Below are 57,671 nucleotides of genomic sequence, written 5' to 3' on the forward strand. Positions count from 1 at the left end.
CAGCTTTCCTGATGCACCGTCAATGGAAAAGATATCGATCGTGTTGTTGGTTCGATTGGTTGCCCCTGCAATATCAATTTTTTTGCCGCCCAATGTGAAACCGTAACGAAGATCCACGTTATTCATTTTTCCGACCTTCATGTTTTGCAGTTGCTTGCCTTCCAGATCATAGACTAAAATCCCGCCGCCTTTATTGGTTGCTAAAATTCTACTTTTCTCTGGATCGGCCGGGTTGAGCCAGATTGCAGGGTCGTCGGCTGCGTCTTCTCCATCCTCCACAGCTTCTGTTTCAGCAGAAGGGATCACTTTATAGGTAGGGACTGCGTCCGTTGGATCTGCATATTTGCTGTTCTCTGCTTCAAGCGCTGTAAGAAGTTTTGTAGGAAGATATACATTTCCATTCATCATCTTAATTTCCCGGTCCGCTTTTCCGCTTAGTCCAGCTAGACGATATTGCTTCTCACCCACTGTAAAGGTCCCGACAATGCCATTTTTCAGCTTGACCAAAACAGACTGGTCATCACTGTCCCATGTAATTGTCGCCCCCATTTTATCTGCCTGTGTTCGTAGTGATGCATACCCGGATGGCTGAATGTCTGCCGCATGGGTCAGTTCTGGTGATACCAGAATCCCTGTTAAAATGGCTAATAATACGAGTTTAGTTGACTTCATATGTATGCCCCTTTTCCGAAGTAAAAATGATATAACCGACTCAGTATAAAGCGAGAATATCAAAAGGATACAATGAAAATGTAAAGAGAATGTAAAGGAGGTGTAAGCATTCAATGGACTGGTTTCCAGTATTGTTGTCTGTAATTCTTTGGAGACATTCCGAATTTTTCTTTAAAGCATTTGGAGAAATAGCTTGCTTGGGAGAATCCCGTTTCCTCCGTAATTTGTTGGACAGACCAGTCGGTTTGTAGCAAAAGACTGCGCCCTTGATCCAGTCGATAATCCATTAAATACTCAAGCGGTGTGCGCTGGAAGGCGACCTTCATACATCTGGCGAGATAGTTCTGATGTACGTGAAAATGGGTCTCCAAATCTTTATTGGTGATTGTATTTTTGTAATTCTGTTTTAGGTATATTTCGATTTGTTCCGCCAACTTAGAGGAGCTGTCTTTATTATTCTGGTCATACTCCAAACTCTGGAAAACACTCGCAAACGTCTGTTGGGCCTCCCATAGTGCCAGTTTTCTAGGTTTTAAAGTAGAGGCTAGTAAATGGTCTAATTTCGAAAATAGCTCATGTGGATTCACCACTTTTTGAATTTTGGGCAAATGAATGGTCGTATGTTCTGAATGAAAGTGCAGCTCGGGAATGGGGGTGCTGGGTATAATAGGATTGGGCGAGGATTGTGCGCACCACATGCTATTGGTTTGAAAATGGAACCAGTAAAAGGAGGTTTGTTCTGTACATGCCTCAATGGGAAAATGATGTTTATCCGGTTCAAGAATGAGAGCGTAATTTTTAGTTACCTTCCACACTTCGTCCTCTTCGCCAATGTGCAGCAATCCTTCTTTAATGATTATTACGTCAAAATAACCCAGATTATACCTATTCGGGTGCCAATCCCCTTTTTGATATGTAGTAAAATTCCCCTCAATGAAATAAGGCAGCGGAGGAACAAGGAATGATAGAAAGTCTGTTTTGCTCATGGAAGCCAGCTCCTTTGTGTGTGAAATCGTATAAGTTTTAGTTAAAGATCGCGATTTTTTTTATAAATTCAGGTTGATAAAATAAGGACTGTAGCAAGGGGAGCTCAGGTTAGCTTGTACGATATTATCATTACTTTATCCTTATTTTCTCAAAAATGAAAGCGTTCTATTTCCAGGAAGGGATGTTTATCCAATGAAAACGGCAAAGCCAGTTAAGCATGTCATCGTTGACGATTTATTTTGGAAAAAGTATAAGCAGGTTGTGGCGGAAGAGGTTATTCCTTACCAATGGAAAGCATTAAATGATGAATTACCAGATACAGAACCCAGTCATGCGATTGAAAACTTTAGGATTGCAGCCGGGGAATCCAGTGGGGAGTATTATGGAACCGTTTTCCAGGACAGTGACCTTGCCAAATGGTTGGAGACGGTTGCCTTTAGCTTAAGGGATCATCCGAATCCTGCGCTTGAAGAACGGGCTGATGAAGTGATTGAATTGTTGGGAAGAGCTCAAGCTGAGGATGGGTATCTAAATACGTACTATCTGCTTAAGGAACCCAACAATCGCTGGACCAACTTAAGAGACAATCATGAGTTGTATTGTGCAGGGCATTTTATAGAAGCGGCTGTTGCTTATTATGAAACGACGGGCAAAACGAAGTTTCTTCACATTATGGAAAAATACGTAGACCTGATTCAGCAGGTTTTTGGTACGGAAGAAGGTAAACGGAAAGGCTATCCGGGACATGAAGAAATTGAGTTGGCTTTGATCAAATTATACGACGTAACTGCAAAGGATCAATATCTCAAATTAGCGCAATATTTTATTGAACAGCGGGGACAGCATCCCATTTACTTTGCAGAGGAACAAGAACAGAGAAAACATATTCAAACAGAGCCCACCTGGAATGATGATAACAATATTAATTTTGGCTTAGGCTTCGAATACCAGCAAGCACACCAACCTGTGCGGGAACAAAAAGAGGCAGTCGGCCATGCGGTAAGAGCGGTGTATCTGTATATTGCGATGGCGGACTTGGCCGCGAAAACAGGGGATGCTTCCCTGTTACAAGCCTGTGAAACGCTGTGGGATGATGTAACGAATCACAAAATGTACATCACCGCAGGGATCGGTTCTACTGTAAACGCGGAAGCATTCACTTGCCATCACGATCTTCCCAATGACAGCATGTACTGTGAGACTTGCGCCTCTGTAGGGCTGGCCTTTTGGGCCAATCGTATGCTGCGCTTAGCGCCAGACCGGAAATACGCCGATGTTCTGGAGCGTGCGCTATACAACGGGACGATTAGTGGGATGGACCTGGACGGGAAACGATTTTTCTACGTGAATCCGTTGGAGGTTAATCCTTTTCAAAAATCCAGAAAAGATCAAGAGCATGTAAAAACAGAACGTCAAAAATGGTTTTTCTGCGCCTGTTGTCCGCCCAATTTGGCACGAATGATTGCATCAGTTGAGGACAATATGTACACCCAAACGGATGATACGTTGTATACGCATCTGTACATTGCCAGCAAGGTGAACATGACTTTATCTAGTCATGAGGTTGAAATTACACAAACTCATCATTATCCATGGGATGCGGATCTAACCTTTTCGATCCACGTAACGGAGCCGACTTTCTTCAAATGGGCACTACGGATTCCTGGGTGGTGCAAGCAGGCAGAGGTAAAGGTGAATGGGGAAACCATATCATTAGACCGTCTGGAAAAGGGCTATATCGAGATTCAGCGTACTTGGAAGGACGGAGATGTGGTAACTCTGCATTTGGCTATGCCGGTTGAGCGCATTCGGAGCAATCCGCTGGTCTCCATGAACCAGCAGCAAATTGCTCTCCAACGCGGACCAGTCGTGTTTTGCCTGGAAGAAGTGGATAATGGAGCGAATTTGGCAGGATTAAGATTGACAAAGGATAGCCTCATTACGGAAGAGTTCAGCGAAAACCTGCTGGGTGGCATTGTAAAGCTGACCATAGAGGGATACCGGGTAAAAAATTCGAATGCATTATATAGCTCAGAGCCTCCCGAGTTTGTTCCTCAACAAATTACCGCGATTCCTTACTACGCCTGGTGCAATCGGACTAAAGGGGAAATGCGTGTATGGGTTTATGAATCATAATTCATTCGCATGGGGAGAGGAAAGATCATGAGTACGAGAATTGTGAATACGGAACCACCGGAAAAGGCAGCAAGTACCGTTCCTTTTCATCGTAAAATCAGCTATTCATTAACGGATACGGCAGGCAATCTACTATACTGTGTTATTTCCAGTTATCTATTATATTTTTATACAGATGTATTCGGACTTTCTATCGGGATTGCCGGGACATTACTATTTATCACCCGTTTTATCGATGCCATTGATGCCCCGATTTGGGGCATCCTGATTGACCGAACCAAGTCAAAATATGGCCAGAGCAGACCCTATTTTCTATGGTTAGCTATTCCATTCGCTGTGTTCATGGTCCTTACGTTTACGACACCCAATTGGAGTGAGTCGGGCAAAATTGCATATGCCGCCATTACGTATATCATAGCCGGCATCCTGTACACAGGAATTAGTACGCCGATTACGTCTATTCTGCCTAATCTGAGCACCAATTCTAATGAACGCGTAGTCTTGAACTCCTTCCGCATGGTCGGGGGGAATGTGGGTTTCTTCATCGCCACGACGTTTACGTTACCTTTGGTCGCTTTCTTTGGACAGGGGAATGATCAAAAAGGATTTTCCTTAACGCTCGTTTTATTTGGAATCATGGCGATTATTATGTTTTTCATAGCGTTTGCCGATTTGCGCGAAAATGCAGCAGTGAAAACGAAATCTGTTCCCATTGCTAAAAGCTTTACAGCCATCAAACGAAACTGGCCCTGGATGCTCGTTGTAGCTGCCAACTTGTGTTACTGGATCGGCTTGAATATTCGTTCAGCAACTTTAATCTTTTATCTGCAATACAATCTGGACAGTAAGGACTTAGTGCCTTTAATCAATGGACTGACCTCCTTGCAGTTGATCTCGATGGTTCTGATTCCGTTTTTCGCCAGAAAATTAAGTAAAAATGCGATTATGATTATCGGATTGATATTAGCTGCGCTGGGTCAAGTCGTGATTTTAATGGGCAGTACAGACTTAACCCTCATTATTATCGGCTGGATTATTGGTGCGTTAGGATCAGGCTTTGCATGTTCTATGCCGTTTGCGATGTTGTCAGATACAGTCGATTATGGGGAATGGAAAAATGGTATTCGGGCAAGTGGTTTCCTGACCTCGATTGGAAGCGCATTCTGTATTAAAGCGGGTAGCGGAATCGGCGGATTATTGCCAGCATGGATCATGGGCAGCACCGGTTATATCGCTGGGCAAGTTCAAACTCCTACGGCGTTGTCTGGCATTCAGTTTAGCTTTATCTGGCTGCCATTTATCATCTTCTTGATCGGAATCATTCCTATGTTTTTTTATAAAAAATTCGAAAAGAATGAAGCTTCTATTCAACAAGATTTAATTGCGAGAAGATCATAGACATTCTTTTAACAATGTATTCATGACATATTAAAATATTATAATGCTGCTCCAAAACCTGTTCACTGAGCTGAGCAGGTTTTTCTGTTATTTTCTATTCAAATGTGAGCAAGACCATTGACAGGATTTTCTTTTGGAGTAATACTTCTATGTAGAGAAAAGTGTACAGAATCAAGAACTAGACACATCTAGCCTTGCAACTTTATACATTTTTTCGCCATGAAGGCTCTTCTGTTGAAGGGTTTTTTTCAATTTGAGAAAAAGAATGTGATGATATGAGTCAACTGAGTGTAAGGATGAGAACACATGGCTTTCTGAATAAGCATTTTTCAGGAGAGTCTATTGATTATCGACAAATTATCGCGCTGTTTATCCCGCTTCTGATTGATCAGGCTTTTATCGTGGGTCTTAATTTGGTGAACACGGCAATGATTAGCTCGTCGGGGATGGCGGCAGTCAGTGCTGTAAATATGATCGATTCTTTGAATATTTTTCTGATTAATGTTTTTGTCGCAGTGTCTACCGGGGGAACGGTTGTCGTGGCACAGTATAAGGGGAGCGGTAACGACCTCATGGTCTCTAAAGCCGCATCCGGCACCATTTCCTCCGTTTCCTTGTTGGCCTTATGTATCAGTTTGTTTATGATCCTGTTGTACAATCCGATTTTAAGTGTTCTGTTTGGTTCCGCCTCGCCTGATGTATTAGCTAACGGTAAGGTATATCTGCTGGGAAGCTGCATGTCTTTTGTAGGGATTGCAATCGTTGAGGCAGTGTGTGGGGCGCTGAGGGGAATTGGGAAGACGAGGGCATCGCTGGCTCTTTCGCTCATCATGAACCTCTCGTACGTGCTCCTCAATGTGGTATTCATTAATGTATTAGATATGGGTGTGCTGGGCATGACGATTGCAGTCAATGTGTCCAGATATGCAGGAGCAGTGTGCGCGCTGATTTATTTGGTCAGGGTAGATGATGACTTGCGTGTGCAGCTTAGAGATATGCTTTATTTTAATCTGGCTATGCTTAAAAAGATTCTGTTTATCGGGCTTCCCTTTGCAGCGGAACAGATGTTTTTCAATGGGGGCAAAATTTTAACCCAAATTTTCATTGTGAGTCTGGGGACCAATGCATTGGCGACGAATGCCATTTGCTCCTCCCTAGCTAACGTGTTCCAAATCCCTGCGAATGCTTTGGCTCTTACGATTGTAACCGTGGTCGGTCAATGTATGGGACGTCGAAATGTCGAGGATGCCCGGAAGTTTACCAAATCGTTTATTTGGCTGTCGTCTTGTTCGTTTATTGTAATGGGGCTCATACTGATGCCTTTGTTTGAGCCGATGGTGGGGCTGTTTCATCCGCCTGCTGAAATCGTAGATGACATATTTGTTGTCATACTGATTAATACGTTGGCCCAGATTCCGCTCTGGTCCATCGCCTTTATTACACCCTCTGCCCTAAGGGCAGCAGGTGATTCGAAATTTACGTCCCTCACCTCAATGCTGTCCATGTGGTTGTGCCGGGTAGTGCTCGGGTATATTTTGGGCATTGTGTTCAACCTGGGGATTGTTGGTGTCTGGCTGGCCATGGATATTGAATGGGGCGTGCGGGGACTCGTTTTCCTTTGGCGCTTCCGCGGCAACAAATGGGTCCAGCATCGTTTGATCGACTGAATAGGTCCACTACTATAAAATTGACTTCTGGATGAAGGCATTTTACGGTAGTGGATTTTCTTCTATTCCTATACTTCGTTGCAGCCCCCTTACCCTATCTTGATCCCTATATTGCCTAGCTGCGCTCCCTGCTGCATACGGTGGAAGGCTTGTGCTGTGTCTTGTAAAGAAAATACGCTATCTATAATCGGATGGAGTTCATGGCGCTCCATGAACTGAAGCATAGCTGCGAATTCCTCGCCACTGCCCATAGAGGTGCCGATGATGCTGATTTGAGGGAAAAATATAGACCGCAGTGGAATCTCTACTCGATCTCCTGAGCTTGCACCAAATGTAACGATCCGACCGTTCGGCTTGAGGATATCCAAATATTTATCGAACGTAGCAGGACCGATACTCTCAAGGATCAGATCCACGGTGTCTCCGTTCATACTTTCTTTCCATTCGCTATGGCTGTCGAATGCATGATTAGCGCCATGAGCGAGGGCAGCCTGCCTTTTTGCTTCGTTGCGTGACGTGACGGTGACCCGTGCGCCTGCCGCTAAAGCCATAAGCATGGCATACGTGGCTACACCACCCCCAATACCGGGAATGAGGACGTGCTCACCCTCCTGCAATTGGCCTCTTGTGAAGAGCGCGCGGTAAGCGGTCAAAGCAGACAAAGGCAGCACCCCTGCTGCTTCCCATGAAAGGTATGCTGGCTTGCTGACCGCATTTTGGACGGGGATGATAACCGATTCAGCGAATGTTCCGTCTGAAGGTCCGCCCAGAATGGCTGGAACCAAGGGAACATGATGCGTGTTCTCCCATCCGATACATGGATTGATAATTACATCAGTACCTACTAGCGAGGTTGGGACACCATCACCCACAGCCTCGATCACGCCTGCTCCATCCGACCCCAGAATGAGTGGAGCATCGTGGGCTGTTCGATCCGCCATGAGGAACAGATCCCGATGATTTAAGCCTGCAGCTTTAAGTCTTACCTTCACTTCGTTGTGCCACGGCTGTCTGTCTGTGATGTCTGTATACATCAGGCCCTCAGGGCCGCTTTTGCTGGCATGGATTACGGCTTTCATTTTAAAACCTCCCGTGGTTCGAATTTAGATACAATTGCATGTATATTGAATTGTACAGAGCGGCAAGCGTCCGGTAAAATGAACAAAATCGAATGTGAGTATCATAAATGATCATACCAAGCAGGTGACATATACATGGAAAGCAGTGATTTGAAAATTTTTCAGGCTGTCGCTCGCGAGGGCAGTATCACGAAGGCTGCGCAAGTTTTGAATTATGTACAGTCCAATGTGACCTCGCGGATTCAGCAGCTTGAGGCACAACTGAACGTACCGCTATTTCGTCGATCTAATCGGGGAATGACGTTAACGCCGGCAGGAGAGAACCTGCTGAAATACACGGATACCATACTGACCTTGCTGGACGAGGCTGTAAAGTCCACTCAATATTCAGACCATCCTGCGGGACCTTTGCGACTGGGATCGATTGAGACGGCGGCGGTTACGCATCTGACTTCTTTATTGACGGAGTATCACGCTCAATATCCTGATGTCCATCTATCGCTTATGACAGGCAGCACCCATGATCTCGTACAAAAGGTATTGAATTACGAATTAGATGGAGCGTTCGTCTATGGCCCCGTCGATGATCCGCATATAGAGTATGTTGCAGCTTTTGAAGAGGAATTGGTGCTCATCTCGCAACCAGGGAAAAAGGACATGAACGAGCTGCTTGCCAAGCCTATGCTGTTTTTCGACGTAGGGTGCACGCATCGTACAAGAGCGGAAAGCTTTCTGAGCGAAGCGGGTGTGGATGCATATCAGGTTATGGAGTTCGGAACGTTGGAAGTCATTTTGGGTGGTGTAGCCTCTGGTCTGGGGGTGTCCATGTTGCCACAATCGTCGATTGCAAAGGCAGAGGAGGCGGGAAGTATTGCTTCTCATCGTTTACCTGAAAAATATCGCAAATTAGAGGTGTGGTTTGTTCATCGGCGGGATTCGATTTACTCCAGTGCACTGTCAGGCTTGCTCCGCTGGATGAAAAAGGATGTTATACTTAACTGGGATTAAATTGACATCAGGGGTGTATCATTTGGAAGAACAAGATGTAACGAACAATCCATCTACAGTAGCTCCGGGACCATATGCGACGAATGGCAACTACCATCGACGAGAACCGGATAAGATGGCGGTATTATCAGAAACATACGGAGCCTCTATCTTCTTCAGAAGATGGGCGGCTTGGATGATTGACTTCATTCTTATCGTCTTCGGGTATGGAGGGCTGGTTTATTTTACAGCGAAAAAAGTATCTGAAGTAGGAACTCCAAATATGGGCATGGTAGTGATGCTCTTCCTGATGGGCTCCTTCTGCTATTATTTATTGCTGGAAGGACTTACAGGCTATACGCTGGGTAAGTTTGTACTTCGCATTCAGGTCGTAAATGGAGAAGGGAAACCGCCGGGCATGGTTAAATCCTTGATCCGTACCCTTATACATTTGGTGGATACGAATCCGCTGCTTTTCTTCGGGCTGCCCGCTGGTATATGTGTGCTGGTGACACCTCGGAAACAACGGATTGGAGATATGGCTGCGAATACATATGTGGTTAAGGTACGGGATTTGGGGACAGTGAGCAGAAAAAAAACCGGAATTTTGTCCGGGGTAATCATCCTGATGACGATCATTTCGGTCATCTTCGCTGTATCCCTTATTTCTTCGCTCATCACACAAATGGTGAAGCCCGAGGTTTTTGTTAGTAAGGATGATCAGTTTGCGGTTACGGCTCCGTGGAATTGGTCACGAGATAACATGATTAATGAGGAAGCGGATATTTCCATTAAAAATGAATTGACCGAAAGATATTTGATTGTATTGTCAGAACCGAAAAGCGATTTTGACAGCAGTATGACTCTTCAAGAATATAAAGGGATCATTGAGGATCATTTGGTGTCAGGAATTATGGCCCCTGAGTTGGGGAACCCTTCCGACATCGAGGTAAATGGATACCCTGCCATCGAATTTACCCTGAAAGGGGAAGTGGAAGGTACTCCAATTATGTATAACGTGACCACGATTGAAACACCTTCACATTATCATCAGGTACTTGCCTGGACCTACGCTTCGCGATACAGCAGGGCACAGCAAGAGCTACGCAAGATTAGGGACAGTTTCCGTGAAATGAACATGCTGTGAAGTGAACATGAAGCAATAACGATGATTCGAAGTTATAAGGCGGTAAGCGGAACAAGCAGACAGCTTATAGGAGCGTCTGCTTGTTGTTTTATAGGCTTATTTTAAAAAATGAACAATTAAAACGGAGTACGCGGAATAGTAGATTTATATAGATAATTTGATCATACAATAGAATGTCTGATCACTCGTAATCCGGCCACTTTCGCCACCTTACCTTGTGGATGGGCTGTGAATTGAATCGTAACTTCATTCTTGTGGCCCGTCACAGATAGAGGAAGCTCATAAGCAAATGTCTCGAATTTATTCATTTCCTCAGACGCCAGCTTGCCTTCCCCTAAAATCTGACCATCCGCAGTGATGTCAAAGTCACCATGAGGACGGCTCAAGTCCTTCAAATAAGTGACCGCCAATTGGACAGGCTCATCCGGAAGCACCTTCATGACAAAAGAGAACCAGCCCCCAGGCCATGTATCGCGATATTTGCGGTTATAGATGGACCCCAAACCTACATGCTCTCCAGTAAAGGCATGATCCCGTTCTGGCTGCATTTCGGCAGGCTGCACAACGTCCACTGTAAGTCGTTCCAGCTCTAGCTGATACGCTAACGCGGTACGATATTCTGCCTCTGTTGCTACCCAGTCCTCCTGGGAAAAGAGATCCCAATAGACGGTATATGAACGATCATACATCTGATAAAACGGACGAAGCTTCAAGTCTCCGATATAGCCTAAGTCGGTCATATGGAATGTATTAGGCTCGTTCCCGTCAGCAATTAGCTTCGTTGTCAATGAGTCGGCCGCTCCGATCAGAACAGACGCAAGCAGACGTTCCTCGTTGGATTCCGGTGTGACAGGGCCAAGGTCCCCAGCCAGCACTAGCGGGCCATACATAAAAGCAATTCGGCGTGGATTATCCGGCATTTCCTCGACTCTCACGGTCATAGGAATGTCATACTCGATCGTATCCCCATTGTTCCATTCCCGTTCAATTACAACGTAGCTGGTAGGACAAGCCTCTGTGACGTACTCTTCCCCATTGATTTTAATCATCATCCCTTGCTCCGCCCAATGCGGGCATCTTAGCTTGATCGCGAAGGATTTGGGCTTCTCGCTGATGACGCGTAGCGTTCCCCGTCCATTTTGCGGAAAGAGAGTGTCTTGTTTGAGCTGTACGTCCATCTCGTCCCATGTCACGGTAGAAGGGACATATTGATTGACATAGATCGTTTCTGGCGTGTGAAAATAAATCGCAGTGCCGTACATGGAGTGACTTTCCATACCGGACCCGACACAGCATGTGAAATCCTCATATTGAGAATTAAAGGACTTGTGTCCTCCCATTTCCAGCGATACAAAATAGCACACACGTCCATCTACAGGCTGCTGTGAAGCCAGGATATGATTGAACATCGCTCGTTCATAGTAGTCGGCATAGGCTGCATAGGCATCCCACTCGAACATATGTCTTGTTAATTTCAGCATATTGTAGGTGTTACAAGTTTCACAGGTACCTTCGCCCAAGCGGTCATTCAGCTTCCCGGGTTCACCAAAATGTTCATTATAGCTATTGCCGCCGATCACGTAGGAATGCTTGTGAACAACCCGATCCCAGAAAAAGCGAGACAGGTCCGCATATTGCGGTTTTCCCGTCATTTCAAATTGCCGTGCAGCGCCAATGATTTTGGGGATTTGCGTATTGGCATGTCGCCCTGCCAACGTATCTTGGCTATCCGCGAGATCATTGAGCACCTCTCCGTGATAAAAGCGTTCCGCCAGGCTCAGAAAGCGTTCTTCTCCCGAATGTTCCGCCAAATCCGTTAGAACTTCATTCATACCGCCAAACTCGCAATGCAGCACCTGCTGCACCTGATCATCGTCCAGCCCTTGAAGTACATCCTCCAGCCAGTTGCCGAGTTTGATTTCTATAGACAGGGCCTTGGGATGATGCGCCAGCAGATGTGCATCACGCAAGCCCGCAAAAAGTTTGTGCATGGTATATAGTGGCACCCAACCGCCGTTCAGATCAAAGCCCTGGGAGCGGATATCTCCGGCTTTTACTTCTTCAAAAATCTCTTTCCCACGTGGAATGCCGGAAATGTATCCGTTTTCATGACTGTTTTGGCATATTTCCAGTTCGTCGACTACATAGTTCACGCGTTCCAACAGTCTTTCGTCGCCTGTGGAGGCAAACATCAGTGCACAGCCGGACAGGTAGTGACCGAGTGTATGTCCGCTGATGCCACGCGCTTCCCAGCCTTCATAGTGAGCCGCTTTGGGCTCCAGTCCCGCATATTCACGAAAGCGTGATAGTAAACGGTCGGGTTCCAAACTCAGCAGGTAGGCCGTATTCAGTTCCATCGCATGTAAAAGTGGGCCGGAATCAATTCTTACTTTATGCAAGTCAAAAGCTTTAGCTTTCAAAATCATCGCTCCTTAGCTAAGATGAAAGTGTATATTTCTCCACTACATTAGCATTGCAATCGCGGTATGTCAGTAGCTTAACCATACAATGGGTGGACAAATCCGAACATGAATTTAAAGAGGCGATAACATGACCTATCTAAAAGTAAATGTAGATGCTCCGATCCAACTGATCTCGGCAGGCGAGTTTGTTAACGAGGTGCCTTGGAAACATATGAGTCGTTCCATTGAGAATTTTGAGCTGATCCTGGGTGTCCAAGAGACGGTATATATACGGGAGGAACGGGAAGATTTTGAAGTAGGCGAGGGAGATATTCTATTGCTGTACCCCGGTCGTACGCATAAAGGATATAGGGAGTCATTTCCAGGCGTGAAATTTTATTGGTTTCATTTCGATGTTCCCACAACCCCGAATGTATTATCTAATGAGGAAATGAAGCAGGAAACAAGTGCTATGGATGGGCTTTTGCAGCGACATGGTGTGATGCGTGATATTTATTTACCGCAATGTGTACAGGCAGATAACGGGGATCGGATTCATATTATCGTCAATCAGATTTTGCATGTAGCCAACTCACATTATTTTACGTATCACAGTGCAAATTATTTGTTCACCTCGCTACTGATCGAGATATCTGAACTGGCGCTCAGCCGCTTGCTTTCCAATCCTGTCAGTTCACAGGGGAATGTGAGTTTTAACAAAATTATTGAGTGGACCCGTATTCATGCTGAAGAACCGCTGACCGTGACGGATTTAGCTCGAAAATTCAATTACAACAAGGATTATATCTCTCGTTTGTTCAAGCAAAATACAGGCATGCGTCCCCTGGAGTTCATTCATAGTATTCGTATTAACAAAGCCAAAGAGTTGATTTCCCGTACAGATATGAGCATTAAACAGGTTGCCGAAGAGGCAGGATATAGCGATGAGAAGTATTTTATGCGTTTGTTCAAAAAGAGAGCCCATATGACTCCTTCCCAATACCGGAATGCCTATCACAAAACATTTATGAACAATGTCTAGTGCATTTCCGCTTGGATCGTAAATGCAGAGCTGGATGTATCCACCATTCACTTGCAGCGAAGATCGATGATTTGACCGAGGACTGACCAACCTGTCACCAGAGAAATAGCTTGTCAGACTGTAATTTGGTAATCTGATATAAGAGATCAAATGAGAGCAAGCAATACATAATACTTCATGAAAAAGGGGCGAGCGAGATGCTACAACCACCATTAAAGGATGAACTGACTCGAATACTGGAAGGGCATTCACTGGATGAAGAATTAAAAGAAGAGATTCATCAGGAAGCTCAAGCTGCTATACAATTTCATGTGGAGCATGAGGAAAATTATGAACAGGTTGGCAATAGTCGGATCGCCGGCTATCCAGACCTGCCACCCACGATAGAGTGGCCTTGTAATTCAGACGGGGAATATTATACATTTATTGCTCAAATTAATTTGGGCGAGCTGCCTTTTTCACCATTTGAGGGATTGCCTCATCAGGGCATACTTTACTTTTTTCTTGGGCTGGATGAGCCCGCCTATGATATTGATCATAAAATCTTTTACTATAACGGTGACAGCAGCGTTTTGCAGAAAACATTACCGCCTGCTGGGCGCGTAGAGGTGTTGGCGGAGCAACGGGGTTTCACCGCGTATGCAATTTCTTTTCATCCGATCCTGACGCTACCATCGGAGGGTGAGCTAGGAGATATTCTTGTAGATCAGTACGAAGAGCTGTATGAGCTTCTATATGAACATAGCGACACGGTGTGGGGGCAGCATCAATCTTTTGCCGGGAATACCCGGCGGGATGCTTATCTACGCCGAAACGGGCTGGAGGGTCTTCTGTTTAACTGGCATAAGAGTGAGAGTCAAATCCATAAGGAAGTCGAGCAAGCTATGCATAGGGGAAATACCGATTATGCGGAGCATTTACGGTCCGAAGTGCTGCTTCAGCTGCAAGAATATCAGACGAATCGGGAAAAGCACGATCAGGCTTCGGAAAATTGGCATGTTCTGCTCTCGGTATCTTCTTTGGACGAGGTCGGCATGTGCTGGTGGGACGCGGGGTATTTGGAGTTTTTTATAGATCAAAGGGACTTGAAGAACCTTGATTTCACGCGAACGTATGTCAATCTTGCTACGAGCTAGCCCGGTGCGGCAGACTCATGCTGATTTAGGGCAAATGATGGGGGTTAGAGCAGGGTGTTTTTTTGATTGATAAAAGCAGTGAATTGAGCATGTGGCACAGTAGGTTTGTTTTGCCCGAGTGTCGGAAATCGAACGATCAATAATAGGTGGTCCTATATAGGGCCGCCTTTTTTCGACGTAAATGAACGATTGTACTCCGTTATTAGTCTTAATAGATGAGACCACAACAAGGGAGGTGCACGTATATGAATGATCGAGAGCTGTTTGAACTATATAAGGAGCAGATCTATTATTTTTGTTATTATCTAATGCAAAATCAAGCAGATGCAGAAGATGTTTGCCAGGAAGTGTTTGTCAAAGCACTTTTGGCCGACAGGTCCAAAGTACAAGATCTCAAATCATGGATTTTACGAATTGCTTCTAATGAGTGCAGCAATGTGCTTAGAAGGCGGAAAACTGGACTGATGAAGGAAATACGAACTTTTTTATTGTCACGCCCTCATTCATTTAATCCGGTGGAAGAGAGCTTATACCATCAAGAAACGAAGACAGAGTTACACAAGCTATATAACAAGCTTCCAGATAAAATTCGTATGGTCGTGGTCCTTCGTTATGTAAACGAATTGACTATGCCGGAGATCTCTAGAGTTATGAATATACCCGAAGGAACAGCTAAATCTAGATTAAATCGGGGGCTTAAACTGCTAAAAAAAATGGTGATACCCCAAGTAAAGGAGATGAGTAGCAGTGAGTCGGTATTTTGAAAAAGAACAGAACATTCCCCAACCTGAATATGATGCAATGTGGGTAAATATAGAACAGGAAGCAACCAAACGAAAAGCAACTCTGCAACAGTCACAGGAAGCACCTATGCATAGAGCAAAAATTGTTCCAGCAAGTATCGTATTCTCATGTTTTCTGCTCGTTGCCATCCCTGTATTCGCTAGTGTGACCATCAATTGGGATAGAATAGGCGGACGTAGTGTAACCAATGCGCTAAATAACGGTATTGGCCAGCGGTATGATCTAAAAGCATCCAATGCAGGCATTACGATGAATTTGAATGGTGTTGTAACGGATGGCGAAAAAATGAAAATGCTTATCTCTCTGGATCCAGGAACCGATCCAACCAGTTATATTGGGTTTGCTATAGAGAAAACTACGGTAACTAGCAATTCTGATACCAAGGGACAAGCACACGGATATTTAAATTACGATCCTAAAAGCCAGAAACTCCTTGGCATTTATGAAACTATTGATACTTTAAAGGATCGTAAAAAAGATTACACACTTGAGGCACAGAATCTTATTTTTTATCGTAATCAGGATATTCCTTTAAAGACGAATCATCAAGCCGGGGATACCCTCGTTACCGGGACCAAGCAGTATCCTAACATTTATATAGAATCCGTTCGACAAACCAACAACAAGACTGTTGTCCGCTTTAGAGTTGCTGCAGCTCCATCCGATTTAGGACGTGGGAACCCGCATTTGGTAATGAAAGTGGGCGACAAAGAGATAGACGCAATCCCAACCATTCTACCTAGTGACAGCTCAGACTTGCATATTGAGCAGGTATTCAACATGACTGCACAAGATTGGAAAAAGGCAAACCTCCATTTTTGTTACACTGAGGAAGCAAAAAGAATTGAAGGTACTTGGAAGTTCGAATTTGAAGCGGATGGAAAAAAAGCAAGTGAAGCGATTTATTCCAAGAAGCTGCATAGCAGCGCTGAATTCCAAGAAAGTACAGGCGCTACCTTAGACCAACTAATTGTTACCCCCTTGGATATTGAAATTCTAGTAACAGAGCGTGATTCACTTAAAAAAGGAAATGTTCATTATAAAACAGCTCAGTTGGTTATAGGTGATAAAAAAATTAACGGAGGATGGAATCTTAAAGGGGCTGGTCCTGAAAATTATCAACACTTATATCAATTTGAATCCCCAGAGTGGTATAAGGACTGGTCTGATGTTCCAATGAAACTTATATTGAAAGATGCCGTCATCCAGAAACGTGATACGTCTAAAAATTGGATCGCTCTTCATAAACCTAAAGAAGAAAAACAGTTCGCTGAGCTTAATGTGGACGGTTATCAAATTGATTTCACATACTATACAGAGGGAAAAGATTTGATTGTCGAATCGAAATCTGGTTCCCCTGGCTTCAAAGGTGTCAACCAAACAACGATGCGAATTAACGGCAAAGAAGTAGTGCCTGAGATCATTGCGAAGGGTATGGTATCCACAGGAGTTAATGTTGACCGTTACAAAGACATTGAATTAGACGGAAAATTAGAACTAAATCCTGGCATATACAAGTACAGCGATCCTGGACGTGATATTGAAGTTATATTGAAATAGATATGGCCATCGCTGCCTATTCTGCAGATACGTAAATACAAAAGCCCTTCCAGCTTTAGCTTCTCATGAGGGAAGCAGCGGAAGGGCTTTTGTTATATCTACTTGTCATACAGTGAGTGTGCTTATTTATACCCGTTGCATGGTAAACTCAAATTCCAGCTTTTGATCGGCTGTAATTTGGTATTCTTCATGTACCGGGGCTCCCCAGCTATCGTCGCCGCCTACGCCCATTTGCTTGCCAGCTACGGTGACAACGGTGTAGTACACGTTGGGCAGCTCATACAGATGGTAGGCATTTTCCAGCTCAAAGGCTGTATACGGAGAAATATTGCATTCCACCGGTGCGGTAGCAGGTGCAGTAATGCGTATACCTCGCTGAGAATCGTCGGTAATATCGACACGGCGCACGCCTGTACGATTGCCGGATTCCTGTGGTACAACATACCCGGACACGTTATCCGCAGCTTCGTTGTGGAATACGCCTAGTCTTGCGCCGAAGGCCCGGTCGATGTAATTCTCCTCCGGTCCCATCGCGTACCAGTCCAGATGGCGGTAGTCCGCCGGAACCTTGAACGAAAGAGCAAAGATCGGCAGGTTAGGCAATCCTGAGACGCCTTCATAAGTCGATTTTACGTTCAGACTGCCATCCGCCAAGACGGTGTAGGCTACCGTTACCTGTGCGTCTGCATGAATGCTCAGCGTGTAGCGGAATGTAACGGTTACACGGTCTGTTTGTTCTTCCGTAACCTCGATGCCCACGCATTTACGTGTCAGACTTGCAGCGAACCAGCCACCGGCTTCAAAGCCTAGTGCGGTTCCCCGATCATTGTCTGTGGTCGCCCGCCAGAACAATGGAGCAGGAGGCATGGCGATCATCTCACGTCCGGCGTAGCGAAGTGAAGTCAGGCTGCCTGCTCCTTTGGAGAACATCATACTGAAATCTGCACCGTGAACACCAATGTTAACATCGCCATGCACCACTCGTAAGGCACCGACCGTAGGGATCTTCAGTGGATTTGGATCTTCCACGATGAAAATATGTTGTCCGAAGGCCACTTCGTGTCCAGCCTCAGCCCAAAGCGTCGCTTCCTTCAAAACCAGAGCGGTGTGAATAACGTACTCACCAGGCTTTCCATCCGTATTAGGGAACGTTAGTGGAATATAGGCTTCGGTCTGAGCCGCTACATCTACATGAATGGCATTACGTGCGATTTCTTGGCCTTCATGCAGCAGGCTATATACTAACTCATAGTCGCCTGTTCCCTCGAACAGGTTTTCATTGCGCAGGGTTACACCGCTGCGATCCGGGGTGAGCTTCAGATTTTGATACAGGAATTTGACCTCCTGCATCTTCGGTGAAACCTTCCGGTCTGCATAGACAATTCCGTCCGTACAGAAGCCATAGTCTGTGGCACGGTCGTCAAAGTCGCCGCCAATCGCGAGGTACTCGCGTCCGTAGCGATCTTTTTTCATAACAGCCTGATCAATATAATCCCAAATAAAACCGCCCTGATACAGCTCGTATTTGTTCTCCAGCTCTGTATACTTGTGCATGCCGCCTACGGAATTGCCCATCGCATGCATGTATTCGCAACTGATATACGGCTTTTGGGGATTGTCGTTCAGATATTGCTCGATATCTGCGGGTTTGGCGTACATCCGGCTCTCCATATCGCTGGTATCATCGTACGTACGGTTGTGAAACACGCCTTCGTAGTGCACTAAACGGCTCGGGTCGGTGGCTCGGAAATAGTTGGCGACATTGCGCAGCACTTCACCTGCATACGACTCATTGCCGCAGGACCAGATTAGAATGGACGCATGGTTTTTGTCCCGTTCCAGCATGGAAATGGCGCGATCCATGACGATATCCTGCCACTCAGGCAGATTGGCGGGAATATTCCACGATGGCTCGACGGCACCGAGTTTTTGCCAGGAACCGTGTGTTTCCAAGTTCATTTCATCAATTACATAGACCCCGTACTCATCGCATAGCTCATACCACAGAGTCTGGTTTGGATAATGAGAGGTACGAACAGCGTTCATATTGTTCTGCTTGAGCGTTCGGATATCCCACAGCATATCTTCACGGGAAATCGCACGTCCGGTGCGAGCGTTAAATTCATGGCGGTTCACACCTTTAAAGACGATACGTTTGCCGTTCAAATGCATGACCTTGTTGATCAGCTCAAATTTACGGAAGCCAATTTTTTGTGGAATGACTTCCACGAGCGATCCACTGGCATCATAAATTTGAATGAACAACGTGTATAAATAGGGTTTTTCGGCGCTCCAGCGCTGCACTTGCTCCAAGATTGCTGACAGCGAAGCTGTGCCATCAGTAAAGTCAGCTTTTAAAGAAGCTACAACATGACCGGCAACATCTTTCACATCGACAGTTGCATAGGCCGTTGCCGGCTTTTCCAAGGTCAATTTCAGCTCCAGAAGGCCCTGCGTGTAGGAAGCATCCAGATCCGCTTTGGCATGTAGGTCACGTACGTGAAGAGTAGGGATAGTATAGAGATATACGTCTCTGAAAATACCGGAAAAACGCCAAAAGTCCTGATCCTCCAGCCACGCTCCCGTACTTCTTTGATATACCTCTACCGCCAGCTTGTTTTCGCCTGCTTGCAGGAATGGTGTCAGTTCGAAATCAGACGGTGTAAAGCTGTCCTCGCTGTAACCGACAAATTGTCCGTTCAGCCATACATAGAAAGCCGATTCGACGCCTTGAAAAGAAATGAATACAGGCTGCGCGTCAGAAGCCATATTTTCCGGCAAAACAAAGCTTTTGATATAGCTCCCGACCGGGTTGTGATCCTCCGGAATATGGGGTGGGCGAACATCCGAATGTCCATCCCACGGGTACATCGTATTTACGTACTGCATTTGGCCGAAGCCTTGCGTCTGAATGTGACCTGGTACCTGAATATCGCTCCAGCCGCCATACTCAAAGCCAGGGGCATAGAACTCTACCGGACGGCTGGCTGGATTCGTTGCATAGTTAAACTTCCAGCTCCCATTCAGGCTATGACGCCAAGCCATATCAGCTTGCTGCTCCGCTTCCTGAAGCGTAGCGTAATATTTGTGATCGGAATAGGCGGGCAGCCGATGTACAGCAAATTTGGTTACGTCGGTCAGCCAGTCCAGACTAGGGGTATGGATGGTCAAGGCGAACACTCCTTATTTTTAAAATGAAATGAAGAACGTACACAGAAATCTGTTATTTTACCGAACCCACCATGCCCGCTACAAAGTGTTTCTGCATCAGGAAGAATACCAGTGCAGTCGGCAGTGTGGACAGAACAATGGCGATCATGATGACACCGTAATCCGGTGCATAGCTGGAGCCAAGGTTCGAAATCAACAGCGGAATCGTTTGATTCTCCGGCGTTTGCAGCACTATCAGAGGCCAGAGGTAGTTGTTCCAGCTGGACATGAATGTGATGATCGCGGCAGCGGCATAGGTTGTTTTCATCGTAGGCATATACACCCGGAAGAACAGACCCAGCTCGGATAATCCATCCATACGACCTGCTTCCAGTAGATCCTTTGGAAACATCTTGGTGCTTTGACGGAAAAAGAAGATCAGGAACGCCGTAGTTACGGTCGGAATGACGACAGAAGAGAGTGTATCAATACCGATCCACGGTATGACATTAGAAATGCTGCCGAACATCCGGTAGAGCGGAATCATGATCGCCGCAAACGGAATCATCATAGACATCAGCAGGATATTGAAGACAACGTCTTTCGCTTTACTTCTGTAAATTTCAAAGCCATAACCGGCCAGTGATGCGATTAGCATAGCCAGCAGCGTAGTTGAGATAGAGACTTTTGCAGAGTTACTTAGTGCGGTAACGATGTCTACTTTTTCGAGCAGATTGTGCATGTTATCCATCAGATGGGAGCCAGGCAGAAGCTTGCCTTTGGTCACATCGACTGACAGGTTCGTGGAGCTGGATAGCATCCAGAGGAACGGGAAAATCGAAACGAACGACACAATGATCAGAAAGGCGTACGTAAATGCTCTTTTTGTTTTCATCATTTTTTCTCACCTGCCACTTTGAACTGGATAATCGACAAGATAATGATCATAATGACGATGGAATAAGATACGGTCGCCGCATAACCAAAGTCGGATGAATATTTGAAGGACAAATTGTAAATATATTGCGAAATTGAAGATGTCGCGTTCCCTGGCCCACCCTTGGTAATATTCATAATTTCATCGAAGAGTTGGAGTGTACCAATCGTTGATGTAATCGAAGTGAACAGGATAATCGGCTTAAGCAGTGGAACCGTAATGCTAAAAAACTGTCGGATCGGGGAAGCTCCGTCAATACGGGCCGCTTCGTAGATGGAACTGTCAATGTTCTGAAGACCGGACAGGTAAAAGATCATATTGTAACCAGTCCAGCGCCATGTGATCGCGATAATAATCGTAACCTTGGCCCAGAAAGGATCTGTAATCCATTGGATGGGCGTGCCAATCACGTGCAGATTCAGCAATAAGGAGTTTACCAGACCGTCGGACGAGAACAGGTACTTGAAGACAACCGAGTATGCTACAAGGGATGTGATACACGGCAAGAAGATGGCTGTGCGGAAAAAGCCCTTGAATTTCAGGTTTTTATCATTCAACAATACCGAAATGAACAGAGCCAGAATGACCATCAAAGGTACTTGGAAAATCAAATAGATAAACGTATTCTTCACGGCGGTTATAAACATTTTATCGGTGAACAGTCGCTTGTAGTTATCAATGCCGTTAAAGCTCAGATTAGACCCTGTACCTGTCTTAAAGGACAAGATAAGCGCCTGAATCATCGGATAGAAATAAAAAGCGGCGATCATGATCACTGCGATGGATATGAACAACCATCCTGTCATACCTGCTTTGAGACGTGTTGTAGTTATTTTGGGCGCGGCTGTCTTCATACCATGTCAACTCCCTGTGCAGCAATAAAACCTTGAACTCGCAAGCCCAAGGTTTTAAGTGCTTATCGTTTTATTGTTTAGCCTTGGCTAGATGGACTGTCTTATTTAAGCTGTGCTTCCGCCTGTCCTTGAGCATCTTTCAGAACGGCGTCTACATCTTTTCCGTTCAGATAGTTTTGAATTTCAACGGTCATGATATCCTCAATGGCATACGTGTGCAAGCCATAATTGACTTTTGGAACTTGTTTAGTCCATTCTGCAAATTTCTTGTATACTTTGTCCCCACCGAAGTACGGATCTTCCACGTCATAAGCTTTACCACTGGAAGCTGCGTTCAATGAACCAACAATTCCAATTTTGCTCAGCATATCTTGATACAGCTCTGGATCTGTTCCGAATGTCTCTTTCAGGAAATCAGCAGCGGTATCTTGACCGTCCGAGTTAAGGACATACCAGGAGCTGCCGCCGAGGCTGGAAGCATTCACGGATTCAGGTATATTTTTCAGCTTAGGGAAAGGAACAACGGCCCATTTACCCGATTGCGAAGCTTCTGCTTTGATCGAAGGTGTAATCCAGTTACCTGTAGGTACGGAAGCAACTGCACCGCTGTTGAATGCGGCCAGGAACTGACTCCAGTCGGCATTCATTTTAACAATGTTGGCGTCGAACAAGGATTTGTACGTCAAGAGCGCTTCTTTCAGAGCTGGATTACCAGCCAGGTTTGGTGTCTTACCGTCTTCTTTCAGGTACCATGAACCTGCAGTTTGGATCATACCACGGATCAGACCGAGGTCATTCGGATCTTGAGTCAGCATTTCTTTGCCTGTTTTTTGTTTTACGGCTTTACCAATTTCAATAAATTTGTCCCAATCAATATTGGTCAGGTCTGCTACTTTGTAGCCGGCTTGTTCCAGATAATCCGTTCTTACATACAGCCCCATAACACCGGAGTCGAATGGAACACCATACTGCTTGCCGTTGTAGCTAGTCGGTCCGATTTTATAATCAGCGAAGTCGGATGCTTTGATCGTGCTGCTCATATCATGGAAAGAATCGGGATAGGCTTGCAGGAAGTTCTGTGCCCGATAATCCTCGATCAGAACCACGTTTGGCAATCCTTTGGTAGATCCGGAGTTAAGACCGGCATTCATTTTTTGTACGATATCGTTTTGAGCATATTCAACAATGTTTACGGTTACATCTGGATGTTTGGCAACATAACGATCTTTTGCCAGCTTCAGGGCTGCGATATTAAAGTTCGGGTCCCAAGCCCAGACGGTGATTTCTTTTTTGCCAGAATCTGTTGTGGTAGCTGCTTTCTCGGAATTGCTGGAGCATGCGGATAGCAAGATCAAGCTTGCAATCAGCAGAAGGAAAGTCATTTTTTTCATTTTGTTCAACCCCTACTCTTTTTTATATGTTGCTTGCTAGTTCTAAACCTCTTGAATGAAAGCGGTTACCTTATTTATAAATCTAGTGTACCATCCATACTTTGTTGGCGTTAGGAATATCTTTATACGGATTGGTCTTATTATTATGATTTATCAAAAAAGGTACCGCTTACATTTGTATTTTGTTTTGGTTTAGGTACTTTTTTTAGGTTGAATTAAAGTTGTTCACGAAGCGCCACTGCGCGGCCGGATGGTGCTTCCCATCGCTGTTGTATCCAAATTTCTTTATTCAAATTATATAAGGTTGAAATCCGGATACAAAGGCGACCGCTACGCTTGTACAGCACCATTCCGCCCACTCCGTTCTTGTTCCACCTTCTTTGTTTAGTTCAGTCTATATTTTTTATGGGGTAGGAGGGGCGGGTTTTACGATCAATGGCAGGGTCATTCTTACTTTGGTGCCCTCGCCTTTTTTACTGGAGATGGTCACGCCGTATTCTTCTCCATATAAAAGGGTAATGCGGTTGTGCACATTCTGGATGCCGATGCCTGTGAACAGTTGGCGCTTGCTCTTGGGATTCGGCAGTCCGTCTTGCGCCGTATGCCCGTCCAAATCCATACCGTCCCCATCATCGACCACCTCACAGATCAATGTATCCTCCGTTTTGGACACCAATATATAGATGTGGCCTACATTTTTTTCATTAAACGCATGGAAAAAAGAGTTTTCGATAAAAGGCTGAATGATGAGCTTGGGCACATGGTACTCCAGACAATCGGGTGATACAAAATAATTCACTTGTACCCGCTGCCCGTAGCGCACATGGTTAATGAACACATAATTTTGCATGTTGGCCATTTCCTGCTCGATGGTGATCGTTTCACTCACATTGCTGATTGTATTTTGCAGTAAGGAAATGAGCGCATTGATCGTCTCGGCGGCTGTTTCCTTGTTTCCTTTGAGTACCAGCATTTTGATCGAAGCCAGTGTATTGTACAGAAAATGCGGATTGATCTGCCGTTGTAGTGCAGCAAGCTCTGCGTTCCGTTGACCCTTTTGCGTCTCTAAAAGCTTACGGATATAGTCATTTAGTTCATCCAGCATGTAATTGTAGGCATGACTTAATTGTCTAACCTCATAGCTGCCCGTTACCGGGATATAATTATCAAAATTTTTCTCGCGTATGGTCGACATTTGCTTCACCAGTCGAGTCAGCGAACGAATCAGTCGGCGGGATATCAGAAAAACGATCACCAAAGCAATCAGTACGATGGCGATGCAGATCCATACAACGGATTTAACGTCAATAATTTGCCCAATCGCGGCTTGTCTGTCGATCATGTTCACCAGATAAAAATCAAATGAAGGGATATAGTTGGAAAGGAGGATACTCTCCTTATTCATCACATCGGCATTAATGTAGTTAAGTCCCTGTTCATTGATTTTTGTGGCATAGCCTAGCAGCTCACTGGAGCGTTGTCCGATCAGGTCCTGACGGTTGCTCGATACAATCAGTCCCGACTTGTCCAAAATAAGCACATCATTGCCGTTGCTCGTGAAATTGTTGTAGAAACGGCGAAATTCCGGTTCCCGGATAGCGATGTAGATCATGCCGTACAGGGTGCCGCTGGTCCGCTCCATAAATGGTTTGGAGGCAATGATATAGGGTGTTGGCTTTTGCGTGGTGTTACTCATTTGTTGCTGAAATAATTCAGTATCCAATTGATACATAAGCTGTGCCGGTCGTGCTACACTTTGGGCTGTAATCGCACTGCTTTTAAGCTCTTCCGCAGTTACAGGCCAATAGGACGAGTCGGAGTAAAAGCTCCGGCCGTTCAGACCTGTTACAGCGACACCGACATCATAGGCATCGACGTTCGATTTAATTTGCTTCATTTGCTGTGCCATTCCGAAGTAAATCCTCGCCGAGTTAATCGAGTCAGATTGACCGCCAGTCAGATAGTTCTTGACCGTTCCATTTTCCGAAGCATGGGTTACGGCATTCACGATAGAATCATTGAAGGATTCAAAGCTGGATTGAATCTGGCTGAGTACCTTGGCATTTGTAATACTGAATGTCTCAGCAAAAAGTCGTTCAGACATCCGAATCGTCACCAAAGAGGTCAGCAAGGACACCGCAGTGATGCTGACCACCATAACAATAAAGATTTTGAAGAACAGACCTTGATATTTGATTTTATGGATATATCTTTTCATATTCAATCTCTTTTCTGCTGGCAGATGTGGCTTACTCTCTAATAGAGATGCTCCCGGCGGTACTGACTGGGCGAGTAACCCTTCACTTTTTTGAACACTTTGGTAAAATAGCTGGGGTCCGAATAGCCTACTGTGCTGCTAATATCCGAAATGGACATCGTCCCCGACCGTAGTAACTCCGCGGCTTTTTCAACCCGAATTTTGTTCAGATACTCGCTAAAACCTTCTGTATGGTGTGCCGTAAAATAACTGGACAAGTAGGAAGGGTTAAAGTGAAAATATTGCCCAAGTGTCGTCAAATTGAGTGTTTCGGCATGATGCTCCTCAATGTACTCCAGCAGTTTCTTCATGCTTGCACTACTTCCTTGCTGTGTTTTAGCCATGATCTGTCTGTTCGCTTCCTCCAAAAAAGTCTCCAGAAGGCGTACGGCTTCATGTACATGAGGGGCATCATTAATGGTTTTGAAGTAGGAATATTTCGCCGCATCCAACTCCTTCATATCATACCCCTGGTTCCCGAGCAAAATCGTAATGTTGAACACGATATTTCCGAGAAGCGATTTGAATTCAAAAGCGGTAGAGGTATAGTTGCCAGACATGGCGGCTACATAGGATCTCAAATCCTGAAAAGCTGTATCAAAATGCTCACGCTTCATCTCTTCTGTAAACTGTTTTAAGTTGAACGAGCTGTTCACCTGTACAGGCTGAGGAAGTTCGTCTTCTATGAGCAGCGCTGTTCCTGGGAAATAAAAGCGGTAACTCAGCAGTTTTGGCAGTTCATCCTGATAGACGTCACTAATCTGATTAAAGTCATCAAATAAATGGCTAACTGCCCAGCCTGTCTGTGGATCGACCCGCTTTGTCTCCTGTGCAACTTCCCTAACCGCAGCCATCCAGGCGTCTACTTCCCGTGGATCGAGATTGGCTAAAAACACAGCCGCATAGATATCAGACGGCAGTTGTCGCAGTACGATGCGCTCACAGGCAGAGGATAATCGATCTGTAAGCTTGGAAAATAGGTCCGAGGCAGAGATAGAGCGTCCTTTATTATGAGGTGCTGACTGTTCCACGCCTATGAGCGCAAAACGAGTATAAGGAAATGCTTGCTTCAGCAACTCGGCGTCATAGTCCATGTTATACCCGGAGATCAGCTTTTCGATCACATGATCTATCGTAATTTGACTATTCCCAGCATCCGCCTGATATTGAATGGATGGAATTTTGCGAGCGGTTCTCTGGAGAACTTGGAGTAGCTCATCCGTGTCCAGCTTGGGCTTTAAAATATAGTCAGCAACCCCTTGTTGAAAGGTGGATCGCACGTAATTAAATTCACCGTAACTGCTAAGCACGATGACTTCGATATCTGGATAATTCTGTCTGACTATGCGCGTCAGCTCCTCGCCATCCATGATTGGCATTACGATATCTGTAATGACAATATGAGGATGCACAGTTTCAATCAGCTCCAAGGCTTCTTTCCCGTTAGAAGCCTCACCTACAATTCGAAATCCATACTGTTCCCACGATAAATGGTGTTTAATTCCTTGCCGTACCAATATCTCATCATCCACAATCAAAATGTTGCATAGCTCATTCATGGCAGCACTCTCCGTAATTATACCTATTCGAGGATTTGCAAAAATCCTGATTCAAAAAAGACCTCCATCACGTGGACGTCATATCATCTGAGGCACATATTTGATAACGCTTCCAACTTAGCTTGAATCTAAAGCATTTAACCTTTACATGCTAACATAAACCACACGGGGATTCCAAAAAAATTTAGTCCAAATGGCATATAAAACAACAAAAAAGGCAGCCGAGAAAATCTCGACAGCCTAAACAACCGGGATTACCTTATATAGTACCCCATGTCCGATCTCCTGCTAAATATTTCTCAGTCAAAATAGACAGCAGTTGAATACCAACCTCATTGTGTCCACCCTCAGGAAGGATCAGGTCAGCGTATTTCTTGGAAGGCTCAATAAATGCCTCATGCATCGGCTTAACCGTAGTCAAATAGTGATCGTGGATCGAATGGATGGTGCGGCCGCGTTCCTCAATATCGCGAAGAACCCGACGGAGAATACGCACATCAGGGTCAGTATCCACAAATACTTTGATGTCAAGCAGGCTACGGAGTTTTTCGTCTGACAGTACGTGCAGACCTTCCAACATAACGATATGATTTGGCAGAAGCTCTACCGTCTCGTCCGTGGAGCGGGCATGAACTGTAAAGTCATACACTGGCGCTTGTGTCGCTTGTCCTTTTTTCAGACAGTGGAGATGCTCAATAAGCAATTCGTTGTCAAAGGCAAACGGATGATCATAATTGACCAAAGCACGTTCATCATAGCTCAGATGTGAATGGTCTTTATAATAGTTATCCTGAGATATGAAAGTCACTTTATTAGATCCCAGACGCTCAACGACGGCGCGTGCTACCGTCGATTTACCGGAACCTGTACCGCCGGCAATACCAATAATAAGCATGGCGTTTCACTTACCCTTCCCTAAATGTATCCCGATACAACTCAAGTATTGTAGCACAATGCACACTTTTTTTCATCACTGTTGAACTTTGTATTTCTTCCATTTCCGTATCTTGGCTCTGAATGTTTTAAACGGTGCCACCGAGTTGATATGAATCCATCTTGCCATGGGCCATTTCGGATTAGTCCCTGTCCAGTCGTGAACGCCCTGAGTGAAGAGCTCTTCATGACTAAGTGTGTCGATCCAATCCAGCCACTTTTGCTCAGCCAACTTGAACATATCGCGTAATTCACGTAAAGATTGGTGGGAATAGGTCTTGTAAAATGATTGATATAGTTCACCTAGTCTATTCCACTTATAATTGGGGGCGGGCATGATCACGGTTTTTCCTTCCCGTTCGTCCCTGTCCCATGCCATGACAAGATGAAGCCATCCGAGCTGGTAGGCGATCATTTCTGCGGGTGTTTTATCTACTTCGGGGATACGAATATCCTTTTGGCTCTCGTCGATCTCCTGGAACTCACCGTCAAATCGTAAGTAGGAGGCATGAATGGCTTCTTTTAATTCCAATTTGGAAGCGTATTCGTAGCTGGACATCTCATCGCTCCTTTAAATGATATGGATGATACTCACTCCTTTATATGTACCATTCCCAATATGACAACTGTATGTCTTATTCAAAAATAAAAAAATATCGTTTTTTGTGATTTTATGAAACAGCATTTGGCGTGTTTATGAAACAGGATGCAAAATTAATAGAAAAATTAAGACAAAAGATAAGTAATTAGACATATTTTAATATTTATTTAAAAGCCTATAATTATTGGAGTATAGCGATTGGGGCCCTCATTGGTGTTGGGACATTATTCCCTTCATCAGTACGTTATATACCGTTGGGGCATGTCATGCCCGATGAACGGTGCAACCTTTGCTTTAGTATTCATGAATCTAATCAAGAAGGGGATTATTATATGAAGTCGAGTTTGTTAAAAAAATGTGCAAGTGTAATGTTAAGCAGTACGTTGGTGCTGTCTTTATCATTACCGTTGCTAGGTCATGCACATGCGGATGGGAATTTACAGATAAGTGATGATTTTGAACAAGGAGAAGCTCAAGGCTGGACCGCAGGTTCGGGGAACTGGTCTGTGGTCAAGGATGGGAATGGATCTACATACCAACAATCTAGTCGAAGCGAAAGCCATTCCGTCAAAGGTAATGCCTCATGGACGAACTATAGCGTGCAAGCAGATGTATATGTAAATGATTTTAATGGCTCCAATCGAGTCTACGTTGCAGGTAGATACACAGATTCCAACAACTTCTATGCAGCATCGTTGTATAACAAGAAAGACGGAGCTCTTGAGATTCGAAAAAAAGTCAAAGGCTCTATGAAGACACTGGCTACCAATAAAAAATACAAACTGGACACGAATACATGGTACAGAGTCAAACTGGAACTATCCGGTTCGGAAATCAAAATGTATGTCAATGATCAACTAGAGCTGTCCGCAACAGACACCAGCCTCACTGCTGGAGCCGTTGGTTTGGTAACTTCTAAAACAGCTGCCCAATTCGATAATGTGATGGTATCCGGTTCTTCTTCTGAGGTAGATCCAGGAACACCGCCTGTGAAACCGACACCAGGTACAGAACAACCGACTCCTGGGGTGGACCCTGATGTAACCTCTAAAATCAACTATAATTTGACTGGCTTTTCGTATGGTAATACAGGTGGTGGCAATATTGCGGATACAGATGCCAACTACAAAAAGGTTTACAACGCTGTAGATCTCAACGAAGCATTGAAGAAAGGCAGCAAAGTCAAAGTGATTGAGATTATGAACGATCTTGATCTCGGTTGGAATGAAATTCCTAGTGCTGCCAAAGTAATGCCTTTTAGTGCCAACAACCCTGTACAGACGCATCCTGTTCTGAAAAAGACAGGTGTGAGCAAAGTCTATATCGAAAATATGAATGGGGTTACGATTTTCTCTGCCAATGGTGCGAAAATCAAACATGCTGGCTTTGTCATCAAAAGAAGCTCTAATTTGATTTTCCGTAACCTCGAATTTGATGAACTTTGGGAGTGGGATGAAGCAACCAAAGGGAACTATGATAAGAATGACTGGGATTATGTTACCATCGAAGGTACAAGTTCCAAGGTATGGATCGACCACTGTACATTTAACAAAGCCTATGATGGTTTGGTAGATGTGAAAAAAGGTAGTAACGGAGTTACGATTTCCTGGTCTTTGTTCAAAGGAGATGACCGCAGCTCCAACAGCTGGGTAACCCAACAAGTCAACGCCATGGAAGCAGACAAGTCTTCCTATCCTATGTACGCGTATCTGAGAAGCAGTGCAGTAGGCATGAGTAAAGAAGATATCATTGATATTGCAGCAGGGCAAAAGAAGGCGCATCTGATCGGTGCAACGGAAATGGCTTCCGACAATGCAGATCTGGAGGTGACGCTGCATCATAATTACTATCTGGATATTCAGGATCGCATGCCTCGTCTGCGTGGTGGTAATGCTCATGCATATAACATCGTTATGGATGATGCCGGATTGGCCAGAGCCAAAAAAAGAATTACTTCTGACATGGCTAAAGCAATTGCCGCAAAAGGATACCATTTTGATGTCGTGGGTAATGGTGCAATTTCAACAGAAAACGGCGCGGTGTTGCTAGAAAAGTCTTATTTAATTGATGTATTTTCTCCAGTGCGTAATAATCAAAAAGATCCTAACAAAGCGGATTACACAGGTAAAATCAAAGCCGAGGACGTTATCTTTTCGAACAACGGTACCGTATTCAGAGGAGGCAGTGACGATGCGAATAGCCCGTTAGCCCCTTATCCTGCCAAGACCAAGGACTTCTCTTGGAATGGGTTCACAACGTTGCCATACAGCTATACAGCCGAAGACCCTGCTAACCTGGTTGCTCAATTGCAGGCCAAGGATGGAGCGGGTGCAGGTAAGCTGAACTGGTCGAGTGAAAACTGGCTCAAAACGGTGTACAATACGGCCGTTACGAAAAATGCAATAGTGGAAGAAGACTCCGAATAGGTAGCCAATTAAAAAAGCAGCCAGGACAGATATACTCTGTTTCTGGCTGCTTTTTTGGTTACCACGTTTAGGCTGCGTTCGGTACGAACTTAACCAATAACGACAAACGAGGATACGCCAGCAGGTACGGATCTAACGCGGAATAATACTCCATCATCTCTAAAAGTACGCAGAATATAAGGCTGGTTCGTAGGTGTGCGAACATTGTTAAATCGCGCAGTACCAAAACCATCGAAGCCTGCAGCTTGGACAAAGCTTCCATCTAGACGCCGGAGTATAGCAAAGAATCCGGTTGTGTTAAAAGGAACACCGTTTGTGTTAGCCCAGATAACTGTAAATCGGCGTAGAGTTTGTGTAGGGCTCACATTGCGATATCTCGTAACAGGAACCTTTCTGCCCGTAGATTTCAGTGTTTGTGGAGGACGAATGGCCACTTCAAATCAACTCCTTTGTTGTGATGAGATATTAAATGCACACAAAGGAGTTTTGGACTGTGTTATAAACTACGACTTCTTATAAATAGGTATATATCGAACTCGAAATGGCACTCCATGTACATTATCGTTCGATTTTGGCCCTTATCATGCCCAATCGCGCCGTAGCGTAAAGAGGTCTTTTAACGCGTCTGTAGACAGCTCAGTAATCCAGCCCTCGGTACTGGTTATGATTTGGTCGCTAAGCTGCTGCTTGCTCTCCAGCATTTCATCAATGCGTTCCTCCAGCGTGCCGAGCGAGATAAATTTGTGCACCTGTACATCCTTCGTTTGTCCCATCCGATAGGCTCGGTCTGTGGCCTGATTTTCAACAGCTGGGTTCCACCAGCGATCAAAGTGAAAGACGTGGTTGGCGGCCGTTAGATTCAGACCTACCCCTCCGGCTTTGAGCGACAGAATAAACACGGATGGCTGCTCGGCAGGGGGGAGCGTGTGAGATTGGAATTGATCAATCATTCGGTCACGTGCCGTTTTGGATGTGCTGCCGTTCAGATAGAGCACAGGCTCTTGCAGCTCCTGAGCGAGTACCCGCTGGAGCATCTGCCCCATACCAATATACTGTGTAAAAATAAGGCAGCGCTCGCCCTCCTCCCGCAGTTCCTTGACCATAGCCAGAATGCGCTCCAGCTTGGATGAACGGCTAATGACTGCTTCAAGATCGGACTGACTATAACTGGAATCCGCGGCATTCGGGAGTGCCTCCTTGGTTAAGAGGGCAGGATGGTCACAAAGCTGCTTCAACTGGGTAAGGGCGGATAAAATGGCTCCTTTCCGTTCAATCCCTTCCAGCTTCTGCATCCGTTCCATCAACTCTTTGACAATCTGGTCATAGAGTGCGCCTTGTTCAGAGGTCAGATGAATGTAGGTTTTCATCTCATTCTTGTCAGGCAAATCAAGCTGTATAGCAGGGTCCTTCTTCTTGCGCCGCAGCATGAAGGGCTGAACCAGCTTTTGCAAATCTAACGTGCGCTGCTCGTTATGTTCCTTCTCAATAGCATTCATAAAGCGATTGCTAAAGGCGCGTGAGCTACCCAGATAACCTGGATTGATAAAATCATATATGGACCATAGCTCGGACAGCCGATTTTCAATAGGTGTTCCGGTCAACGCAATCCGATGACGTGCAGGAAAGCTGCGCACGGCTGTGGATTGCTTGGTTTGCGCATTTTTAATGTTCTGCGCTTCATCCAGACAGACCGAATCCCAGGTCATGCTTTGCAGCAGCTCTTGATCCAGGGTTGCCGTAGCGAAGGAGGTCAGGATGACATCGGCCTGCTCGACTTCTTCGCGGAACAGGTCTCCCTGCTCCCGCTTGCTTCCATAGTGCAGCATCACCTTCAGCGAAGGGGCGAAGCGGCTGAGTTCCTTCTGCCAGTTGCCCAGCACCGAAGTCGGGCAAATCAGCAGCGAGCTGGAACGGACGCCCGTCTCGGCGGCAATATTCTGTAGGTGCAGTAAATAAGTAATAAACTGCACCGTTTTACCGAGTCCCATGTCATCGGCCAGACAGGCACCCAGTCCAAAACGCCGTAAAAAGGCAAGCCATGCATACCCGTCCCGCTGATACGTTCGCAGCTCGGCTTGCAGCCCATCCGGCACGTCCAATGCAGGCCATTCCGACTGTCGTCCGAGCTGGCTGATCAGCTTCAGCAGATGGGCATTCAGCTCGACTTCCAGTCGGAAGCGTGCCGCATCCTCCGGCTGCTCGCCCGAGGCGTCGCCTTCAGGCTCGTCGGCGTTGCCGAGCAGGTGTAGCTGCAGGATGTCCTGGAAGGACAATCCCTGAGCGCTGTCGATCCCGGCCATGGCCCGGCGGATCTGTGCCAGCAGCGCGGGGTCGAGCGCGATCCATTGCCCGCGGAAGCGCACCAAGCGCTCGTTGCGAGCGACGAGCTCAGCGAATTCCGACTCGCTCAGATCGGCATCACCGATGGCAACACGCCAATCGAACTGGACAATCGAGTCCAGTCCGAACAGCGAGCTGCCCTTCGTGCGCTCTCCCGCCCCTTCGCCTGGGCGTACCTTGGCCCGCAGCTTCGGCTTCTTGCGGGTAGCTGCCTCCCACCAAGCCGGGAGCAGCACCTGCCAACCGCTTTCCAGCAGACGCTGGCTGTCGGTCGTCAGAAATTGCCACGCTGCTTCGTCGGAGAGCGGGTGATTCAGCACGTCATCGCGGCTTCCGGCACGCTGCCCGGCAGGCAAAATCGAGGTCAAGCGTTCTAGCCACCCCGCTGAGCGCTCACGGACATGTGCTGTCCAGGCATCGGGCCATGAGCCGGATGCGTACCCATCATCGGCGAGCTGTACAGACACCAGCAACGCCGGGTCCTGCTTGTCCTGCAACACAAGCTTGAGCTGCCAGGACGGCTCGTCGTCCTCGAGCTCTGGCTCCAGCAGTTGCAGAAGCGGCCGAAATGGCGCGGTATCGGCTTTCCAGCCGATGGCGATGAGCCAGGCCCGTGCGTCTAGACCCGCCGCGGCCGGGCGGTTGGGGGCGAAGAGAATCGGATATTCTCTTCGCAAATCGGCGGCTTCCGCTTCGGTGCCGTACCAGTGCTGAAATACGGCAGCCGAGAACGCCGCTATCAGCCCATCCTGCTCGCCTTTCTCCAAGCTGTCTAGCAAAGCAAGCTCTGCCGGTTGGATGTTTTCCAGTGCTTCCGCATCCCACTTCCATTGCAGCTTCCCTGCCTGGAATGCCGTGAAGCTGGGCACATATGCTTTCGCTTCAATACAGTGAGCAAGTAAAGGGATCAGCCGAAGCCACGGGGCATGGGCCTCGTCCCAGATCCATTCGATGTGCTTCAGCAGTTCCTGCTCTGCCAGAAAAGGAATCACTTGCTCCGAGGGCAGCAGGATAATATCCGTGTCTTGAACATGTTGAATCTCCAGCTCGGTGCCATAAAACGAAGCCTCATGCCAAGCAAACAAACGCTGCTTCAGAATTTGGCCGGAAATGCTATAGTTCATGGAGGAGTCGCCATAGATCAGCGCGTCTCCATAGGTAGTTAATTGGATATGCACGGTAATCGTTTCGGTATATTGACTCATGATAACAATTTCCCTTTCCGCAATTCCTCCTGTAGCGCCCGCAGGCGGCTATGACGGCTGGTGAAGGTCGTGAAGAACAGCTCCCAGCGTGATTCTTGCTTCATTTTCTTGTACAGCTTGAACAGTCGCTTTAACAGCTTGACTGCTGCTTTATAGCTGGCCCTGTTTTTTTCCAAAACATAGCGTTCTACCGCCTGATGGTAAAAGGGGAGTAGTAACTCAGGCGCATTCTTTTCAATGGGCTGCAACACACTCACCCGAAAACTCAAAGGTTCACTGCGTATGCTTAGCTGATAGTCGATCCATGACCGCCATTTTTCGTGGGCAAGCAGCGCCTCTTCATACATTCCCCCGGCAAATGGGAGCATACCCACCAGCGTGTCCCACATGTCCTGCTCTGCCTCTGGAAGGTGCTGCAAAACCACATCCCAATCATGCATATAATCCTGTAAATGGTCATCCCGATGACTGTGAAGCAGGGGACCGATATGCCGCAGTCCGTCCTTGAGACGTACCCAATCCTCGGCTTTGCGCAACGCCTGTAAGAACAAAAGCAATTGGTTGGAAGAGATTTTTAGTGGAAAAGCTCGTTCCGCTTCCTGAAGAAGTACCCAGGCCTCATTATCCTGCGATTGGTAAATATGCATCCAGCTACGAGCCAACATCCATGGAAGCCGTGCTAAAGTTGTGCCGAGATCCTCCTCAGCCGCCTGTAAATGCTGTAATTCCTCCGTATATATGCTGGAGTCCTGTCTTTCGGGGTGCACCCAGTTCAGCCAAAACTGATAATACGTGTCTGAAAAATAAGTACCGTTACGCGATTCTGTCAGCATTTTTCGGCGCAAATAGGCTAAGGTTTCTGCGATACGGGCTTCTTGCATCGGTTCATCGGTCAGCCCCAGCGGGCTTTCAAAATCACGCTCGATAGCTTCTTTAAGCTCATCGGCGGCGATTTGCGTGTAATACCCCATATAGGTATGAGAGGGATAGCCCGGCATGGGAGACTGAGGCACCAGCTTTTCCAGCACACGCAGATGAGCATGCAGTCCGAATAGCTGTTGCATGCCGGGTGAAAGCGGTGGCTTCACAGCATAGATCGAGGCTAAAGCGCTTTGGACATATTGGGAATTTTGTGTGTTCACACGGTTAAGGGCGATACACTGATCGAACAGATCATGCCACTCTGAAATGGGCATGTCTGGTATCTTACTTGCTGTTTTACTGAGAGCGTTTCTTGTTGCTTCCTTGTGATCCGGTGAAAGATTCGACCGGGAAGGAGGTGTGGTACGCGTGTCAGCTTTTGCCGCCAATCGGGTGAATCCCGCCGAATGAGCGTTCACTAAAGCATGTACAGAACGTTCCTGTTCATTCGCGTAATTCAGTAGTACGGCGATCATATGCTTGCAGTTGGTGTGGACAGGGCATGTGCATCTGCTGGCAGCAAAAGCACTCAAGTGAAGATCCACCTCGTATAGCTCGCTTCCATCCACGACAGCTGCGATATGGTCGGCATCAGGCATTGCGAATTCTTTGACCTTTCCCTGCTTAAAGTACTGAGAACCTCGTTTGATCGTCACATCATTAAAATGGTCAGCCACGTTCTGAACAAGCTGTTGCCACTGTATATCATCCATAAGATAGGTTGGTTTCATATGCAATAGTCTCCTAAGAGAGAATAGTTGATCTGATATTGATCTAATAGTAGCTTAACTCTTCCATTATATCAGTTCACGAATATAAATTGAGTGGAGGGAGCAGTTGGAAAATCTCGAAGGATAGCCGCTGGGTAAAAAGTGAAAATCCCCTTATGCTATTGCATAAGGGGAGGAGTCATTGGGAAGAGCAGGAGATACCCTTTACTGTTTTCCATCCGTTTTTTCTGTTCGATGGAAGACCATAGAGATAACAAGAAGCACCAAGGGTACTACCGCGCATACAGCAATTCCATAATAACCTATTATTTTATCGAAGTTGCCTATTTCAACAAAATTTTGGGGATACATGCTCAGGCAAAATAATATAATTAACGGGAGATAACAGATATACCTGTTCCACTTTTGGGTGAGCTGGCTGATCCCCGTTACAATATAGAAATAATAGTTTGAGGCGGTCATGAAAATTTTGATCGTCCACAAAATGATAAATAATATTTCAAATCGTTCCAGGAACGCACCAGGGAATTCAATTTGCTGTGCAAAAGAAACGACTGGCCATTGCAGTCGGGAAACTTCCTCAACTGACATACAGCCGACAACCATCGTTACCATTAAAATATATAAACCCATTGCAATCGAGTAGCCGATCGACCCAGCCTTCCATGCTTTTTGTGGGTGGGTCATCACATTAGTTAGTATAAGGATGGATTCAAAACCCATTGTAGAGAAAGGTATAACTTTAAGTGATTCAAAGATCGGTCGCCATCCTTTATGGAAAACAGGGCGCAAATTATCAAGATTAAAATGGTTGACATTAAGAACGACCAACAATAAAAAAACAATAAAGGTTAAAGGGAAAAAAAGCTCAATCAATCGAACCATTGCATGGAGACCGCCCCAGGTCAAATACCCAATAAGCAGAAGAAACGGTAAGAGGATCATACTTATTGGGGTTCTCTCCAGTGCAAGACCTTTGAGGAATTCCGCCATCATTCTACATACAAAAGAGCAGACCATCGTGCAATGTGCAATAAATGCAATATTGATGAGCAGGCCGATGAATTTACCCGCAATCACAGGATTGAGCTCATAGAACGTCTTCCCTGGAAATCTCCGGCACAGTTTAACATGGATAAAAACGACGCCTACCCCAAGCAGACTTGCCAGCAAAAGTCCCTGCCACACGTCGGGCGTTTGTGTCTTTTCCGCGATGGTTCTTGGCAAACTGACAATTCCCACAGCGTACACGGTCGAAGTGACTGTAAGTAAGGCTTGAATTGTGGAGATTTTTTCCTGTTTCATGGAAGGTATGTTGGACATTACTCTCCCTCTCCTTTTGTATAAGCACCTGTTCGTTCAATCTGTACTTCAGCCTGAACGTCGATTGGTATTTGACTGAATGTATCTTGCCAATTTTCCTTTACCCGATCCCAGTAAGCGGGATAGTTCACTTTTACTTTTGTTCCAAAACCGACTACATCTGATCTCATTTCTTTCTGAAGTGTGTTTAGCGATTGGGATAGGGTTCGTTTGATTTCATCTTGCGCCGCTTCTTTGGCGGTTCGGATGAATGATTCCTTCAGGAAGTCTTCAGAATTAACCGAATTTTCGTTTAATTTGATATCTGCTTTAATACGAACCGTGAATGAGAGATCCTGTCCATTGAGGTGGGGAATAAGTTTACTATGGGCATCCTCAACTTCAAAGACCATGTGTTGTTTGGTCTTTGGGTCCTCAGCTTTAATAATGGAACCCTTCGTTTTTCCCAGCATCCAGTTGATCCCGATAACATTCTCTTCGTCCAGCCAATAAGCAAATTTCTTCGTTTTGCCGCTGACCAGAGCTGCTCCTGAGAAGTGATTGCCGTCATTGCTTTCTAGGCATTGAATGAGGAAGTCAGCTCCTTGTGAGATATGTGTAGAAATTTCCCCTAATGTTATTCTATAAGGTATTTTTGAGTTGAAATCACTATTTTTAGCCAATGCTTCAAGGTCAATGGAAGGTATCTCTTTATGTTTGCCAATCTTATTGAGCGCTTCTTTCGCATTGCCCTTTACGATCATAACAAGTGATTTTCGACTCGGTTTATAGGAGCGAGTAAACGTATCTAACAATTGATCGATTCTTGTTTTTTGTATAGCTTGGTCACTAATCAAAATCAAGCGAATAAAACTATATAAAGGAGCACGGGATACCAGCTTGGCCTGTTCCCTTGAAGCAGATTGAATGGAATTTTTGTTAAAGGTTGTTACGTTGCTATACATATTTTTTCTGGATTTCTGCGCTATTAAATGCTGGTAGGTAAGCTCCAGCATTTCCTGCTCATCTGTATCAATGGCGACGCCTTGAATGATACTCAAGTTATCGATCTCTCTGCTGTCCCAACAACCGGTGAGGAGAGCACATGCGATCCATACGGCGACGCATTTTTGCACCCATAGGGTTCGACGAAACAGAAAGATGTAAGAGATCATTGGCTTACTTCCTTTTCCTGTTAGATTGTGTTTCATCCTGTGTCTTTAGCATCATAGGACGCTTTTTGAGGTATTTAAAAGGAGCCCGAATAAAAGTATCTTGTTGATCTCTTAGCCGAATTGGGGCTAGGGGTGACATGTAAGGAACTCCAAAGCTTTTGATCTGGACCATGTGTACGCCTAAACAAATAAAGGCTAAAATCACGCCATACAGCCCATAAATCCCTGCAATCATCATAATGGGGAAACGAAGAAGCCGTATTCCAATACTGCCGCTGTACTGCGGGCTTGCAAAGGACGCAATAGCAGTAAGACCAACGACAATAATCAGAAAAGCACTTACGACCGCCGCCTCGACAGCGGCTTGTCCAATCACAAGACCGCCTACAATACCGATGACTTGTCCTATGCCTTTAGGTAGCCGCAGACTTGCCTCGCGTAATATTTCCAATGATAACTCCATGATTAGAGCTTCCACAAAAACGGGAAAAGGAATTCCTTCCCTTGAGGCAACGATAGACATCACCAGCTCAGGCGGGATTAATCCAGGATGGAAAGAAATAAGTGCAACGTATAGCGAAGGCAGGAATGTTGCAATGAACAGAGCCATTAAACGAAGCATACGAAAAAATGTTCCTAAAGGAAAACGCTCGTAATAATCCTCTGGGGATTGAGCCAGCATCCAGAAGGTCATGGGAGCAATCAGGACAAAAGGAGTGCCATCAAGCATAATGACAACTCTTCCGGACATTAAAGCATTTATAGCTTTATCCGAACGTTCAGAGGCTTGAATCTGTGGGAATGGAGACCATGAATGTTCCTCAATCCATTGCTCAATAATCCCGGTATCGGAAGCATCGTCCACATCAATCGTTTCGACTCTTCGTTTAACTTCCTGAACTAGCTCTGGATTTGCGATATCTGATATGTACAAGATCGCTAATTTCCGTGAAGATCTCCTTCCTATGGTCATTTTATCTATTTTGAAACTTAGATCTTTGATATGCCGCCTTACCATTGCCAAGTTGCTTTCCAAATCTTCAATAAAACCTTCTCTCGGTCCTCTCACCAAAGTTTCGGTGCTTGGTTCATCGACACTTCGCGAAGGAAACTGGCCCGTAGAAGCAAAAAAAACTTCATCGGTTCCTTCGATCAGCAGACAAGTATTTCCCGATAACACTTCAATTACACATGCTTCAAGGTCTGCCCCTTCATTCATACCGATCGTAAATGCCGTCTGCTGTATCAGTTCCTCCTTTATTTTCTCCAGATTAACTTGGGAGTGGTTTTCACGGATTCCAGTCAAAATGAGTGGCTTAACGATTTGTTCGTTAATTATGCCCGTATTCGCAATACCGGAGAGATAAACCATAACTACATGAATTCCCGTTTGTCCCACGTCCATTTTTTTGAAGACGACATCAGGAAGATGACCCAGGGTCTTTTTTAGATGGTCCAATTTCGCCTCGAGTGATCTTGCCATGACTCGTCCTCCTTCAAAAGCTCAAATCAACGATATACATGTAATATGTGTAAAATAGTGATAGATATTCATGGAATGGTAATCTATTGTGTTCGGCGATGGAGGAGCTGAAGACGCGAGAGACAGGGGGAGTTTTTTTGAGTATACGTAAACAAAAACGAACACCAGTGGTGTCCGTCGTTGGTCATACATATGAGGCGAGGGTGCTCTATCCCTAAGATAACGCCATATAAACTACTCCGAGTGGAGGTCACTTTTTGAACTCGTAGAAATGTGCCTCCAACATGCTCAGAGAAAGCTCGGCAGTAGTGGCTACCACGATATCCGCACCTTGCATTTGCGAAGGTGTTCCTACACCGACCGCGAACATCCCGGCGCCCTTAATCGCCTGTATGCCAGCCTGTGCGTCCTCTATACCGATACAGTCGGCAGGCTGAACGCCCAGATTTGCGGCTCCGGTGAGGAAAATTTCCGGGTCAGGTTTGCCATGCCGAATGGCGGTAACATCCACCACACTGTCAAAATAGTAAGCTAGCTCCAGTCGCTCCAGGATAAACGCTGCATTTTTGCTTGCAGAGGCCAGCGCGATGCCGATTCGGGCTTCACGAAGCTCTGTCAGAAGCGCTTTAATGCCTGGAAGAATGTCCGAGGGAGTTACAGCTGAGATGAGCCGCTGATACTCCGTATTTTTCCGTGTGGCCAGTTCTTGCTTGCCTTCTTCTGAAAACGTATCGGACAGGTTACCGCGCGCCAGTATTTTGTCGAGCGATTCCGTACGGCTGATTCCTTTTAACTGTTCATTAAATTCCCGATCAAAAGGGATGCTAAGCGCTGCCGCCAAGCTGCCCCATGCCTGAAAATGATATTCGGCGGTATCTGTAATGACTCCGTCCAGATCAAAAATGACTGCTTTCATTTGGTTTCCCCCCTGTCTGCCCGATTTATGAAACGCTGTTCGTCATTAACGACTGTCCACTGGTAATGTGCGTTGGCTCTCCATACAGCTCCAGCGTCAGCGGTTCTCCGTCCAACAGGGTAATGATCACTTCATTTTCCTGTACGAGAATACTTAACAAGCGACCGCGATAGTTGATTTTAAACGTATATTTGTTCCAGCCTTGAGGCAGGAAGGGGGAGAAGCTTAATGTTTCACGGTACGTTCTCATCCCGGCAAATCCCTGTACAATCGCCAGCCAGCTTCCTGTCATGGAAGTAATATGAAGTCCGTCTTCGGTATCGTTATTGTAGTTATCCAGATCCAGACGGGCCGTCCGCTTATACATCTCGACTGCCTTTTCTTCCATTTTGAGTTCGGCAGCCAGCACGGCATGAATGGACGGGGACAGACTGGATTCATGAACAGTCATTGGCTCGTAAAATGCAAAATTGCGCGCTTTTTCCTCCAGCGTAAACTGGTCTCCAAAGAAATACAGCCCTTGCAGCACATCTGCCTGCTTAATGAAGCAGGAACGAAGGATTTTATCCCATGACCATTTCTGATTTAATGGAAGGTTGCTGGGATCAAGGGAGGATACAGGCTGCAAATCCTTATCCATAAAGGTATCGTGCTGTACGAAGACTTCCCGCTCCTCATCATAGGGATAATACATGTGAGTGATGATATCCTGCCAATGGGAAAGCTCATCAGCCGTAACCGCTAGATGCATCGATTTTTCTGCTGAAATTTGAGGTAAGACCGATAAGGTATATTTCAAAACCCATGCAGCCAGCGTATTGGTATACCAGTTGTTATTGACGTTATTTTCGTATTCGTTCGGCCCGGTAACCCCGTGGATCATATACTGCTGCTGGCTTTTGGAAAAGTGAACCCGGTCGGCCCAGAAGCGGCTAATTTCGACCAGTACATCTATGCCGTACTGATGAAGGTAGGAGGAGTCCCCCGTATAGTTGGTGTAATTGTAAATGGCATACGCAATGGCCCCGTTACGGTGGATTTCCTCAAAGGTAATCTCCCATTCGTTATGGCACTCCACACCTGTAAAAGTGACCATAGGGTATAGTGCACCCCGTAGCCCTTGCTGGGCTGCGTTATGCTTGGCACCCTCTAGTTGTTGGTGACGATACAGCAGCAGATTTCGGGTTACATCCGGGTCTGCAAGCGCCAGGTACATAGGTACGGCATATGCTTCTGTGTCCCAATAGGTGGCACCGCCATATTTTTCACCTGTAAAGCCCTTGGGACCAATATTTAGACGGGCATCTTCGCCGTAGTACGTAGAGAACAGCTGAAAAATATTAAAGCGTATTCCCTGCTGGGCCTCTGTATCTCCCTCGATTTCTACATCTGCTTTGTCCCAACGTCGAGCCCAAGCTGCGACATGCTCCTGCTTGAGGGAGGTGTAGCCTTTGTTCACAGCTTCCACGGCGATGCGTTCAGCTTGTGGAATCAGTGCATCCTTTTCCATATCCCGTGAGGTGGTAACCGCCACAATTTTTTGCAGCTGGATACTGTCGCCCGGAGCGACGCTGTATTGATAGTGGCGTGCAGCATACAAAAAGCTCTCTTCCGTCGTCTGCAGATCCTGTCCCTCGGTCACAATACCCATGGTAGCGTTTACGGTAAAGCGCGGAATACCGAAGGGATTATCTATAGTTGTTGTGGACAGGCTGATGAATTGTTCTTGAACCTCTCGGGCCTCCTCCAACCAAAAAACCTCGTCATAGTTCGTATCTTCATTCTTCGTATTGCCGTCCAAATAAGGGACAAGCTCTATGGTTAGAGGTTGCTCGCTTATATTCGTTGCTTGGTAATCAATCAGGCATAGCTCACGAGTGGTGATGCTCAGAAAACGCTCCGTAGTGATACGAACCTGATCGTTCACGGTGCAGGTGCGTCGCAGGATACCCTGTTTCATGTCCAACTCCTGCACAAAATCGCTGATGTGTGCCGTAAATAAGTCCACTTCCTCTTGGTTTACGATCAGACGGATGCCGATGAAGTTCATGGCATTGATGACCTTACCAAAATATTCAGGATAGCCGTTTTTCCACCAGCCGACCTTTGTTTTGTCGGGGAACCATACACCGGAGATATACGTTCCCTGATGATGATCACCTGAATAAGCTTCTTCAAAATTGCCGCGCATGCCCATATAACCGTTGCCTATGGACGTTATGCTTTCCTGTAATCGCATGTGTGTGCTATGTAGAGTGTGTGTTGTCAGCTTCCAGCTATCTACGTCAAATAATCGGTTGTAAACCATGATTGCGTACCCCTCTCGGAAAATGAGATCGTTGTTTTAACGAAACCAGTATATGAGCGAGTTCAGTATATAGTGCAACCGTTTGCCCTGTCAACGCAAAAAAAACTGATTTTATGGGTTTCCACAAAATCAGTTCTTGTTCATTCCGCTAAGAATCATAGTAATTGGCTGGATTTGCGCTCCACGATTCGGTGGGGAACAATGATGTGCTTGGTCAATTCCTTGGGGTCCTCGATTTTTTCAATCAGGCTTTTAGCTGCCTGATAACCTAGAGTGAAGATATCAATATCCACGGAAGTCAGAGGGGGATTCATCAGCTCAGCTAGCATTAGATTATTGAAGCTCACCATGGATAACTGCTCTGGCATGGACACGCCTAGCTGAGAAAGCATTTTCTGTACTGCCATGGCTACAAGGTCGTCGCTAACGATCATCGCGGTAGGCGGCGGGGTGGCCTGCAATAATGTGCGCATGTCCTCCAGATTAAATGGCTCCCTGACCACGTATTCCTTGGGTAAAGGCAAGCCTGCCTCTCGCAACGCATCCTGGTAGCCTCGGAGTCTTTCAATATTCACGATGTGTTCATGATCACCGCCAACATAAGCAATGTGTTGATGATTCAGCCCAGTCAAATAAGTGACCACATCCTTGGCAGCCTGGTAGTTATCGTTATCTACATGAGTAGTTTCACTGACAAATTGCTGAGGCTTACCGATTACGGTGTAAGGTATTTTTTCTTTATGAAGGTACTCCACAATGCTATCTTTTTGCTTGGAGTACAGAACAATATAGCCGTCAACACGCCCGGTCCGGGTCATCAGCTTCACGCGGGATAGCAATTCATCGCTCGTTTTTCCTGTGACAATGGACAGTGTATAGTTGTGCTCATTTACCCATTCGCTGATCCCGCGAAGGCTTTCCGGAAAGAACGGATTTTGAAAGATTGCCACATCCGATTCAGGCATAATGATGCCAATGGACTGTGTGACACGGTTAGCCAGACTCTGAGCTGAATAGTTGGGTTCATAGCCAAGCGCCTTCATTTCTTTACGGACACGTGCCTTGGTCGCTTCGCTGATTTTGGGGCTGTCTTGAATGACACGGGATACGGTGGAAGTAGCAACATTAGCACGTTTTGCGACATCTTTGATGGTTACTGCCATCGTCTTCGTCTCCTTTTGCTATCTCAAGCAGGAAATATTATGTTCTATCATACGATATTGCTCGAAAATCAACAAATTCGCGGTTTTTTCGAGTATTTCTATCATTATTAACCAAGATATTTACAATTAGGGTATTGCTAATAGAAAGCGATATCATTATAATAATTGTGCAACCGATTGCATAATATTTTTTGAGTACTACCCATGCTATACATACTATAAGGGATGGAGACTGAACGAGCATGAAAAAACTTCTATCATTTGATTTTTGGCAAAAGCTTGGGAAGGCACTGCTTGTGGTTGTTGCTGTAATGCCGGCGGCCGGGATTATGATTTCGCTTGGTAAAGTAGTGGCGATGTTGGCTGGCGATATTCATTTCTGGTTGACCGTCGGCGGGGTCATGGAGAATTTGGGTTGGGGTATTATCAATAACTTACACATTCTATTTGCGGTAGCGATAGGTGGTTCCTGGGCTAAGGAACGAGCGGGCGGGGCTTTTGCCGCATTAATTGCCTTTGTTCTCATCAATGTTTCAACAGGGACGATTTTGGGCGTATCGTCGAAGATGTTAACCCAGGAGGGAGCAACCACCCATACACTCTTCGGTGCATCGATTCCGGTCAGTGGTTATTTTACCTCTGTCTTAGGAGCACCTGCACTTAACATGGGCGTGTTTGTCGGTATCATCTCCGGATTCGTCGGAGCGGTGGTATTTAACAAGTATTATAATTACCGCAAGCTGCCGGACGCTTTAGCCTTTTTTAACGGTAAACGTTTTGTTCCTTTTGTCGTGATTTTATGGTCTGTCATCGTAAGTTTGATCATGTCTGCCATCTGGCCATTTGTCCAAGGGGGAATTAATCAGTTCGGCATTTGGTTGGCGACTTCGGGAGAATCGGCTCCTTTTGTAGCGCCATTTGTCTATGGTACACTGGAAAGACTGCTGATTCCTTTTGGACTTCATCATATGCTGACCGTTCCTATTAACTATACTCAACTTGGAGGCGTTTACACGACGCTTACAGGTTCCGGGGCAGGAAGTGTCGTTGCCGGGCAAGACCCGCTGTGGCTGGCTTGGGCAAGTGACCTGAGTGCGCTTCGTGGTACCGATCCGACAGCCTACAATAGCTTGTTGGAAGGCGTGACGCCTGCCCGCTTCAAGGTAGGACAAATGATTGGTGGAGCAGGTATCCTTATGGGACTAGCGGTGGCTATGTATCGCCGTGTAGACAAAGACAAACGCAGCAAGTACAAGTCGATGATCTTTTCGGCAGCCGCAGCTGTCTTTTTAACAGGGGTAACGGAGCCACTGGAATTCATGTTTATGTTCGTGGCGCCTGTGCTGTATGTGGTTTATGCTATTCTTACCGGTATTGCGTTCGGAATGGCCGATATCATACATTTGCGTTTACATTCATTTGGTATGATTGAACTGCTGACTCGAATGCCGTTGTCTATAAATGCGGGGTTGGTGCAGGATATTATTAACTTCGTGCTGACTTGTGTGGTGTTTGCGGTAGCAACCTACTTTATCGCTTATTTTATGATCGGTAAATTCCAAATGGCTACGCCGGGAAGACTGGGGAACTATACGGATGAGGAGCCCCAAGGGACTTCCGAGGCAGGGAGTACGAAGACAGAGGGTGTGGCAGCTACTTCCACTCAAAATCAACTGGCTACGGATATCATAAAGACACTTGGGGGTGAGCAGAACATTGTCGAGGTGGACGCTTGCATGACCCGTCTGCGTGTAACGGTGAAGGATACAGATGCCGTTGGGGACGAAAAAACGTGGAAAGCGCTGGGTGCCTTGGGCTTGATAAAAGTAGATAATGGGGTGCAGGCGGTTTACGGACCGAAGGCTGATGTGCTTAAATCAGATATACAAGACATACTCAACAGGTGATTACTTTGAAGTTGTTAACCTTAAATGCACATGCTTGGATGGAAGAAAACCAGCACGATAAGCTAAAGCAACTGGCTGCTTTTATTGATGAACAGCAGTTTGATGTCATTGCATTACAGGAAGTGAACCAGTCCATGGAAGAGGCTCCTTTGTCAGCGGACGATTTGGGCACTTACCATAGCGCAGATCCTGAAGTTGTCATTAAGCGTGATAACTATGCTTATGTGCTGAACGGGCTATTGTCTGATAGCTATCATTGGACGTGGGCTCCCGCGCATGTTGGTTTTGCCAAATACGACGAGGGGTTGGCGATTCTGTCGAAAACACCGATTACAGCTACGGTGAACGAATATGTTTCCTCGCTACAGGATTATGACAACTACCGCTCACGTAAAATTGTCGGTATTCAAACTGTGGTGGACGGAGTGCAGGCCTGGTTTGTAAGTGGACATTTTAACTGGTGGAATGATGAAGAATCCTTCCGTGGACTATGGGATCGTACAACCAAAGTGCTAAATTCTTTTGCTCCGACTCCTGTGTTTATGATGGGTGATTTCAACAACGCGGCTGAAGTGCGCGGAGAAGGATATGACTATGTACTGCAATCCGGCTGGTCGGACACCTATCCGAATGCAGCAGTACGTGATGATGGCCACACGGTGATTAAAGCTATTGCTGGCTGGGAAAGTAATGCGGAGCCGCTCCGCATTGACTTTATCTTCTCCAATAAGGCTGCACAGGTACAATCCTCAACCGTTGTACTGAACGGGAAAACTGGACCAGTTGTATCGGATCATTTTGGGGTTGCAGTTGAGTTGGAGCTGTGATGAAAAAGGAGGCCATTTGCTTATGCAATTGGCCTTTTTCTTATAGATTTCGACTTGAAACGAATGACATATTGAATAATCATAGCAATCAACACCAAAATCAAATTGTAGTAAAAGGGAGTGTTGATGCTAAATCGTTCCATGAGTGCCCCTGCGATGATCGGAGACACAATGGCCCCCAATTCGGACAAAGATACGACGTTGCCGATAAATGAGCTTCTATTTTCCTCAGGAATAACGTCCCCTAGTTGTGAGTAAAAGGAATCCAGATAGCTGGCTCCTCCTATACCTCCGAGGAACATCCCTAAGTATACGATCCACGGTTCTGTGAACCAAAGAAATAAGATGATTTCCACCATGATCAACAATAGACCGATGATACAAAGCATCAAGCGATCCTTAAGTAGATCAGATAGTTTGCCAATAAAGGGGGCTGATATGAAGGTCGATATGCCGATAATTGTAAAAGCTAAGCTAATTTCTGCGGGGCTCCAATGGAGTTTGTGGGTTGCATATACAGAGAAGTACGTTAAAAATATAGCGAATGCACTCATTTCAAGGAAATGAACGGTGGAATAGAGCAGTAGCTGTTTCGTTAGCATGGTTTTTCCTTTGGAGTTTAGAGGGGGCGCATGCTGTTCTTGTGGCTTTAAGGGAGAACTGAGGAAGGTCATTCTTGAAACGGCAACGAAGGATATACATGAGAAAATAGCAACGAAATAAAACGGAATGGATAAAGAAAAATAAAAAACAATGGCTCCACTCATAAGAGGCCCTAAAATCATACCGGCACCTTCACTGCTGCTGATATATCCATTGAGCGTACCTCGATTCTCTGGGGTGCTCATATGGTTGATCGTGACTCTTACAAAGACGGTTAGCCCTATAGCTACCAAGCCCTGGAGGAGTCTCAGTATGGATAAAATGATGAAGCTTGTTGCAATTGGAAACAGGAGCATACAAGCGATTTCAGCAATAAGCAAGCTCAACCCCAAGCGTTTTGCGCCAATCTTTTCATAAATTCGTCCTGCCAAGCCTCCACCAAGAAATCTACCTACATAAAATAGAGAAAATAAAATGCTCATGCCGGGTACGGATATCCTGAATTGCTCTACATAAATAGCAAAGAGTGGAAGGATCATACTCCCACTCATGTTAGCAATAAGGCTAATAACGATCATACAGGCGATATTACGATTTAAATATAAGTGTCTCACCATAACCTCGAAACCTCTCTTTGATCTTGCATCATGGGAACCGTTATTCGGATTGCAGCTTATTACGGATGAACGGCTTCAGATCGAGTTAGCGGGTTCCCATATAGGGTACGCAAGCGAGTTCCTCGCGGTGCCTAAATCCCAACGTAATGATGGAGGTATGAAGCAGCGGATGGGGGAAATCTTGATTAGAGCGTGGTGTTGCCTTTAAGCTGGAAAGCCGCCCCCGGGTGGTGGCCAAGCTCCATAAATCCGGCGCAGCAGTACGATTTCACCCAAATGATATGAATTGTGGGAAGCGATATTCCGCAGCAGTCCTGCTTTCGTTTCACCTGGGAAATGAGCTAGTGAATCATCCAGTTGCGCGGTTTCGGCAATCTGTACAGCCTGATCTACGCCCTGTAAAAATTCGTTAATGACAGCCTGCCATGCCTCTTCGCTTTGCGGTCCAGTCTCTTCGGGCCAGCTCTCCATGACATTGCTCGGAAGCTGGGGCTTCCGTCCTTCCAAATGCTCCAGCATGAATTGCTGCCAGTAAATCATATGCTTCAGCAGTTGATAAATGCTGTAAGGCATTTCTGCATTTTTCTTCCCTGCCAGCTCGACGTCGATGTCTGGTAAAGCCCGAGCTACTCGAATATGTCCACGTTCCCCGACCAGTGATTTAACCAGTGCTTGACCGAATAATTGGTTTGCATCCGACATGTATCATCATCCCTTCTATGGAGAACTTATTTCTAGCTTATTCTCATTTTACGATTATACAATTATATTTTATAAAATGGAAATGAATGCATGATTTAAAGTAAAGGGTAGAAATCTTTTTAATAAAGTAGTTGATAATTGTTCTCAATTAAATTACAATAATATTGTTTCAATAGAAACAATAAAAAATGGCTGTATATGTTGTTTAATATATGCGGAAATGTTAAGGGGAGCTTTCTGTATGTATATATTGTTTCTATAGAAACAATTAGGTGGTGGAAATAAAGATTTTAGATAGGGGTGTGAACATGGATTACGAAGTGATTGTAGTAGGCGGCGGACCTGTTGGAATGTGGTTAGCTGCTGAGTTGGCATTAGCAAGCGTAAGCGTATGTGTAATTGAACGTTTAGAGGAGCCTAGTGGCCAGTCGCGTGCGCTTACGCTACATCCACGGACGCTTGAGATGTTTGATATGCGTGGGTTGAAGGAGCGGTTTATGAAGCGCGGCAGACCTATACGTACGGGTCACTTTTCAATGCTGAATACCCGCTTGGATTTTTCTGTGCTTGATAGTTCTTCTAATTATACGTTGTTTATTCCACAGGTGATTACAGAGCAAGTGATCGAGGAGCATGCCCTCAAGCTGGGAGTTGTCGTCCATCGTGGAATGGAAGTGGTATCTGTGCGAGAGCACGAGCAGGGCGTAGAGGTGGTGAGTGTATGCACATCTGGACCACAAGCCAATGTATCGGTGATGACTGCTGCTTATGTCGTAGGAGCGGATGGGGCTGGGAGTATCGTGCGTAAACAAGCCGGGATTGCTTTTCCGGGCACGGATACGACTCTGACTGCTGTATTGGCGGATGTAGAGTTAGCCAATCCGCCTGAAAGTGGCGTACATTCCGAATATAGTGAACGAGGTGGGGTGATGATTGCCCCCGTGTATCCAGATATTTATCGGGTTATTTTGACTACACCGCGAATGATGGAGATTCCGAAGGACGTACCTGTGACGCTGGAAGAAGTGCAGACAGGACTGTATGATCTGCTCGGTACAGATCTTGGCGTATCCAATCCTCGCTGGTTATCTCGATTCGGGAATGCAACGCGGCAGGCGCAGACCTATCGTAAAGGGAGAATCCTGCTAGCAGGTGATGCTGCGCATATCCACTTCCCAGCAGGTGGACAGGGAATGAATGTTGGCTTGCAAGAGGCGGCAAATCTGGGATGGAAGCTGGCCGGAGTGATTCGTGGCTGGGCTCCAGACACGCTGCTGAGTAGCTATCATGACGAACGTTATCCGGTTAATACGCAGTTCTTACGGAATACCGAGGTTCAGACCCGCTTATTGGACTTTACGCCTGCTGTATTGGCACACCGCCAATTACATGAGGAATGGTTCCGCCATCCGGAAATTAATCAATCTATGGCTGAGCAGATTAGTGCACTGGATGTATGTTATCCGGCGGCTGGCAATATACCGCAGCATCCACTGAACGGGAAACGGTTTGCTGATTTTGAATTGCATTTGCCTGACGGAATGACATCGTATGCTTACGATCTTCTTCATGAAGGCCGCTTTGTACTTCTCCATCTTGCACAGGATAATGAGGTATCGAATGAGTTTCGCCATAGCTCACTTTCACATATTTCATATGTGGAGGCCGTAGCCGAAGAATTGCCAGTGGGATGGAGAGATGTGCATACGGTTCTCATCCGTCCGGATGGGTATATCGCTTGGGCCATTTCTATGAAACAAACGGATATATTGAGTGTGATTAAGGACGGCATTGCCACATTGGTATAAAGGGGAAAGGGTATGTTCATAACATGACCATATTGTTTCTTGCGAAACAAATATGGGCTATAATAAAAGGAGGAGTATGCCAAAGGAGTGACTACTTGTTCGTATGGAAAAGGCGACATCGGTTCAGCATGTCTATGATTTGCTTATTAAGATGAATCATCAGTGGGAGCAGCATCAGCAGAGAGAGAGCATGACCTTTCTCGAAGAAATCCGCGAGCATTTTGATGGAATGACTTCGCTCAATATGACGGATGTGCACGTTATGGATTGTATCGGGCGGCATGAGCCGATCAATGTTACAACCTTAGCGCAACGAATGGAGCTGAGCAAAGGTACCGTTTCGAAAGTGAGCACCAAGCTGCTCAAGGAAGGCTGGATTCGCAGAACCCAGCTGAACGACAACAAAAAAGAAATTTATTTTCGGCTAACCCCGTTGGGAAAAAAACTCTTTCTTGTACATGAGCGGCTGCATGCTGAGGTACAGCAACAGTTATTTCAATTTTTAAATCGTTACAGCTCGGAAGAACTGAATGTCTTGAAACGTCTGCTGTCCGATGGTGTAGATCTCTTGGAAGCTATGGAGTGGCAGGACAAGAGTCTGGACTAAAGGGATATCTAATCATCAACGATGGGCACCTGTTTTATCTCCAAGTAATAGATACATGGGGAGATGCAGGTGCTTTTCTTTTAATGTCAGCATTTTGCATAATTCGATTCCCAACGCTCGAGGGCACAATATATAGACGGACTAACCCGTTCCGATCTATATATTGCTGATTTGGGAATACTCTTGGGATTTATGCAAAATGCTTAGTGTAATAGCCGTTTTGCTTCCATATAGAGCACCTGTACGAACTTTTTCGTATTAATGCGGGCTTGGGACAGTGAAGGCTCCACATTGTTTTGCAGCTCCAGCATTTTTTTGCGGATTTCTGTAAAATCAAAAAATTTGGATGCATAATTTTCAAATTTAGGATGGGTATAGTCGGTCAATCCGAGCGATACTATATGGCTTAGCGTCTGGAAAATAGCACGGCGGACACGTTGCTCGGAGGCTTTGATTTCCTTACTCAGCTCTACTGCTGAGGCTGAAGCCCCCAACCGTTTGGACGCTACATTAGCAAATATATCCTTCAACGGCGGGAACAGATAGGGAGATAGATTGCCTGTTTCCTCCTCATACTGGTCCAGAAATTCCAGCATGTCCAGTAAATCCATACTCCCGGCTTCGCCGATCATCCCCATTTCGGAGAGCAGAAACTGCCCGGAAGTTACGATGTTTCGGGTCGGTTCAATTGTTGCCGTTGGGTTATTCGTTGTGAACATCGACAACCCTTGAAGCGTGCGCTGAATATCCGTAATCGACTGCTGCATGCGCAGACGCTCAGCCACCTTATGAATAACTGCAATAATCTCCAGTCGATTCAAAGGCTTGGCCACATAATATTCAATACCGAGCGAGTATGCCTCGCCGATCATGTTTTTGGATTCGATGCGAGAAATCATAATGATTTTGCCGCTGAATTGATCGCCGAGTGCACGCACGGTCTGAATGCCGTCACGAAGCGGCATCAGCAAGTCAATCAGCAATACATCAATCCGGTTCAGCTCCAGGAGGCCGCTATTCACGTAGGTACCATCCTCTGCTTCCCCGATGACTTCTCCTAGACCTTCGTCTTCAATAATGTCTGCCAGCATAGAACGAATTCCCTGATCGTCATCCACAATATAAAAACGCATCCGGGCTATCTTCCTTTCTCCGTCAGTTTCCGTAAAGGCAATGTAATTCTAAAAGTGGTCTGTAATCTATCTGAATTCTCTTCTTCAACCTGTTGCAGTTCAATCGTTCCTTCAAGGCTCTCCGCGACCTCACGCACATAAAACAATCCCATACCGGTCGACGGCTGTCCTTCCTCATCATACTTGGTCGTATACCCTGGTGTGAAGACCATTTCCCGTTTCCGCTGAGGAATACCCGGACCGTTGTCGGTAACACTAAAGGAAGCTATATCCTCTTTTCCCGGTAGACAGCGAATGGAAACGTCAATCCTTCCGCTGTCCCTCATTGCTTCAACCGCATTGGCTGTCAGGTTATTAATAAGTGTCAAAACGGTATAAACATGTAGCTTGGGCAACAAAGGGTTGACATCTAGGGTAAAACGAATGGACTTGTCCAGTGATTGGGCGTATTTGCTGTTCGTTCGGATGATTAGCTCCCCAAGCTCTTGAGAGGCCATGTAATGCACTCCGCTTTCGGCATCAATCAGCTTGGACAAACCAGCAAAAATCCGCTGGCTGTCTTTTTTAATCTCGTGAACCTGTCCGGAAATACGAAGTGCCTGTCTGGCGTAATGTTCTCTATCCTTCAGAAATTCATCCTGCTGCAGTTCACGGTACAGCTCGTAGCTTTCACGAGTGATTTGTTCTGCATGTGACAGTGTTTTGCCTAACTGGACCGACTCTTCATACAAGTCCGATACAAGGAGTAAAATTCGTTCCGTTTGCTGCCTTTGTGCCTCTTCATGCTGGACCGATTGATTTAACCGAATCATATTATAAAACCCAAGTACGAAGAAGCTACGGATCATAGCCATGAAAGCTACTTTGCTGATCTTAATGATGTCCCAGAAATCGCCGTCAATGCTCCACCGGACGCTAAGTTCCGACACACTTGCGGCAACCTCAATCCCTACAGAGAGGATGCCCACGCGGAGTGCGCGGTAAGGCTCAGCATTAATGTTAAGGACCTGGAAGAGCAGACCGTAGACCATGTAATAAAAAAAGGTAGGGCCGTGCAGTGTCAGCAACTCTTCGAAGGGAAGGCCGGGCTGAGTGTAATGATTGAGTAAGATGCGAAAGGCGACTACCGCTATCCCTGCAAGCACTCCCGATAATGCAGGCGGAATATGACGAATAGATAACAGAAAGAAAAAAAATACAGGTGTACCAAAGCTGAGACGGAATGTATTAGCGAACGGGTGAATATTCAGCTCACCTGCGAGCGGTACAAATACAAGCATGAGCAGGAAAAGGAGCGTATTCAACTTCATCCATATTCACCTCCTGGGTATTCAGTCAGAAAGGCAATGTGAGCTAAATTCACAGGCTTGCCGTTAAAGTTTGTGAATTTATAGAAAAAAATAAATGCAGCTGTAGATAATTGTCGTTTTTTATAGATCAGATTGTAGTATAAATAACATCATTTGAATATTAAGAACAGCATACTGCAAAAATATACAAATCAGCCAGGGGGGACACGAAGTGAAAAAGATTAATTTGACGATGCAAATCTTTATCGGTCTGGCTTTAGGTATTATTATTGGTGCCTTATTTTACGGCAATTCAGGGGTGGAAGTCTACTTAAAGCCAATCGGCGATATTTTCATCCGCTTGATCAAGATGATTGTCGTGCCTATTGTGATCTCAACACTCATTATCGGCGTTGCCGGCGTGGGCGACATGAAAAAATTGGGTAAACTCGGCGGGAAGTCTATTCTGTACTTTGAGATTGTAACGACAATCGCCATCCTTTTCGGACTGCTTGTTGCCAATCTGGTTCGACCTGGTGACGGCGTGGACATGTCCCACCTGGCCAAGAGTGATATCCATTCCTATGTAGAGACTGCAGAGAAGTCAGGCCATAGCTTTATAGATACGATTGTGCATATTGTTCCTACCAATGTTATTCACGCCCTGGGCGAGGGAGATATGCTGGCTATTATATTCTTCTCCGTACTGTTTGGATTAGGGGTAGCGGCGATTGGTGACAAAGGCAAGCCTGTGCTGAATTTCTTTGAAGGCGTAGCCGACGCCATGTTCTGGGTAACCAATCAGGTCATGCGCCTGGCTCCGTTCGGTGTATTTGCCCTGATTGGAACGACAGTGGCCAAGTTTGGATTGGCCTCGTTATGGCCTTTATTGAAGCTTGTTTTGTCGGTGTACGGCTCCATGATACTGTTCATTGTGATTGTTTTTGGAATTATCGCCAAGCTTTGCGGTACCCGTCTCTGGACCATGGTTAAAATATTGAAAAGTGAGCTGTTGCTTGCATATTCGACGGCCAGTTCGGAAAGTGTTTTGCCTAAGATCATGGAGAAGATGGAGAAGTTCGGATGTCCTAAAGGAATTACGTCCTTTGTCATTCCGATTGGGTATTCTTTTAATCTGGACGGTTCCACCCTGTATCAGGCACTGGCTGCGATTTTTATTGCCCAAATGTATGGTATTGACCTGCCAATCACGACACAGATCACGCTGGTGCTAGTTTTGATTATTTCATCCAAGGGTATTGCAGGGGTGCCGGGTGCTTCCTTTGTCGTTTTGCTCGCTACACTTGGAGCAGTGAACCTCCCGCTGGAGGGTTTGGCTTTTATCGCTGGTATTGATCGCATTCTGGATATGGCGCGTACGGTAGTCAATGTATTAGGCAACTCGCTTGCCGCTGTGGTCATGTCCAAATGGGAAGGCCAATATGATAAAGAAAAGGGCGAAGAATACGTCGCTTCAATTAAATAAGATGCAATGAACGGAATAGTTAACAGAAAGAGCACCTTTGCGAAGTAATGCGAAGGTGTTCTTTTCGTTTCCAAACTTATTAAGATATTTCCTTTTTCGACATTTTTCGATGTTTTTTGTATGGATATATAGGTATATGGACATAAAAATGATTCTTATTACCTATGCAATTTTAGATTTATTTATAATGATTATTAATAAAATTCCGATATTAAACTATATCGTTTTATATATTGGCTTAGAAGGGAAGAGCATATATGTTTCTTAAAAAAAATGAGACCCACTCACTTGCTCCTTTAGTAGAAGAAAGCCGCAAACTTTCACAAAGAATACAGCAGAAGGATTATTCTGCCGCAATACAAGTTTCATCCAAATCTTCCGAGGTTCAAGAAATCGCTAACAATGTCAACCAAGCGCTTGAGTCCATGAAAAAGGATGCTCAACATGTTGACATTCGTCTGAAGCTTGTTACCAAAGCTATAGAGATTGGCTTATGGGACATGGAGGTGGTTGCGGGTGATCCCGTCAATCCAAGTAATACGTTCACATGGTCAGAAGAATTTCGCGCTATGCTGGGGTATCAGAGCGAAAAGGACTTCCCCAATGTATTAAACAGCTGGGCATCCCGGCTGCACCCTGAAGATCATGACAGGTCATTGGCAGCTTTGTCAGATCATTTGCTGGATTTTACGGGCAAGACGCCTTATGACGTACAGTATCGTTTGAAGCAGAAGCATGGAGAATACCGCTGGTTCCGGGCTACCGGAACGACGATCCGCGATCAGCAGGGAGTGCCGCTTCGAATTGCGGGTGCTCTATTGGATGTGCACGACCAGAAGATTAAGTCCGAGGAGTTGCAGGCTCTAGTTACAAGATATGATCTTATCAATCGTGTTTTGGTGGAGGCTCCATATGATGTCATTCTGGCTGATGGAGACATTGAGAACCCGGATAATATATTTTGGTGGTCCCAGCAATTCCGCCACACCTTGGGCTTTAAGGATGAGCAGGACTTCCCGAGTGTACTAAGCAGTTGGAGCTCGCGTATACATCCTGACGATGCCGAGCATGCGTTTAAGGCTGTAGTTGACCATTTAAATGACTATTCAGATCGTACGCCATATGACATGGTGTGTCGCTTGCAAAGTAAAAATGGCGAATATCGCTGGTATCAAAACAGTGGAAGAAGCATACGCGATAGCAAGGGAGTGCCTATTCGTATTGCGGGTACCATTCGTGATATTACTGTCGAAAAGGAAAAGCAGGCTGTTGCGGATGAGCTGACGCTCAAAATCCAGCATCTCTCCGATTCCATTACGGAAATGGTGAACGGCGTTAACTCGGTTAGTAACCAGGCGCAGGAGCTGGCTACCGCTCAGGAGCAATCGACAGAGGCAGCGAATCAAGCCAAAGTCAGTGCAGAAGAGACCCAAAACATTTCCAACTTCATTAAAGAGATTGCGAATCAAACGAATCTGCTGGGTCTGAATGCTGCCATTGAGGCATCGCGTGCGGGCGAGCAGGGGCGGGGGTTTGCGGTAGTTGCAGATGAAGTGAGAAAACTCGCCATACACAGTGCTGATGCGACCGGAAATATCGAGACTAGTCTGGACGAAATGAAGACACTCATCGAGCGGATTTTGCACAATATTGGTAATATGTCTACGCTGACACAAACACAAGCCGCGCTAACGCAACAAGTGAATGCATCTACAGACGAGATCAACAGCATGTCCAAAGCTTTGTTGGATTTTGCAAGAACGATGTAAGGCTTCATGTAGAAATGAGGCCGGGCCTTAGGCTCGGTCTCTTTACTGTTTTTGGAAGATGAACTATACTTTTCGAGGATAGATCTAAAAATCACCTCATAGTAACTTTATGTGGAAAAGAGGAATATACTTGAGCTTACTTAGTTCAATATTGGTCGGAATTGTAGCTCTGGAGCATGTGTACATTCTAATATTGGAAATGTTTCTGTGGACGACTCCGCGGGCGATGCGTACGTTCGGCACCTCGAAGGAGC

General features: G+C 45.8%; 43 protein-coding genes (2 of these 43 cut by a window edge). 17 read left to right on the forward strand and 26 right to left on the reverse strand.

Annotated elements, in window-relative coordinates:
- Together MHI21_RS01330 and MHI21_RS01335 are read right to left on the reverse strand one after the other, a co-directional pair.
- Positions 1-672 carry the start of a phytase gene (locus MHI21_RS01330; protein ID WP_342419265.1) on the reverse strand. 726 nt of this gene lie to the left of the window's left edge, so the window shows 672 of its 1,398 coding nt (coding positions 1-672); its start codon is at positions 670-672; its stop codon lies beyond the left edge, outside the window.
- Positions 673-782: 110 nt separating this feature from the next.
- A complete protein-coding gene (locus MHI21_RS01335) occupies positions 783-1,658 on the reverse strand; it encodes a helix-turn-helix transcriptional regulator (protein WP_342419266.1) in 876 nt (291 codons plus the stop codon).
- Positions 1,659-1,851: 193 nt separating this feature from the next.
- On the opposite strand from MHI21_RS01335, the gene MHI21_RS01340 reads away from it, so the two are divergent.
- From MHI21_RS01340 to MHI21_RS01350, 3 genes are all read left to right on the forward strand, one after another.
- On the forward strand, positions 1,852-3,795 hold the full coding sequence (locus tag MHI21_RS01340; protein WP_342419267.1) for a beta-L-arabinofuranosidase domain-containing protein: 1,944 nt from the start codon (positions 1,852-1,854) through the stop codon (positions 3,793-3,795).
- Positions 3,796-3,822: 27 nt separating this feature from the next.
- Positions 3,823-5,193: an MFS transporter gene (locus MHI21_RS01345; RefSeq protein WP_342419268.1), complete on the forward strand. Its 1,371-nt coding sequence runs from the start codon at positions 3,823-3,825 to the stop codon at positions 5,191-5,193.
- 275 nt (positions 5,194-5,468) lie between these two features.
- Complete coding sequence (locus MHI21_RS01350; RefSeq protein ID WP_254351785.1) at positions 5,469-6,860, forward strand: MATE family efflux transporter; 1,392 nt, start codon at positions 5,469-5,471, stop codon at positions 6,858-6,860.
- 89 nt (positions 6,861-6,949) lie between these two features.
- On the opposite strand, the gene MHI21_RS01355 is transcribed toward MHI21_RS01350, so the two are convergent.
- Entirely contained in the window at positions 6,950-7,939 is a 990-nt protein-coding gene (locus MHI21_RS01355; RefSeq protein WP_342419269.1) for a zinc-binding dehydrogenase, read from the reverse strand.
- 135 nt (positions 7,940-8,074) lie between these two features.
- Here MHI21_RS01355 and MHI21_RS01360 point away from each other — a divergent pair, with 135 nt between their 5' ends.
- Together MHI21_RS01360 and MHI21_RS01365 are read left to right on the forward strand one after the other, a co-directional pair.
- On the forward strand, positions 8,075-8,947 hold the full coding sequence (locus MHI21_RS01360; RefSeq protein ID WP_341162549.1) for a LysR family transcriptional regulator: 873 nt from the start codon (positions 8,075-8,077) through the stop codon (positions 8,945-8,947).
- The gene (locus tag MHI21_RS01365) at positions 8,925-10,073 is read left to right on the forward strand and encodes an RDD family protein (RefSeq protein WP_342419270.1); all 1,149 of its coding nucleotides are present in this window, start codon (positions 8,925-8,927) and stop codon (positions 10,071-10,073) included. The genes MHI21_RS01360 and MHI21_RS01365 overlap by 23 nt, the downstream gene beginning before the upstream one ends.
- A gap of 161 nt (positions 10,074-10,234) precedes the next feature.
- Here the strand turns inward: MHI21_RS01365 and MHI21_RS01370 are convergent, their stop codons facing one another.
- Positions 10,235-12,493, reverse strand: coding sequence for a beta-L-arabinofuranosidase domain-containing protein (locus tag MHI21_RS01370; protein ID WP_342419271.1), 2,259 nt, complete (start codon positions 12,491-12,493; stop codon positions 10,235-10,237).
- Between the two features lie 130 nt (positions 12,494-12,623).
- On the opposite strand from MHI21_RS01370, the gene MHI21_RS01375 reads away from it, so the two are divergent.
- From MHI21_RS01375 to MHI21_RS01390, 4 genes are all read left to right on the forward strand, one after another.
- Positions 12,624-13,517: an AraC family transcriptional regulator gene (locus MHI21_RS01375; RefSeq protein WP_342419272.1), complete on the forward strand. Its 894-nt coding sequence runs from the start codon at positions 12,624-12,626 to the stop codon at positions 13,515-13,517.
- A 197-nt stretch (positions 13,518-13,714) separates the two neighbouring features.
- Positions 13,715-14,653: a YwqG family protein gene (locus MHI21_RS01380; protein ID WP_342419273.1), complete on the forward strand. Its 939-nt coding sequence runs from the start codon at positions 13,715-13,717 to the stop codon at positions 14,651-14,653.
- A 245-nt stretch (positions 14,654-14,898) separates the two neighbouring features.
- On the forward strand, positions 14,899-15,417 hold the full coding sequence (locus MHI21_RS01385) for an RNA polymerase sigma factor (RefSeq protein ID WP_341162544.1): 519 nt from the start codon (positions 14,899-14,901) through the stop codon (positions 15,415-15,417).
- Positions 15,401-17,017 (forward strand): DUF4179 domain-containing protein, encoded by a 1,617-nt coding sequence (locus MHI21_RS01390; protein ID WP_342419274.1) that lies wholly within the window; start codon positions 15,401-15,403, stop codon positions 17,015-17,017. Before MHI21_RS01385 ends, MHI21_RS01390 begins: the two co-directional genes overlap by 17 nt.
- A 126-nt stretch (positions 17,018-17,143) precedes the next feature.
- On the opposite strand, the gene MHI21_RS01395 is transcribed toward MHI21_RS01390, so the two are convergent.
- The 8 genes from MHI21_RS01395 to MHI21_RS01430 form a co-directional block, all read right to left on the reverse strand.
- Positions 17,144-20,188 (reverse strand): glycoside hydrolase family 2 TIM barrel-domain containing protein, encoded by a 3,045-nt coding sequence (locus tag MHI21_RS01395; protein WP_342419275.1) that lies wholly within the window; start codon positions 20,186-20,188, stop codon positions 17,144-17,146.
- Between the two features lie 52 nt (positions 20,189-20,240).
- Positions 20,241-21,065, reverse strand: a complete 825-nt coding sequence (locus MHI21_RS01400) for a carbohydrate ABC transporter permease (RefSeq protein WP_025722097.1) — start codon at positions 21,063-21,065, stop codon at positions 20,241-20,243.
- Positions 21,062-21,958 (reverse strand): sugar ABC transporter permease, encoded by an 897-nt coding sequence (locus MHI21_RS01405; RefSeq protein ID WP_013308301.1) that lies wholly within the window; start codon positions 21,956-21,958, stop codon positions 21,062-21,064. Before MHI21_RS01405 ends, MHI21_RS01400 begins: the two co-directional genes overlap by 4 nt.
- A gap of 101 nt (positions 21,959-22,059) precedes the next feature.
- Positions 22,060-23,349, reverse strand: coding sequence for an extracellular solute-binding protein (locus tag MHI21_RS01410; protein WP_039274127.1), 1,290 nt, complete (start codon positions 23,347-23,349; stop codon positions 22,060-22,062).
- A gap of 403 nt (positions 23,350-23,752) precedes the next feature.
- Positions 23,753-25,567 (reverse strand): sensor histidine kinase, encoded by a 1,815-nt coding sequence (locus tag MHI21_RS01415; protein ID WP_342419276.1) that lies wholly within the window; start codon positions 25,565-25,567, stop codon positions 23,753-23,755.
- 38 nt (positions 25,568-25,605) lie between these two features.
- Positions 25,606-27,165 (reverse strand): response regulator transcription factor, encoded by a 1,560-nt coding sequence (locus MHI21_RS01420; protein ID WP_342419277.1) that lies wholly within the window; start codon positions 27,163-27,165, stop codon positions 25,606-25,608.
- Between the two features lie 259 nt (positions 27,166-27,424).
- On the reverse strand, positions 27,425-28,060 hold the full coding sequence (gene udk / locus MHI21_RS01425) for a uridine kinase (RefSeq protein WP_342419278.1): 636 nt from the start codon (positions 28,058-28,060) through the stop codon (positions 27,425-27,427).
- A gap of 75 nt (positions 28,061-28,135) precedes the next feature.
- Positions 28,136-28,657 carry a ClbS/DfsB family four-helix bundle protein gene (locus MHI21_RS01430; RefSeq protein WP_341162540.1) on the reverse strand — a complete coding sequence of 174 codons (522 nt, stop codon included), beginning with the start codon at positions 28,655-28,657 and terminating at the stop codon, positions 28,136-28,138.
- A 374-nt stretch (positions 28,658-29,031) separates the two neighbouring features.
- On the opposite strand from MHI21_RS01430, the gene MHI21_RS01435 reads away from it, so the two are divergent.
- Positions 29,032-31,125, forward strand: a complete 2,094-nt coding sequence (locus MHI21_RS01435) for a family 16 glycoside hydrolase (RefSeq protein WP_342419279.1) — start codon at positions 29,032-29,034, stop codon at positions 31,123-31,125.
- 89 nt (positions 31,126-31,214) lie between these two features.
- Here the strand turns inward: MHI21_RS01435 and MHI21_RS01440 are convergent, their stop codons facing one another.
- The 10 genes from MHI21_RS01440 to MHI21_RS01485 form a co-directional block, all read right to left on the reverse strand.
- Positions 31,215-31,559: a hypothetical protein gene (locus MHI21_RS01440; RefSeq protein ID WP_061830247.1), complete on the reverse strand. Its 345-nt coding sequence runs from the start codon at positions 31,557-31,559 to the stop codon at positions 31,215-31,217.
- A 147-nt stretch (positions 31,560-31,706) separates the two neighbouring features.
- Positions 31,707-33,965: a DEAD/DEAH box helicase gene (locus MHI21_RS01445; protein ID WP_342419280.1), complete on the reverse strand. Its 2,259-nt coding sequence runs from the start codon at positions 33,963-33,965 to the stop codon at positions 31,707-31,709.
- The gene (locus MHI21_RS01450) at positions 33,910-34,296 is read right to left on the reverse strand and encodes a hypothetical protein (RefSeq protein WP_342419281.1); all 387 of its coding nucleotides are present in this window, start codon (positions 34,294-34,296) and stop codon (positions 33,910-33,912) included. The genes MHI21_RS01445 and MHI21_RS01450 overlap by 56 nt, the downstream gene beginning before the upstream one ends.
- A 370-nt stretch (positions 34,297-34,666) precedes the next feature.
- On the reverse strand, positions 34,667-36,322 hold the full coding sequence (locus MHI21_RS01455) for an SWIM zinc finger family protein (protein ID WP_342419282.1): 1,656 nt from the start codon (positions 36,320-36,322) through the stop codon (positions 34,667-34,669).
- A gap of 204 nt (positions 36,323-36,526) precedes the next feature.
- Complete coding sequence (locus MHI21_RS01460; RefSeq protein ID WP_342419283.1) at positions 36,527-37,645, reverse strand: GerAB/ArcD/ProY family transporter; 1,119 nt, start codon at positions 37,643-37,645, stop codon at positions 36,527-36,529.
- Entirely contained in the window at positions 37,645-38,835 is a 1,191-nt protein-coding gene (locus MHI21_RS01465) for a Ger(x)C family spore germination protein (RefSeq protein WP_342419284.1), read from the reverse strand. The genes MHI21_RS01460 and MHI21_RS01465 overlap by 1 nt, the downstream gene beginning before the upstream one ends.
- On the reverse strand, positions 38,804-40,282 hold the full coding sequence (locus MHI21_RS01470; RefSeq protein ID WP_342419285.1) for a spore germination protein: 1,479 nt from the start codon (positions 40,280-40,282) through the stop codon (positions 38,804-38,806). Before MHI21_RS01470 ends, MHI21_RS01465 begins: the two co-directional genes overlap by 32 nt.
- A gap of 250 nt (positions 40,283-40,532) precedes the next feature.
- On the reverse strand, positions 40,533-41,198 hold the full coding sequence (gene pgmB / locus MHI21_RS01475; protein ID WP_025722091.1) for a beta-phosphoglucomutase: 666 nt from the start codon (positions 41,196-41,198) through the stop codon (positions 40,533-40,535).
- 25 nt (positions 41,199-41,223) lie between these two features.
- Positions 41,224-43,506, reverse strand: coding sequence for a glycoside hydrolase family 65 protein (locus MHI21_RS01480; RefSeq protein WP_342419286.1), 2,283 nt, complete (start codon positions 43,504-43,506; stop codon positions 41,224-41,226).
- Positions 43,507-43,661: 155 nt separating this feature from the next.
- A complete protein-coding gene (locus MHI21_RS01485) occupies positions 43,662-44,669 on the reverse strand; it encodes a LacI family DNA-binding transcriptional regulator (RefSeq protein ID WP_103048414.1) in 1,008 nt (335 codons plus the stop codon).
- A gap of 242 nt (positions 44,670-44,911) precedes the next feature.
- Between MHI21_RS01485 and MHI21_RS01490 the strand changes: the two genes are divergently transcribed.
- Both MHI21_RS01490 and MHI21_RS01495 read left to right on the forward strand, forming a co-directional pair.
- Positions 44,912-46,576: a PTS transporter subunit IIBC gene (locus tag MHI21_RS01490; RefSeq protein WP_341162532.1), complete on the forward strand. Its 1,665-nt coding sequence runs from the start codon at positions 44,912-44,914 to the stop codon at positions 46,574-46,576.
- Between the two features lie 5 nt (positions 46,577-46,581).
- Complete coding sequence (locus MHI21_RS01495) at positions 46,582-47,403, forward strand: endonuclease/exonuclease/phosphatase family protein (protein WP_340953785.1); 822 nt, start codon at positions 46,582-46,584, stop codon at positions 47,401-47,403.
- Between the two features lie 20 nt (positions 47,404-47,423).
- On the opposite strand, the gene MHI21_RS01500 is transcribed toward MHI21_RS01495, so the two are convergent.
- Together MHI21_RS01500 and MHI21_RS01505 are read right to left on the reverse strand one after the other, a co-directional pair.
- Positions 47,424-48,623: an MFS transporter gene (locus tag MHI21_RS01500; RefSeq protein ID WP_342419287.1), complete on the reverse strand. Its 1,200-nt coding sequence runs from the start codon at positions 48,621-48,623 to the stop codon at positions 47,424-47,426.
- Positions 48,624-48,827: 204 nt separating this feature from the next.
- A complete protein-coding gene (locus MHI21_RS01505) occupies positions 48,828-49,325 on the reverse strand; it encodes a DinB family protein (RefSeq protein WP_341162530.1) in 498 nt (165 codons plus the stop codon).
- 308 nt (positions 49,326-49,633) lie between these two features.
- On the opposite strand from MHI21_RS01505, the gene MHI21_RS01510 reads away from it, so the two are divergent.
- A complete protein-coding gene (locus MHI21_RS01510) occupies positions 49,634-51,133 on the forward strand; it encodes a monooxygenase (protein ID WP_342419288.1) in 1,500 nt (499 codons plus the stop codon).
- Between the two features lie 103 nt (positions 51,134-51,236).
- Positions 51,237-51,740, forward strand: a complete 504-nt coding sequence (locus MHI21_RS01515; protein WP_103048420.1) for a MarR family transcriptional regulator — start codon at positions 51,237-51,239, stop codon at positions 51,738-51,740.
- 203 nt (positions 51,741-51,943) lie between these two features.
- Here the strand turns inward: MHI21_RS01515 and MHI21_RS01520 are convergent, their stop codons facing one another.
- Both MHI21_RS01520 and MHI21_RS01525 read right to left on the reverse strand, forming a co-directional pair.
- A complete protein-coding gene (locus MHI21_RS01520; RefSeq protein WP_061831911.1) occupies positions 51,944-52,873 on the reverse strand; it encodes a response regulator in 930 nt (309 codons plus the stop codon).
- Between the two features lie 5 nt (positions 52,874-52,878).
- Entirely contained in the window at positions 52,879-54,183 is a 1,305-nt protein-coding gene (locus MHI21_RS01525) for a sensor histidine kinase (RefSeq protein WP_342419289.1), read from the reverse strand.
- A 211-nt stretch (positions 54,184-54,394) separates the two neighbouring features.
- Here MHI21_RS01525 and MHI21_RS01530 point away from each other — a divergent pair, with 211 nt between their 5' ends.
- The 3 genes from MHI21_RS01530 to MHI21_RS01540 form a co-directional block, all read left to right on the forward strand.
- Entirely contained in the window at positions 54,395-55,648 is a 1,254-nt protein-coding gene (locus MHI21_RS01530) for a cation:dicarboxylase symporter family transporter (protein ID WP_061831913.1), read from the forward strand.
- A 257-nt stretch (positions 55,649-55,905) separates the two neighbouring features.
- A complete protein-coding gene (locus MHI21_RS01535) occupies positions 55,906-57,417 on the forward strand; it encodes a PAS domain-containing protein (protein ID WP_342419290.1) in 1,512 nt (503 codons plus the stop codon).
- Between the two features lie 130 nt (positions 57,418-57,547).
- Positions 57,548-57,671 carry the beginning of a DUF1304 domain-containing protein gene (locus tag MHI21_RS01540; RefSeq protein ID WP_061831915.1) on the forward strand. Its footprint extends 239 nt past the window's final position, so only the first 124 of its 363 coding nucleotides appear in the window; its start codon is at positions 57,548-57,550; its stop codon lies beyond the right edge, outside the window.

This window comes from Paenibacillus sp. FSL H8-0168 (genome assembly GCF_038592955.1).
Taxonomy (GTDB): Bacteria; Bacillota; Bacilli; order Paenibacillales; family Paenibacillaceae; genus Paenibacillus; species Paenibacillus polymyxa_B.

Coding starts and splice junctions, on each gene's coding strand:
- MHI21_RS01335 (WP_342419266.1), bottom strand. CDS start 1,658: ATGAGCAAAACAGACTTTCTATCATTCCTTGTTCCTCCGCTGCCTTAT.
- MHI21_RS01340 (WP_342419267.1), top strand. CDS start 1,852: ATGAAAACGGCAAAGCCAGTTAAGCATGTCATCGTTGACGATTTATTT.
- MHI21_RS01345 (WP_342419268.1), top strand. CDS start 3,823: ATGAGTACGAGAATTGTGAATACGGAACCACCGGAAAAGGCAGCAAGT.
- MHI21_RS01350 (WP_254351785.1), top strand. CDS start 5,469: ATGAGTCAACTGAGTGTAAGGATGAGAACACATGGCTTTCTGAATAAG.
- MHI21_RS01355 (WP_342419269.1), bottom strand. CDS start 7,939: ATGAAAGCCGTAATCCATGCCAGCAAAAGCGGCCCTGAGGGCCTGATG.
- MHI21_RS01360 (WP_341162549.1), top strand. CDS start 8,075: ATGGAAAGCAGTGATTTGAAAATTTTTCAGGCTGTCGCTCGCGAGGGC.
- MHI21_RS01365 (WP_342419270.1), top strand. CDS start 8,925: ATGTTATACTTAACTGGGATTAAATTGACATCAGGGGTGTATCATTTG.
- MHI21_RS01375 (WP_342419272.1), top strand. CDS start 12,624: ATGACCTATCTAAAAGTAAATGTAGATGCTCCGATCCAACTGATCTCG.
- MHI21_RS01380 (WP_342419273.1), top strand. CDS start 13,715: ATGCTACAACCACCATTAAAGGATGAACTGACTCGAATACTGGAAGGG.
- MHI21_RS01385 (WP_341162544.1), top strand. CDS start 14,899: ATGAATGATCGAGAGCTGTTTGAACTATATAAGGAGCAGATCTATTAT.
- MHI21_RS01400 (WP_025722097.1), bottom strand. CDS start 21,065: ATGATGAAAACAAAAAGAGCATTTACGTACGCCTTTCTGATCATTGTG.
- MHI21_RS01405 (WP_013308301.1), bottom strand. CDS start 21,958: ATGAAGACAGCCGCGCCCAAAATAACTACAACACGTCTCAAAGCAGGT.
- MHI21_RS01410 (WP_039274127.1), bottom strand. CDS start 23,349: ATGAAAAAAATGACTTTCCTTCTGCTGATTGCAAGCTTGATCTTGCTA.
- MHI21_RS01415 (WP_342419276.1), bottom strand. CDS start 25,567: ATGAAAAGATATATCCATAAAATCAAATATCAAGGTCTGTTCTTCAAA.
- MHI21_RS01420 (WP_342419277.1), bottom strand. CDS start 27,165: ATGAATGAGCTATGCAACATTTTGATTGTGGATGATGAGATATTGGTA.
- udk (WP_342419278.1), bottom strand. CDS start 28,060: ATGCTTATTATTGGTATTGCCGGCGGTACAGGTTCCGGTAAATCGACG.
- MHI21_RS01430 (WP_341162540.1), bottom strand. CDS start 28,657: ATGTCCAGCTACGAATACGCTTCCAAATTGGAATTAAAAGAAGCCATT.
- MHI21_RS01435 (WP_342419279.1), top strand. CDS start 29,032: ATGAAGTCGAGTTTGTTAAAAAAATGTGCAAGTGTAATGTTAAGCAGT.
- MHI21_RS01450 (WP_342419281.1), bottom strand. CDS start 34,296: ATGGAAGTGGGATGCGGAAGCACTGGAAAACATCCAACCGGCAGAGCT.
- MHI21_RS01455 (WP_342419282.1), bottom strand. CDS start 36,322: ATGAAACCAACCTATCTTATGGATGATATACAGTGGCAACAGCTTGTT.
- MHI21_RS01460 (WP_342419283.1), bottom strand. CDS start 37,645: ATGTCCAACATACCTTCCATGAAACAGGAAAAAATCTCCACAATTCAA.
- MHI21_RS01465 (WP_342419284.1), bottom strand. CDS start 38,835: ATGAAACACAATCTAACAGGAAAAGGAAGTAAGCCAATGATCTCTTAC.
- MHI21_RS01470 (WP_342419285.1), bottom strand. CDS start 40,282: ATGGCAAGATCACTCGAGGCGAAATTGGACCATCTAAAAAAGACCCTG.
- pgmB (WP_025722091.1), bottom strand. CDS start 41,198: ATGAAAGCAGTCATTTTTGATCTGGACGGAGTCATTACAGATACCGCC.
- MHI21_RS01480 (WP_342419286.1), bottom strand. CDS start 43,506: ATGGTTTACAACCGATTATTTGACGTAGATAGCTGGAAGCTGACAACA.
- MHI21_RS01485 (WP_103048414.1), bottom strand. CDS start 44,669: ATGGCAGTAACCATCAAAGATGTCGCAAAACGTGCTAATGTTGCTACT.
- MHI21_RS01490 (WP_341162532.1), top strand. CDS start 44,912: ATGAAAAAACTTCTATCATTTGATTTTTGGCAAAAGCTTGGGAAGGCA.
- MHI21_RS01500 (WP_342419287.1), bottom strand. CDS start 48,623: ATGGTGAGACACTTATATTTAAATCGTAATATCGCCTGTATGATCGTT.
- MHI21_RS01505 (WP_341162530.1), bottom strand. CDS start 49,325: ATGTCGGATGCAAACCAATTATTCGGTCAAGCACTGGTTAAATCACTG.
- MHI21_RS01510 (WP_342419288.1), top strand. CDS start 49,634: ATGGATTACGAAGTGATTGTAGTAGGCGGCGGACCTGTTGGAATGTGG.
- MHI21_RS01515 (WP_103048420.1), top strand. CDS start 51,237: ATGGAAAAGGCGACATCGGTTCAGCATGTCTATGATTTGCTTATTAAG.
- MHI21_RS01520 (WP_061831911.1), bottom strand. CDS start 52,873: ATGCGTTTTTATATTGTGGATGACGATCAGGGAATTCGTTCTATGCTG.
- MHI21_RS01525 (WP_342419289.1), bottom strand. CDS start 54,183: ATGAAGTTGAATACGCTCCTTTTCCTGCTCATGCTTGTATTTGTACCG.
- MHI21_RS01535 (WP_342419290.1), top strand. CDS start 55,906: ATGTTTCTTAAAAAAAATGAGACCCACTCACTTGCTCCTTTAGTAGAA.